Raw genomic sequence first — 54,910 nt, 5'->3', positions numbered from 1 at the left:
GCTGGAACATGTCGGTGCCGTAGAGCGGGCACATCGAGACCTGCCCTGCGGTGTCCTCGCCCCACCGGTGCCAGGCGTCCGGCGAGACGCCGTCGACGTACACGTCGGCCACGATCGCCCGTACGCCGAGGGTCTTGCCGGGGAAGCCGATCCCGAGCGTCTTGCGGACGAAGCTCGATCCGCCGTCGGCACCGATCAAGTACCTGGCCCGCACGGCCTGTTCGCCGTCCGGGGTGGCGATGCGCGCGGTCACACCGTCGCCGTCCTGGTCGAAGCCGACGAGTTCGTGGCCGTAGTGCGGGGCGTGTCCGAGTTCGGCGAGGCGTTCGCGCAGCCGGCGCTCGGTGAGGAACTGCGGGACGAGCAAGGGTATTTGGTACGGCTCCTCGGGCGTCGGCTCCGACATCTCCACGCCGACCTGGTCGATGGGCCCGTCGGCGGTGTAGACGCGCTGGACGGGATACTCACCGCCGGAGGCGACGATCCGGTCGATCACGCCGAGGTCCTCGAAGACCTCCTGGCTGCGGGGCTGGATCCCCTTGCCGCGGGAGCCGACGAACGGGTGCGGCGCCTTGTCGATCAGCAGGAAGGCGATGTTCCTGCGGGCGAGGTCGAGGGCGAGGGTCAGACCGGCCGCGCCGGTGCCGCAGATGATGACATCGGTGTCTGTGGTGGGGGACATGGCTCCAGGCTCCTTGGGTGATTCCGGTACGAACTGCATGACGGTCGGGGCGAGTTCAGGGCACCAGGACGGTGCGTACGCCCGGGACCTCGGGCGCGTTCCAGGCGCTCTCGACGTCGGTGAGGGGTACCGCCTTGGCGGTGACCGCGATGCCGCCGCTCTCGATCTCCTCGACGAGGGACGGGAGTTCCTCCAGGTACGTCCTGGTCGACACCGCGCCCTGGCCGTTGCCCTGGAGCCGGAAGTTCGCCGAACGCAGTGCCACCGACGGGAGTTCGATGGTCGGGCCCGCCATGGCGCCGATCTGGATCCAGTTCAGGGCACGGCTCCGGTCGGCGCGGGCCCGCAGCAGCGCCATGATCGCGTCGCCGGCCGGCTTGCCCCACAAGTAGTCGATGACCAGGTCGACTTCGGCCGCCTCCTTGGCCAGCGCCGTCGCGGTGGCGTCGGCGTCGTCGGTGAGCGCGACGGTCGCGTCCGCGCCGAGCCCGGCCAGCGTCGCCAGCCGGGCCTGGTCACGTCCGGCTCCGACGACCCGCCCGGCGCCGAGCCGCTTGGCGACCTGGACGGCCATCTGTCCGGCGTTGCCGGTGGCGCCGAGGATCAGCACCGACTGCCCGGCCTCGATGGGGACGCGGCGGCGCAGCGCCACCCAGGACGACATGGCGGGGTTCATCGCGGCGGCGATCTTCACGACGTCGGCGCCGTCGGGCAGCGGGATGCTGTGCCGGCTGTCGATGACGGTCCGGGTGGCCATGGGGCCGACGAGCTCGTCGTCGGCGACGAAGTACACCAGGCGGCCGTCCGCCCGCCGGCCGACCCCGTCGACTCCGGGGACCATCGGCAGCTTGCCGGTGCTGGTGTAGTGGTTGCCCGACGCGCCGGTGCGGACGCGGGGGTGCAGGCCGACGGCGAGGACGTCGACGATTTCCTGGTCCTCGTCGGTCGGCGCGGGCAGGTCGAAGGGCTCGTAGCGGGGCGGGGTGCCGTACGACTGGACGACGGCGGCGCGGATGTCCATGAAGGTCTCCTCGGATCGGATTCAGGGCACAGGGCACGAGGGATTTAGTGGGCGCCACGTAGGTTTTAGTACGTGACACCAATCAAATTAGTAGGTGCCACGTACCTTTGCAAGTAGAATCCGGGACATGACCTCAGCGCACGACACCCCGCCCCCGCCGACCGAGGACCTCGGCCTGGTCGACGCCCTCGCCCAGCTGTCGTTCCTCGTGCAGAACGCGCTGGCCGAGCTCGCCGGGGAGCACGACCTGTCGATCACCCAGACGCGGCTGCTCGGGATACTGCGGGACCGCGAACCGACGATGAACGAACTCGGCCGTCACCTCGGCCTCGACAAGTCCTCGATCACCGGTCTCGTCGACCGCGCCCAGCGCCGGGGCCTGGTCACCCGCACGCCCAGCACCGTCGACCGCCGCTCGTTCCAGGTGTCGATCACCGACACCGGCCGACAGCTCGTGGAGCAGGTCGCCGCCCGGTTCGCCGAGCGGATCGAGAGGTGTGTCGAGCCGCTTCCCGCAACCGACCGGAAGCGGCTGTCGCGGATGGCGACGCGGATCGTGACCGCCGACGCCCACGACCGCGGCATCGACCTGCGCACCGATCCCCGCTGACCGGACTCCGTCAGACGGAGCTGCGCGGCACCGTCACCACGTGCTTGCCCACGACGCCGCCGCGCTCGAACGCCTGGTGCGCCGCGGCGATGTCCGCGAGCGGGTACACACTGTCGATCACCGGACGCAGCGCGCCCGAGGTGACCCGGTCGGCCACGTCGCGCAGCACGGGGGTCTCGGGGTTGGCGCTGAAGGTGCGGATGCGGCGGGAGCCGTGCACGCTCGACGCGGCGATCGCGGCGATGGCGGACGGGGACAGTCCGACGGTGACCATCCGGCCGCCCTTGGCCAACCGGCCCCGGTAGCAGTGCAGTTCGGTGCCGACGGTGTCGACGATGACGTCGAACGGCCCGATCTGGTCCGAAGTGGTGGAGCCGTAGTCCAGGACCTCGTCGGCGCCGAGGCCGGTGATGATCTTGGCGTGGCGGTCGCGGGCCAGCGCGGTCACATGGCCGCCCATCGCGTGCGCCAACTGCACGGCTGCCGTGCCGACTCCGCCGGCCGCGCCCCGGACCAGGACCTTCTCGCCGCTCACCAGGCGCACACTGTCGCGCAGCGCGATCAGTGCCGTGGAACCCGCGACGACCAGGGAGGCCGCCTCGACCGACGAGAGGTCCGCCGGGGCGTGTGAGACGCGCTCCGCGGAGACCACGACGTACTCGGCCGCCCCGGCGACGGAGTGCCGCTGCCGGGGGTGCACCATGCCCCAAACCCGGTCCCCGACCCGGTAGCCCTCGACACCGGCGCCGGTCGCGGCGACGACGCCGGCGAAGTCCAGCCCCACACCGATCGGGAACCGGCGCCCCGACACCATCTTCAACTCCCCCGACCTGACGATCACATCGTGCCCGTTCACGCTGGACGCCTCGACCGACACCAGCACCTCACCCGAGCCGGGAGCGGGACGGTCCACCTCGTTGACCCGCAGAACGTCCGCAGTACCGAAACTCGTGATCTGAACGGCCTTCATGTCGCTGTTCCTTCCGTGACCTGCTGTGTGGTTGATCCGATGGTGGCCCCCGCACGCGACATCGCGGTCGTTCTCCTTTTCCTGGGTCCGGCAGACCCACCCTCGCGGGCCGCGCCGACGGCATACTGGCGCGGTGAACGACTCCTCCCACGCCATGAGCGACGATCCCCGACGCGAACTCGCGGAGTTCCTGCGCACCCGCCGAACTCGGCTGCGGCCGGAGGACGTTGGCCTGGAACCCGGCCCGCGACGGCGCGTCGCGGGACTGCGGCGCGAGGAACTGGCCCTGCTGGCGGGGGTGAGTTCGGACTACTACCAGCGCATGGAGCAGGGCCGCGACGTACGCCCCTCCGAACAGGTCCTGGACGCTCTGGCGCGCGCCCTCAACTTCTCCGCCGAGGAGACCCGCCACCTGCACAGCCTCGCCACCGCCGCACGTACGCCGGTCCAACTGCCGCGTTCGTACGAGCCGGAGGAGGTACCCGACACCACGCTGCGACTGCTGAACACCATGACCTCGCCCGCCCTGGTCGTCGGCCGTTTCCTGGACGTGCTGGCCTGGAACCCGCTCGGTGGCGCCCTGCTGGGCGACTTCACCCGCCAACCCCAGAAGGAACGGAACATGCTGGCCCTGTTCCTGCACCCCCAGGCCGACCGGACCTGCCCGAACAGGGCGGCCACCGTCGCGGAGCTGATCGGGATGTTGCGGACACAGGTCGCCGCCGATCCGGGGAACCCCCGCGCCGTCGAGCTGATCGGTGAACTCGCCGTCCGCAGCGACGAGTTCGCGGCTCTGTGGGCCCTCCACGACGTGGAGGAACCGACCCGCGGCCAGATGCGCCTCGACCATCCCCGGGTCGGCGAACTCAACCTGGACTGGGACGCCTACCCGATACCGGGCAACCCCGGCCCCGCGCTCATGGTCTGCACCGCGGCGGAAGGCAGCCTCGACGCCGAGCGACTCCACCTCCTCGCGAGCCTGCTCGACGTCCGCTGAGGACGACCCCCGGTCAGCCGCCCAGCCGGAGCCCCGCGAGCCAGACCTCAGGGGTGCCGGGTTCCGGCTCCTCCGCGGCCAGCCGGGCCAGGACCTGCCGTGCGCGGTGCAGGAGTGCGAGGGCGGTCATCGGAACCTCCGGTGTCATGGGCTGCTTTCACCCCACCGACGAACACCCCCTACGCGGATCGACACTCCGCGAGCCGCTTCTCCAGAAACCTTCGCTCCGCCGCGTTCTCCACCAGCTCCAACGCCCGTTCGTACGCGACCGCCGCCTCCGCCGTACGACCGCTGCGGCGCAGCAGATCGGCGCGGGTCGCGGGCAGCAGGTGATAGTCGGCGAGTTCACCCGACCTCTCCAACTCGTCCACCAACTCCAGTCCCACATCCGGGCGTTGGGCCATGCCCACGGCCACCGCCCGATTCAGGCGCACCACCGCGGAGGGCACGAAGCGCTCCAACTCGCCGTACAAGCCCGCGATATCGGCCCAGTCGGTGTCCTCGGCCGTGGGTGCGGTGGTGTGGCAGGCGGCGATCGCGGCCTGGATCTGGTACGGCCCGGGGCGGCCCCGGCGCAGTGCGGTCTCCAACAGGGCGGCGCCCTCGTCGACTTCGGCGCGGTCCCATGCCGTACGGTCCTGGTCCTCCAACGTCACCAACTCCCCCGACGCGTCCACGCGCGTGCCGCGCCGGGCGTCGTGCAGCAGCAACAGGGCCAGCAGGCCGAGGACTTCGGGCTCGTCCGGCATCAGGCGGGACAGCACGCGGGCCAGGCGGATCGCTTCCGCGCAGAGGTTCGTTCGCACCAACTCGGCGCCGGACGTGGCCGCGTACCCCTCGTTGAAGAGGAGATAGACCACCCCCAGCACGCCCGTCGTCCGCTCGGGCAGCAGATGCGCGGGCGGCACCCGGTAGGGGATACCGGCGTTGCGGATCTTCTTCTTGGCCCGCACGAGCCGTTGCGCCATGGTCGCCTCGGGGACGAGGAAGGCGCGGGCGATCTCGGGGGTGGTCAGGCCCGCGAGCGTGCGCAGGGTCAGGGCGACCCGGGCCTCGATGGGCAGCGCGGGGTGGCAGCAGGTGAAGACCAGCCGCAGCCGGTCGTCCTCGACGCCGCTGTCGTCGCCGTCGTACTCCGGGTCGTACGGTCCCTCGTCCCGCCCCAGCACCGCGACCTCCCGCAGTTTCGCCGCCCCGACCGCCTCCCGGCGCAGGACGTCGAGGGCGCGGTTGCGGGCGGTGGTGGTCAGCCAGGCACCGGGGCGGCGCGGGATTCCGTCGCGCCGCCACCGGTCGAGTGCCTGGGTGAAGGCGTCCTGCGCGCACTCCTCCGCGAGGTCCCAGTCGCCGGTCACCCGGATCAGGGTGGCGACGACCTGGCCCCATTCCTCGCGGAAGGCGGCGGCGACCGCCTCCTCGACGTCCGGCACGTTCACTCCCAGACCGGCCGCACCTCGACCGAGCCGCCGTCGGACGCGGCCGGATGCTTGGCGGCCAGGGCGATCGCCTCGTCGAGATCCGCGACGTCGATGAAGGCGATGCCGGCGAGGTATTCCTTCGTCTCCGCGAACGGCCCGTCGCTGAGCAGCACTTCGTCGCCCCGGACACGCACGGTGGTGGCGTCCGTGGAGGGCCGCAGCCGTGCACCTCCGGTGACCCGGCCCGCCCGCACCTCCTCGAAGTAGGCGGCGAAACGCGGGTCGTCGGCATGCTCCGACGGGCTCCGCTCCTCCTCCCCGGCCGGGGAGGAGAACAACAGGGCGTACCTCATCACGCCTCCCTCAGGGACACGGCATGCTCGTGAGTGATCAGCCGCCGCAGGCCGATGTCGCGGTAGCCGGTGGTCACGCGCAGCGTTTCGTCGAGCGGGGTGCCGTCGGTGCGGGTGCCGGTCAGCCGCACGACGGAGTGGGCGAAGCCGATGCTCTCGTCCACCTGGATGCGCAAGTCCCGCACCTCGCGGGTCACCGGCCCGGTGACCGACGCGAACAGGTCCTGCAGTGCCTTGCGGTGGGCGTCGAGGCCCTGCCGCTCGTGACCCTCGGCGAGGTGGAAGACCTCGGCACGGGGTGCATAGCAGGCCAGCGCGCGATCGACGTCCCGTTCCCGGGCCGCCTCGGTCAGTTCGGCGTCGAGCGCGCGGATCTCCGCCTCGGCGTCCTCGTCGTCCCAGAACCTGCGGACCTCCATGGCGCCGATGGTGGCCACAGGGTGCTTGGCGGCGGCCTCGACGGCCTCCTCCAGGGTGTCGCACTCCAGGATGTCGAATCCGGCGACGTACTCCTTGGTCTCCGCGAACGGCCCGTCGGTGCGCAGCACCTCCCCGCCGCGCACCCGCACGGTGACGGCGTCGGCGGGCTGCACAAGCCGGTGCCCGTGCAGCCGTACGTTCCGGTCGCCCAGGTCCTCCACCCAGGGTTCCACAGGTGCCATCCCGGAGCCGTCGGCGGTGTCGTCGCCGCACACGAGCAGCATGTATTTCATGGGTCCTCCCGGTCCTCGATGAGCTTCCTACACCCCACCGACGAACGCGACCGAGCCGGATCGACACCCCGCCGAGAAAAAATGGAGAGGCCGGGGCACAAGCCCCGGCCTCTCCCCTACGACCCGTACGACTTACCTGTTACGCGGTGGCCGCCTGCACCGACGGCTCCCCCGCCCCCACAGCCGCGCGCTCGGTGTTCTTCCGCACCAGCAGCAGCGTGACCACCGCGCCCAGCAGTGAGGCGCAGCCGCAGATCACCACGCCGATGGCCATGCCGTGGCCGAGCGCGGTCTGCGCGGCGGCCTTGGCCTGGGCGCTGCCCGCGTTGACGACGGCGAGCGGCCCGGCCGCCTTCTCCATGCCGGCGTCGGCCCCGCTGAGCTTGCCGACGAGGGCGGAGGACGCGAGGCTCATCGCGATGGTGGAGATCACGGCCGGGCCGAGGCCCTGGCCGAACTCCCGGACCAGGCTGGTCGCGCCGCTGGCCATGCCGGTCATGTTGATCGGTACGGCGTTCACGGCGGCGGAGGTCAGCGAGGAGACCACGCAGATGAAGCCGATGCCGAGCAGCAGCACCGGGCCGATGAAGGCGGCCAGGGAGGTGGTGGTGATGGGCAGTGCGGCGATCCAGAACTGTCCGGCGGCCATGGGCAGCAGCCCGCCCATCAGGAGCCAGCGGGCGTCGATCCGGGTGAGCATGCGGCTGAGCACCGGCGCGAGCAGCAGCGGGATCAACTGCAGGATCACGAACGGCATTCCGGCCCGCAGCGCGCTGAGGTGCATCACCGCGCCGAGGCGGATCGAGACGCAGTAGGCGGTGCCGATGAAGCCGAACATGCCGGCCAGGGCGACGACGGCCGCCGCCGCGAACGAGGGGATCTTCAGCAGGTCGAGGTTGAACATCGGCGAGGCCGCGCGGGTCTCCGCGACGACGAACCCGGTGAGCGCGACGGCCGCCAGGGCCAGCGAGCCGACGATCGCCGCGCTCCCCCAGCCGCGGTCGCCGCCCTCGATGATGCCCCAGAGCAGGGCGGTGAGGCCGACGGCGATGGTGATCTGCCCGGGCCAGTCCAGCGCGCGGCCCTCGGGCGCCTTCGAGTCGGTGACGAGCTTCCACGAGGTGACCGCGACGACGAGACCGAGGACGACCGGCGGCACGAACGCCCAGCGGAAGTCGGCGACCGTGGCGAGGATCCCGGAGGACAGCGGACCGAGCGCGGAGGCGAGGGAGATCGACAATGCCCAGGTGGAGACGGCTTTCGCCCGGTCCTTGCCGTCGGGTGTGGCCGCCGCGATGACCGCGAGGGAGCTGGGGAACAGCGCGGCGGCGCCGATGCCGGCCAGTGCCTGCCCGGTCCACATCATGGTGATGTTCTGCGAGGTGGAGTTGAGGAGTTCACCGAGTGCCAGGACGAGCCCGCCGAGCACCAACAGCCGCTTGCGTCCGAAGAGATCGCCGACCACACCGAAATTCAGTTCCAGAATCGCGGTGGGAAGAATGAACGCGGAGGTGACCCAGGCGACCTGGGAACCCGATGCGCCGAATGCGGCCTGAATTTCTCCGTTGATGGGCGAGGGAACGGTAATGCACAACTGTGCCGCCGCTACCGCGAGACAGCACGCTATGAGTGTTCCGGGGTCCAGTCTTTTCAAGGAGGTCGAATCCGTCATCGTGCGTGCCCTCACTCTGCGTTTTTCTCTATGAGTTCGATGAGATTTCCCTCGGGGTCACTGACCCAGGCCATGCGCACTCCGGGCTCGGGGGACGGCCCGGGTGCCATGACCTCGCCCGCGCCATGGGCCACCAACGCGCCATGGACGGGGTCGAGTTCGGGGGTGGTGACCGCGAAGTGCCCGTATCCCTCGGTGAGGGCGGCGGTCAGCGGGTCCGGCGCGCGGAGGCCGGGGGCGGAGCCGGGTCTGGCGAGCAACTCGATGCGCCAGCCCCGCGGATGCTCCAGGACCACGCCGCGCAGACCGGGCCCTTCGAGGTGGAACTCGAAGACGGTCCTGAGGCCGAACGCGCCCTGGTACCACGCGACTTGGGCCGCCAGATCCCGTACGTTGACGCCCACGTGGTCGAGTCGGGTGGTCACGGCGGCTCAGCCCGCCATCGCGCTGTCGCCGCCGTCGACCATGAGGTCGGCGCCGTTGACGAAGGCCGCCTCGTCGGAACAGAGGAAGGCGGCGCCGATGGTGTTGGCCCGGATGTGATGCGGGGCGCCGGCCGCGCACAAGTGCAGGCTCATCGCCGACACCCCGCCTTTGGCGGCCCCGTGGGGCACCATCGGCATGAACGGCGCTCCCCGTACGGCGGCCACGGAGGCGACATTCAGCACGGCCCCGCCACCCCGCGCGATCAGGTGCGGCGAGGCGGCCTGGGTGCAGAAGTAGGCGATGTCCAGCTCGTTCTTGATGGTGAAGCACCAGTCCTCGGCGTGCGTCGTCCCGAACGGGCCGTTCCGCAGCGCGGAGGCGTTCCCCGCCGCACTGTCCTCATCAATGTCACAACCGAAGACCTCGGTACCCTCCGCCGCGAATATCAGCGCCGCGGCCCGCCCTATTCCAGCCCCCGTTCCACTGATGAAAGCGATTTTCCCGGCCAGTCGACCCATGATTGCCAAGTCCCTTGTCCCGTGCCGCCGTGGTGCGGTGGTGGCAGCGTAGGTACGGCCTTTGACGAGAACAAGAAATGGGTCGACGAAGGGCCATCGGGGGTTCGTATGGCTGGTATGAGGCGGGAAGCCGGAAACTCCTCACAGGTTCACGGCAGGATGTCCCCATGACCACCGACGACCAGGCCCGCCTGATGCGCGCCAACCAGGCGAACTGGGACGCCCGCACCCCCGTCCACCTCGCCAGCCGGTTCTACGGCCTCGACGGCGACCCGGACCCGGACCGCTGGTTCGCGTCCTTCGAGTGGGACGACCTGGGCGACCTGACGGGCCGGGATGTCCTCCACCTCCAGTGCCACCTCGGCACCGAGACCCTCGCGTTCGCGCACCGCGGGGCGCGTGCCACGGGCCTCGACTTCTCCGAGGCGTCCGTCGCGGCCGCGAACGCCATCGCGGCGAAGGCGGCCCTCGACGTCGACTACGTACAGGCGAACGTGTACGACGCCGTAAAGGCCCTGGGGCAACGGCAGTTCGACGTCCTGTACACCGGCAAGGGCGCCCTGTGCTACCTGCCCGACCTGCCGCACTGGGCTGACGTGGTCGCCCAACTCCTGCGCCCCGGCGGCCTGTTGTACATCGTCGAGTTCCACCCCCTGCTCAACTCGCTCGGCCCGAAGCCGGCTCGGGGCGAAGGACCGGAGCTACTCCTCCGCCACGACTACCTGGGCGGCGGGGGCCCGGTGCACCGGGACGCGACGTTCACGTACACCGACGGCCCTGCCGTAGCCGGGGCGACCGACAGCTACGAGTGGATGCACGGAATAGACGAAGTCATCAACGCGTTGACGACAGTGGGACTGAACATCCGGCGCCTTCGCGAGAGCGACGAACTGCCGTGGCCGCGCTGGCCGCAGATGGTCCGGACCGAGACCGGCTGGTGGCGAGTGCCCGAGCCGCGGATCCCCCTCCTGTACGGCCTCCTGGCGAGTCGCTGAGCCCTACGTCACACCCAGAACCGCACCGGGTGTGCTACGGTGCGGTCAGCACTTGTGTACGCCCCGTTGTGGGCGCCGGTGCCAGCTCCACTTCTCTCCCGCCGAACAGCCCGTCGATCTCCGACCGGTACATCGGCTTCTCCACACCACTTCGTGACCGGCGTTTTTCTGCCGTACCCGAGGTGATGTTCCCCGCCGCCCCGAGGAGCGCTCGTTCGCCCTCCGTCTGCGGCTTCTCCCCCTTCCTTCCGCATGACACATGCATCCCGTCCTTGAAAGGACCACCCATCATGACCACCACACTCGAACCCCCAGTACAGGAACAGCCCCGCATCCAGACCGCCACCGGTGTCCTCGACATCGACGGCAACGGGAAGGGGCACCTGCGGGCGCTGGACTGCCAGCCCTCGCCCACCGACCTCCAGGTCTCCCCCGCGCTGATCCGCCGTCACGGCCTGCGCAAGGGCGACCTCGTGGAAGGCGTCCGCGGCGGGCAACGCGCCCTGACCGAGGTCGCGTTCGTCAACGGGCGCACGCCCGCCGAACTGCGCGGCCGACGCCACTTCCGTGACCTCACCCCGCTGCACCCGCGCGAGCGGCTGCACCTCGAACACCCGGCGGCCGGCCTGACCGGACGTGTCACCGACCTGATCGCCCCCGTCGGCAAGGGCCAGCGCGGGCTGATCGTGGCCCCGCCCAAGACCGGCAAGACGGTCCTGCTCCAGCAGATCGCGGCCGCCGTCGCCGGCAACCACCCCGAGGCCCACCTCATGGTCCTGCTGCTCGACGAGCGGCCCGAGGAGGTCACCGACATGCGACGCTCCGTGCGCGGCGAGGTGTACGCCTCCACCTTCGACAAGGCCCCCAAGCAGCACATCGCGCTGGCCGAGCTCGTGATCGAGCGGGCCAAGCGCCTCGTCGAGGCCGGCGAGGACGTGGTGATCCTCCTCGACTCACTGACCCGGCTGTGCCGGGCGCACAACAACGCGGCCGCGTCCGGTGGCCGTACCCTCAGCGGCGGCGTCGACTCGACCGCGCTGATCGGCCCGAAGAAGTTCTTCGGCGCCGCACGCCTCGCCGAGGAGGGCGGTTCCCTCACGATCCTCGCCACCGCACTGGTGGAGACCGGCTCCCTCGCCGACAACGTCTACTTCGAGGAACTCAAGAGCACCGGCAACATGGAACTCCGCCTCAGCCGCGACCTGGCCTCCCGCCGTATCTTCCCGGCCGTCGAGATCACCCCGTCCGGCACCCGCCGAGAGGAACTCCTCCTCACCCAGGCCGAGTTGACGGCCGTACGAGGCCTGCGCCGAGCCCTCCAGACAAGGGACGGCCAGGGCAGCACGGAAACGCTGCTGGAGCGCATGCGAGCCACCCCGGACAACGCAACGTTCCTACGCCAGATCCAGCCCACGCTGCCTTCTAACTGACGGCGACGGGCATGCCCTTAAGGGGCGCGAGGAACTGCGCGCCCAGCCCCCACCGGCCGGCAGACGAATCACTAGCGCATCTGGGTGTTGACGAACCCCCCTCGGCCCGGCCAACACCCTCCACAGCGTCTCCGTTCCTACGTTTGCGGTATGACAATCGGATTCCCATCCCGGACCGCTGTGTCGGCCTGCGCCCTATGCCTCGCGGGCGCCCTCGCGTTCACCCCAGTCGCGGCGGCAGCAAACACCGGGTCGGACCCCGGCACAGCAACACCCCCACCCGCACTCCTGAACCGCCCCGACACCCAGGTCCGCCCACACCGCGGAGCGCCCGCCGTCCCGGACGTCTCCGCCCTCTCCTGGCTGGTCGCCGACGCCCACACCGGCGAAGTCCTCGCCGCCCACGACGCCCACCGCAAACTCCCACCCGCCAGCACCCTGAAGACCCTCTTCGCCCTGACCGTCCTCCCCGTACTCCCCGGAGGAATCCGCCACCGCGTCAGCGAACAGGACCTGGCCGGCATCGGCGAGGGCAGCAGCCTCGTCGGCGTAGAGGAGGGGCACACGTACCGCGTAGCCGACCTGTGGCGCGGGGTCTTCCTCAACTCCGGCAACGACGCCGTGCACGTCCTCGCCTCCCTCAACGGCGGCTGGGAAACCACGGCCACCCGGATGCAGGCCAAGGCCCGCGCCCTCGGCGCCCTCGACACCCATGTCGTCTCACCGGACGGCTACGACACCGACGGCCAGGTGTCCTCCGCCTTCGACCTCGCGGTGTTCGGCCGTGCCGGACTGCGCAACGCGGACTTCGCCCGCTACTGCTCCACCGCCGAGGCCGAGTTCCCTGGCGAGGGATCGTCGTACGGCATCCAGAACACCAACCGGCTGCTGACCGGCAACGACGGTGTGGAGCGGTATCCGGGGATCATCGGTGTGAAGAACGGCTACACCACGCACGCCGGCAACACCCTTGTCGCGGCGGCGCGTCGGGGCGGGCGGTCGCTCGTCGTGACGGTGATGAATCCTCAGGCCGGCGGTGGTTTCACCGTGTACGAGGAGGCGCGCGAGCTGCTCGACTGGGGTTTCGCGGCGGCCGGGCGGGTCGATCCGGTGGGATCGCTGGACGCCTTGCGGGCCGGGCCGAGACCGGGTCCCTCGACGGTGCCGGTGGCTGCCGCGCTCGTACCGGACGAAGGACCCGGCTGGGCCGAGACCGCGGCGATCGTGGCCGCGGCCGTGCTGGGCGCGGGCGCGGTGGTGGCTGCGATCCGGCTCAGGATCAGGCGGCTCCCGCCGGTCTGACCTGTCGGCAGCCACAGCAGCAGGCCGAGCGTGATCCACGTGTACGTGTTGCTGCCGAGGAAGCCGTCGATGCCCGAGGAGTCGTCGAACCACAGCCACACGACACTCGTGCACATCACCGCGTAGAGGGCGCCCGCGATCCGCGGGTGCCCGGCGCGGACCAGGACGGCGAAGGCCGGCAGCAGCCACACGAGGTGGTGCACCCAGGTGATCGGGCTGATCAGACACGCGGTCAGCCCGGTCAGCGCGAACGCGGCCGTCCAGTCCCCCAGGACGACCGCGCGGCGCGCCCGTACCGCCCACACGGCCAGCACGAGGACGACGACCGTCGCCCACAGCGGACGGCCCGTTTCGCCGAGCCGGGCCAGGACGCCCTGCAGGGACTGGTTGGAGACGTAGTCGAGGCGGCCCACCCGGGTGGTGTCCCACATGGCCTGGGTCCAGTAGAACCGTGAGGCGTCCGGGACCACGAGGAACGCGAGCCCGGTCGCCGCGAGCGCCACAGCCGTCGCCACCGCGGCGGCTTTCCAGCGTCTGGCCAGCAGCAACAGGGCGATGAACAGGGCCGGCGTGAGCTTGATGGCTGCCGCGAGGCCGATGCCGACACCTGCCCAGCGGCCCCGGCCGGTGGACAGGAGCCAGCCGTCGCCGAGGACGAGGGCCAGCAGTATGAGGTTCACCTGCCCGAAGCTGAACGTGTCGCGCAAGGGCTCGAACAGCGCCAGCCCGCACGCCACCAGCGCCCACCCGAACCACCCGTAGCGCCGCCACCCGGGCCCGGCCAGGATGCGCAGCACGACGCCGAGCGCCGTGAGGTTGAGGAGGAGTGCGGCGGTGATCGCGGTGCCGAGGCCGAGGCAGCCCATCGGGGCCATGCTGACGGCGGCGAACGGCGGGTAGGTGAAGCCGTAGGTCGTCCCGGGCACGTGGTAGTCGTAGATCCGGCCGCCGTGGTGGAGCCAGGTGTGGACGGTGCCGTAGTAGACGCGCAGGTCGAACCAGTCGCGCAGCAGCGGGACGGTCGCGGTGAAGACGGTGACGACGGCGGCGAGGGCCAGCACCAGGAGGACGCGGCCGCGGTCGGTGGTGGGCGTTCTCATGCCGTACGTCCCAGGGCCGGGGCCTCCGCCGCCTGGCGGGCCTGCCAGAGGACGACGATCGCGAGGACGCCGCCGGAGACGGCCAGCACGAGTTGTCCGATGTCGGCGGGGCCGCCGCTGGGCAGGACGGCGAGGGCGAGGACGCCGGTCACGGCGGCCACCCGGTGCCGTACGGACGTGCTGGGCGCGGCGGCGGCGATGAGGAAGAGACCCCACAGTGCGTACCAGGGGCGGATCGCCGGGCCGAAGGCGGCCACGACCGCCAGGCTCAGGCCGAGCGCGTAGACCGGGCTGGGCCGCAGGCGGAACCATATGGCGAGGATGGCCGCGCCGGTGACCGCGAGGCCGAGGGCGTGCCAGGCCGGGATCGCGAAGGGCGCGAGATCGCTGCCGAGGTGTTCCAGCAGGGCGCCGGTGGCGCGGCCGAGGAGGCTGGTGAGGGCCCAGTTGTGCGCCGAGACGGGTGTGTCGAGGGCGCCTACCCAGCCGTAGCCCGTGCCGGCGAAGGCCGTGGCGGCGACCGTGGTGGCCGCGGACGCGACGACGGTCGTCGTGACGGCCTTGGCCGGGCGGTGGCCCGCGCGGATCTGGAGGAGCACGACCGCGGCGAGACCGAGCGCGGCCGGTGCCTTGACCAGGGCGGCGAGTGTGACGAGTACGGCGCCCAGGACCGGCCAGCGGCCGAGGGCGGCGATCAGGCCGACGCCGAGGAGTCCGAGCATGATCGCGTCGTTGTGGGCGCCCGCGACCAGGTGCAGCAGGACGAGCGGGTTGAGGGCGCCGAGCCAGAGCGCGGCGGCGGGGTCGGCGCCGCTGTGCCGGGCGAGCCGGGGCAGCGCGGCGGCCATCAGGCCGACCCCGAGGAGGGCGACGAGCCGCATCCCGAAGAGCCCGGCGGGGAGTTCGCCGCGGGTCAGTCCGGACAGCCACGACGCCACGGCGAGGAACACCGGGCCGTACGGCGCGCCGGTGTGCTGCCACAGCGGGGCGACCTCGTCGGCGAGGGGGCCGCCGAGCGTGGCGGGGCCGTGGGCGTAGACGTCCATGTGGGCGTCGACCATGGCGCCCTGCGCGAGATAGCTGTACACGTCCCGGCTGAACAGCGGCGGCGCGAGCAGCAGCGGGGACGCCCACACGGCGAGGACCAGGAACAGGGAGCGCGGGGTGGGCGGTTCAGCGCTGCGGATCAGCTTGCCCAGCAGCAGCCAGGCCGCTATCAGCAGGACGACACCGAAGTAGACCCCGACCAGGCCGAGCGCCGCCTGCGCCGAGGCCGGGGAGAAGAGGTCCGCGGCCGGCAGCGCCCCGGCCGTCTCACCGCCCAGCGCGAGGACGGCGGTACCGGCCAGCCCGAGTACCTGGCAGCGGCGGAGATCGACGGGAAAAGCCATGGCCAACACTCGCCAAGCGTGTCAACGCCGGATGGCGGGAAAGCGACCTGCCGCTCTCCGTGCGGCGGACTGCGCGTGACCTCCGTGTGATCAGCCCTCGGTACCGATGAGTTCTCTGTCCGCGACAGGTCTCCCTGATGACCGACTTTCGCAGAACGGATGTGATGACCGTGCCGACCAGCTCCGCCCACGCCAAGGTGAACGGCCTGGAGATGTACTACGAGATCCACGGCACCGAACATGAGGGCCGACGCCCGCTGGTGCTGCTGCACGGCGGTGTCCTCACCGTCGGCCTGACCTTCGGGACCGTGCTGCCCGCGCTCTCCGCCGAGCGGTATGTCATCGCGCCCGAACTCCAGGGCCACGGTCACACCGCCGACACCGACCGTCCGATGACGGTGCCGGACCTTGCCTCCGACGTGGTGGCGCTGCTCGACGAACTCGGCGTCGAGCAGGCCGACTTCTTCGGGTTCAGCCTCGGCGGACTGGTCGCACTGGAGGTCGCGGTACGGCACCCCGAGCTCGTCGGACGGCTCGTGCTTGCCTCCTCCCCCTACGTTCAGAGCGGTTTCCGCGACGAGATCCGGTTCCCCGACCAGGACTCGCCCCTGCTGCCCAGCCAGGCGGACTTCCAGGAGATGGCCGAGGCCTACGCGGCCGTCGCGCCGCATCCCGAACACTTCCAGGACTTCCTGGCCAAGACCTCGGCGGCGGCGAACGCGCCGCTGCCCTGGACCGCCGACGACCTGCGCGCACTGACCGCGCCCACGCTGCTGATCATCGGCGACACGGACTTCGTGCGCGTCGAGCACGCGGCCGAGATGCAGCGACTGATCCCCGGCGCGCGGCTCGCCGTTCTGCCCGGCACCACGCACATGGCTCTGATGCGCCGGACGTCCCTGCTCCTGCCGCTGCTGGACGAGTTCCTGAACTGAGCCCGGTCAGAACACCGACACTCCGGTCAGTGTCGTGAAGCGGTCGAGGGCCGCGACCCCGGCCACCGAGTTCCCCCGCTCGTCAAGTCCCGGGCTCCACACGGCGAGCGTGCACCGGCCCGGGACGATCGCGATGATGCCGCCGCCCACCCCGCTCTTGCCGGGCAGCCCCACCCGGTAGGCGAACTCGCCCGCCGCGTCGTACGTCCCGCACGTCAGCATCACCGCGTTGACCTGCTTGGCCTGGGTGAGGGTGAGCAGCCGGGAGCCGTCGGCGCGGCTGCCGTGCCTGGCCAGGAAGCCGGCCGCGAGGGCGAGATCGGCGCAGGACGCCTCGATCGAGCACTGCCGGAAGTACTGGTCCAGGAGGACGGGCACCTCGTTGTCGATGTTCCCGTAGGACTTCATGAAGTGGGCGAGGGCCGCGTTGCGGTCACCGTGCGCGGACTCGGAGGCGGCGACCTCCTTGTCGAAGTCGAGAGACGGGTTCCCGCTCTCCGCACGCAGGAAGGCCAACAGCTCCCCGGCCGCGTCGCCTGTACGGGTCTGGAGCCGGTCGGTGACGACGAGCGCGCCCGCGTTGATGAACGGGTTGCGCGGAATGCCGCTCTCGTACTCCAGCTGGACAAGGGAGTTGAAGGGGTTGCCGGAGGGCTCGCGGCCCACGTGCTCCCACAGTTCGTCGCCCTCGCGGGACAGGTCGAGGGCGAGCGTGAAGACCTTGGTGATGGACTGCGTGGAGAACGGCTGCCGCCAGTCCCCCACGCCGTACACCGTGCCGTCCAGCTCCGCGACGGCCATGCCGAAGCGGCGCGGGTCGCAGGCGGCGAGCGCCGGGATGTAGTCGGCGGGCCGGCCGCGGCCGGGGGTCCGCTCGATCTCACCGGCGATGCGCTCCAGGACCGGCTGGAAGGCCATCGATGGGGACATGATCACCATTGTGCCTCCGGGCGGGTCCTGGTGCGCGTCAGTGGATCAGACAGCTACGGAGCCGCTGCCGGCCAGGACCTCGGGCCGCAGCAGGGCGGCAAGCGTCTCGGCGGGCAACAGCCCCTTCTCCAGGACGAGTTCGGCCACGCCCCGGCCGGTGGCGAGGGCCTCCTTGGCGATGTCGGTGGCGGCCGTGTACCCGATGTGCGGGTTCAGCGCGGTGACCAGGCCGATGGAGTTCTCCACGCTCGCGCGCAGCGCCTCGGTGTTGGCGGTGATGCCGTCCACGCAGCGCTCGGCGAGCGTGACGCAAGCGGCACTCAGATGCGTGATCGACTCCGACAGCGAGTGCAGGATGATCGGCTCGAAGGCGTTGAGCTGGAGCTGTCCGGCCTCGGCGGCCATCGTGATGGTGACGTCGTTGCCGATCACCTCGAAGGCGACCTGGTTGACGACCTCGGGGATCACCGGGTTCACCTTCCCGGGCATGATGCTCGAACCTGCCTGCACCGGCGGCAGGTTGATCTCCCCGAGCCCCGCACGCGGCCCCGAGGACAGCAGCCGCAGATCGTTGCAGCTCTTGGAGAGCTTGACCGCCACCCGCTTCAGCACACCCGACATCTGCACGAACGCCCCACAGTCCTGCGTGGCTTCAACGAGATTCGCCGCCGTCACCAACGGCAGCCCGGTGATCTCCGACAGATGCCGCCGAGCCGACTCTGCATACCCGGCAGGAGCATTGAGCCCGGTCCCGATGGCCGTGGCACCCAGGTTGATCTCATGGATCAACTGGACGGCCTCGTCAAGACGTTGACGATCCTCGTCAATCATGACCGCATATGCCGAGAACTCTTGACCGAGCGTCATAGGCACCGCGTCCTGCAACTGTGTACGGCCCATCTTGAGCACGTCACGGAACTCAACAGCCTTACGGGCAAAGGCGTCCTGCAGTACAGACATGGACGCGATCAATCCATGCACGGCAAAGACAGTCGCTATCTTGACGGCGGTCGGATACACGTCATTGGTCGACTGCCCCAGGTTGACGTCCTCGTTCGGGTGCAGGTACTGATACTCACCCTTGCCGCGCCCCAGCAACTCCAACGCCCGGTTCGCCACAACCTCGTTGGCGTTCATGTTGGTCGAGGTACCGGCCCCGCCCTGCACCACGTCCACCACGAACTGGTCATGCAGCTTCCCGGCCCGGATCTCCCGGCACGCGGCGACAATGGCACCCGTCTTCTCCGGCGAGAGCAGCCCCAACTCCTCATTGGCGAGAGCGGCGGCTTCCTTGACGGCGGCAAGAGCGTTGATCAAGTGCGGGTACACGGAGATCGGCGTCCCGGTGATGGGGAAGTTCTCCGTGGCCCGCAGGGTGTGAACACCCCAATAGGCATCACCGGGTACATCCCGATCCCCGAGCAGATCATGTTCGCGACGGCTGACGGCAGACATGGGGTCCTCTTTCCAACACGGTTCAGGTGATTCAGGGGCGCGGGGAACTGCGCGACCAGCCACAACGGACCCGCAGCGCCCCAACAACCGATCTAGGCACACGCAGAAAACGGCAACACCGGGTCCAAAGCCCGCACAGGCCGAACACAACCCACCGGCTCCCCACCCCCAAGCAACGCCTCCCCCGCAAACTCACCAAGCACCGAAGGAGAAACCCCGGCCCGAGCAAGCCCGGCGGCAGCCACAGGCACCCGCGCCCGATTCGCCCCATCCGCGATCTTCACGGCTACGGCCCGCCCATCCGGCAACGCTGCGACCTGAACACCCTCGAACCCGTCCTTGGCCAGCAGCCCCGGCACGGCCCGCATCAACGCGGCCACGTCCCGCCCGGCACCGGACGCCATCTCGGTATGTTCACGCATCGCATCGGCGACCCGCGCCTCGGGCGTACCGGGCGCCGCCGCGACGATCCGCGAAACAGCCCGAGCAAGTCCATGCAGGGAGATGGAGAACAGAGGCGCCCCACACCCATCGACCGTCACCCGAGCGATCCGCTGCCCGGTGAGATCCTCGACGATCTCGGCGATCGCCTGCTGCAACGGATGAGCGGGATCGAGATAGTCATCAAGCGACCAACCATTGAGCTTCGACACATACAACATCGCCGCATGCTTCCCGGAACAGTTCTGCGCAAGCCGGGACGGCGGCCGCCCCTCGCGCATCCAGACATCCCGCACGACCGGGTCGTAGGGCAGATCCGGGACGTTGCGCAGATCGTCCTCGGTCAGCCCGGCGAGTTCGAGGATCCGCCGCGCCCCGCCGAGGTGCCGTTCCTCGCCGGAGTGGCTGGCGGCGGCGAGCGAGAGCAGCTCACCGTCGAGCGGCAACCCAGCCCGCACCATGGCGACGGCCTGCACGGGCTTGATCGCCGAGCGCGGATAGAACGCCGCCTCGATGTCGCCGATCTGGAGCTGCACCTGGCCGTCGGCATCGAGGACGACGACGGAGCCGTAGTGGATGCCCTCGATCATTCCGCCGCGCATGAGGTGGGCGACGGGTGCGTGGAGGGGTTCACGGATGAGGGGTGGGTCCGCGAGGGAACTGCTGTACATCACTGCCTGTCGGGGTCAGGACGGCGTGGGTCTCACGCGTCGGGTGCGGTGGAGGACGTGCTGGCCACGCGGCGGCGGACGGCGAACCATCCGGCGACCAGTGCGGCGGCGATCAGCGGCAGGCACAGCACGGTGGTGCGGCCGGCGCCGCCGTCGGCGTACATGAGGACCAGGACGGAGGCGAGGAAGGCCAGCGTCACGAGTTCGGTCCAGGGAGAACCCGGCAACCGGTAGCTGGGGCGCGTCAGTTCGCCCTTCTCGGTCTTCCGCCAGAAGAGGAAGTGACAGAGCATGATCATGCCCCAGGTGGAGAGGATGCCGATCGCCGCGAAGTTGAGGACGATCTCGAACGCGTCGGCGGGCACCACGAAGTTGAGGCCGACGCCGAGGACGCAGATGCCGCTGGTGAGCAGAATGCCGCCGTAGGGGACCCGGCTGCGGCTCATCACCGAGGTGAACTTGGGGGCGGAGCCGGACATCGCCATGGAGCGGAGGATGCGGCCGGTGGAGTACAGGCCGGAGTTGAGCGAGGACATGGCCGCGGTGAGGACGACGAGGTTCATGACGCCGCCGGCGGCCGGGATGCCGATGTTCGACAGCACGGTCACGAAGGGGCTCTGGCCCGCGCTGTACTTGTTCCACGGCAGCAGCATCGACAGCAGGACGACCGAGCCGACGTAGAAGAGGCCGACGCGCCACATGATCGAGTTGATCGCCTTCGGCATGATCTTCTCGGGGTTCTCGGTCTCGCCGGCGGCGACGCCGACCAGTTCGACGGAGGCGTAGGCGAAGACGACGCCCTGGATGATCAGGAGCATGGGCAGCAGGCCGTTGGGGAAGATGCCGCCGTTGTCGGTGATCAGGGACGGGCCGGGGGTGGTGCCGTCGACCTGGTGCTGGGTGACCAGCAGGAAGATGCCGATGAGCATGAAGACGACGAGTGCGCTGACCTTGATGATCGCGAACCAGAACTCCAGCTCGCCGAACATCCTCACCGAGATCAGGTTCACCGTGAGGACCACGGCGAGGGCGATCAGGGCGATCACCCACTGGGGAATGTCGGAGAACATGCTCCAGTAGTGGGTGTAGACCGCCACGGCGGTGATGTCGGCGATGCCGGTGGTGGCCCAGTTCAGGAAGTACATCCAGCCCGCTACGTAGGCGCCCTTCTCGCCGAGGAACTCGCGGGCGTACGACACGAAGGCGCCGGACGAGGGCCGGTACAGGACGAGTTCGCCGAGGGCGCGGACGACGAGGAAGGCGAAGAGGCCGCAGACCGCGTACGCGATGAACAGCGAGGGGCCGGCGTCGGCGAGGCGGCCGCCGGCGCCGAGGAAGAGACCGGTGCCGATCGCGCCGCCGATGGCGATCATGTTGACGTGCCGGGACTTCAGGGACTTGCTGTAGCCGGCGTCTCCGGCGTCGACATGGCCGGATCGTTTCTGCACGCCCTTGTGCAGGGACTGCTCGCTGCCGTGCAGGGACTGCTCGCTCACGCCTCGGGTCCGCCTTCCGTGGGGGTGTGCGTGCGCGCGGGGCGCACGATGTCGGTGAGGGTCGTCTCGACCCGGTCGAGGTGGTGGGACATGGCCTCGACGGCGTCCGGCTCGCTGCCGTCGATCAGCGCCTCGACGATCGCCCGGTGCTCGCGGTTGGACTGCTCGCGCCGGCCGCCGAGTTCGTTGAGGAACGCGGACTGGCGGGCCAGCGCGTCGCGGATCTCCTCGATGACCCGGCGGAACACCGGGTTCTGCGCGGCCTCCGCCACAGCGAGGTGGAAGAGCGTGTCCATCGCGACCCACGCGGTGGTGTCGGTCTCCTGTTCCATGCGGTCCAGGAGGTGGGCGAGGTGGTCCAGGTTCTCCGGGGTGCGGCGCAGGGCCGCGTACCCGGCGACCGGGATCTCGACGTGACGGCGCACTTCCAGCAGGTCGCTGGCCGCGTAGTCGCCGAAGGTGGGGTCCTCCACGGCGTTGGCCACCACGAAGGTGCCCTTGCCGGTCTTGGAGACGGTCAGGCCCATGGTCTGCAGGGCACGAAGGGCCTCCCGCAGTACGGGGCGGCTGATCTCCAGGGTGCGGCACAGCTCCGCCTCGGAGGGGAGCTTGTCGCCGATGGCGTAGTCGCCGCGCTCGATGGCGCCGCGGAGGTGGACAAGCACCGCTTCCATGGCGCTGACGCGCCGCGGCCCGACTCCACCTGTCTGGCTGTCTGACAGGTTCACGGAGGTGATCCTGCGGGTGACGGGACAGCGCTGTCAAGCGATCGGAAAAGAAAAATTCAGCGGGCGTGAAGCCTGAAAATCCGGCTTCACGCCCGCTGTGATGATCGTCCGCCCGCTGTCGGCCGCCGTCAGCTGTTGAGCACACCTGTGCCGAGCAGCCCGAACAGCAGCAGACCGATGATGATCCGGTAGATCACGAACGCGTTGAAGGAGTGCTTGGCGACGAACTTCAGCAGCCAGGCGATGGAGGCGTAGGCGACCACGAACGACACGATGGTGCCGACGGCGAGCGGGGCGGCGCCCACGCCCGCCCCCAGGGCGTCCTTCAGCTCGTAGATGCCGGCGCCGGTCAGCGCGGGGATGCCGAGGAAGAACGAGAGCCGGGTAGCGGCGACGCGGTCCAGGTCGAGGATGAGACCGGTGGACATGGTGGCGCCGGAGCGCGAGAAACCGGGGAAGAGCAGCGCCAGGATCTGCGAACTGCCCACCAGCATGGCGTCCTTGAACGTGGTGTCGTCCTCACCGCGCTTGTGCCGGCCCATCTGGTCCGCGACCCACATGACACCACTGCCGACGATCAGCGAGGCGGCGACCACCCACAGCGAGCCGAGCGGCCCGTCGATGAGCGGCTTCGCGGCGAGACCCACCAGCACGATCGGGATCGTCGCGTAGATCACCCACCAGGCGAATTTGTAGTCGTGGTGGTAGCGCTCCTCGCGATTGCGCAGGCCACGGCCCCACGCGGTCACGATCCGCACGATGTCCTTGAAGAAGTACACGAGCACGGCGGCGATGGCGCCGACCTGGATGACGGCCGAGAACCCGACGACGGAATCGTCGTCGACGGGGATCTTCATCAGCCCCTCGACGATCTTCAGATGTCCGGTCGAGGAGACCGGCAGGAACTCGGTCACCCCCTCGACGACTCCGAGGACGGCGGCCTGACCGACGCTGATGACGCTCATGAGATCCAGTTCTTGGGAGTTGGTCGACAGTGCTGTAGACAATAGCGCCGGGAACGGTCCTGCACGGGCACGGGAGCCGCCCGAGCCCTTACGTCCACAGGGCCTCCGCGATCGACACCCCGGCAAATGCCGCACCGAGGCCCGCCGTCACGCTGCCGACGACGTTGGCGGCAGCGTAGAGCCCCGCCCCTGTCTCGGTCAGCCGCAGTGTCTCGTACGAGAAGGTCGAGTATGTCGTCAGGGCCCCGCACAGGCCTGTCCCGACGAGGAGTTGGAGATGCGAACCCGCGGCCCCGGCGGACACCGCACCGGTCAGCACACCGAGAATCAGACAGCCGGTGACGTTCACCGCGAAGGTGCCCCAGGGGAAGACGGAGTCGTGTCTGGTCTGCACCGCGCGGTCGGTGAGATAGCGGAGCGGGGCGCCGACCATGGCTCCCGCGACGACCAGCGCCCAGTTCACAACGACCTCTTACCCTTCCGGTCCGATTCGCGGGAGTCGTCAGCGCGGCCGACATACCGGATGACCTCGCAGTCGTCGAGGATCACGAGTCCCTCGCCGACGAGTTCGTCGAGCTCCGGCAGAAACGCCCGTACGCGCTCCTCGGTGTCCACGATCACGATCGCCACCGGCAGGTCCTCGCTCAGCGACAGCAGCCGTGAGGTGTGAATCAGGGAGGAGGCGCCGAATCCCTCGATGCCCCGGAAGACGCTGGCACCGGCAAGACCGGCCGCGTGCGCGCGGTGGACGATCTCCGTGTAGAGGGGCTTGTGGTGCCAGGTGTCGTTCTCGCCGATGAAGATCGTCACGCGCAGGGCGCTGCCGGTCAGCCTGGTCATCGCTGCCTCCACTTCAGGACCCGCCGGGCCGCCGTCACCCCGAGCCACACCGCCGCGAGCGCCGCGAGCAGGGTCGCGGCGAGATAGGCGAGCGCGGTGCGGGGATGGCCCGCATCGACCAGCTTCTGGATGTCGACGGCGTATGTCGAGAAGGTGGTGAAGCCGCCGAGCACACCGGTGCCGAAGAACGGCCGCACCAGCCGGTGCGCGGACCACACATCGGTGACGACCACCATGAACACGCCTATCACGGCGCACCCGACGACGTTGATCCCGAAAGTCGTCCAGGGAAACCCGCCGCTCTGCGCGGGCCACCACAGCGAGGCCGCGTACCGGGCCACGGCCCCGATCGCACCGCCGAGCGCGACCACCGCGACGACGGGCCCCTGACCGCGCCAGACGGACGGGCGCGGGGCCCCGGTCCGGGCACGCAGGCTCTCGGCCTCGGGAGCTGTCATGGCCGTACGTCTCCTACTCGTCGGGGGCCCTGAGGGCACACGCCTCTACAAGTAGGGACCGTTGGCGGCACCTCTGCCGCGGTTCGGGTACGGCGGGCCCCACCGCCGCGCCGCGAGGGCTGATCGCGGCCGGGCATCAGGGTAACGCCGGGGGCGTGCCGGGGTCACTTCGGGGCAGGTGGCTCGCACAGCGCGATCCCGCGCTCCCACACGCTGCCCAGCACCAGGTGCCCGGCGGCCTCGCACACGCTGGTGGCCATCCGGTACGACGAGCCGCGCGCGGCGAGGTGATGGACGACGGCTCCGTCGTCGTCGAATGCCATGGCTCCGATCGTGCCGGTGGGGCGGAAGGGCATGTGCACGGCGACACGGCCCGCGGCCTGCCGTACGGCGGGTGAGGCCCGGTGGAGGAGTTCGAGCGGCGCGACGCGCGGGCCGGCGAGCGCCACCCAGATCGTCCCGTCCGGGCCGGAGCGCCAGAGGTTGTCGGGCATTCCGGGGAGGTCGTCGGCGAAGGACTCGCTGCGGCCCGCCTTCGGTCCGGTGAGCCAGTAGCGGGTCAGCCGGCGGGCACCGGTTTCCGCGACGACCAGGAAGGACTCGTCGGCGCTCGGGGCGAGCCCGTTGGCGAACTGGAGTCCGTCCAGGAGGACCTCGGGAGAGTCGGCGCCGGGTGCGAGGCGCAACAGCCGTCCGGTGCCGGTGTGTTCGACGATGTCGCCGATCCACCGCTCGATCGGGTAGCGGAGGCTGAAGACGGTGAAGTACACGCTGCCGTCCGACAGCGCGACCACGTTGCTGGCGCCCCGCAGCGGCTCCCCCGCCGCCGAGTCGGCGAGGACGTGTACGGTTCCGTCCGTCACGTCGACGCGCAGCAGCCCGCGTTCCGCGTCGCACACCAACAGGCCGTTGTCCGGGAGGAGTTCGAGGCCGAGCGGCCGGCCGCCGGTGTCGGCGAGGGTCTCCACCCGGACCGTCTCGGGGTCGGTCAGTCCGTCGAGGCGGAGGATGCGGCCGTCCTCGACGCCGGTCAGCACCCGGCCGCGGGCGTCGGCGACCACGTCCTCGGGGCCGCGGCCGCCGATCGCGACGTAGCGGCGGGCGAGCAGGGCGTCCGGGCGGTCATCGGGTCGGTCCATGAAAGCCTCCACGGTTCGGGCGGGCGCGCGTACGCTTGCTGTTCTTCCCGGTCGTCACGTCGCCCGGCCACGTTTGCCGAGCGTATTGCTGGTGACCCGGATCCCGCTGCCGGTCGGCGAGAAGGGGGCCCTGATGTCACGGTCGGCCACCCAGCGTGCGGGGCGTCCGCGGTGAGACGGGTGCGCGCGGTGTGGCAGGGGCTGGGACTGGCCGAACTCAACCGACGCGGCCGGGAGTTGGAGCTGCTGCACCGGGCGATGGGGTTCGCGACGCTCGCCCTGGTCACCCTGGCGCCCCTGCTGATCGTGGTGGCCGCGGCCGATCCGCTCGGGCACGGCGGGTTCGCGCTGTGGCTGGTGGACGGCATGGACCTGTCCGGCCGGTCCGCCCGCGCGCTCACGGATGTCTTCACTCCGCCCCGCAAGGTCATCGGCACCACGAGTGCGTGGAGCGTGGCGCTGCTCGCGCTGTTCGGGCTGTCCTTCGCGTCGAGTGTGCAGAGCGGCTACGAACACGTGTGGCTCCCGACCAAGGCGCCCTGGCACCGCATCTGGCGCCAACTGATCTGGCTGGTCATGCTGATGGGCTATCTGTACGCGCAGGTGCAGACCCGCAACGTCCTGGAGGGCACGCCCCGCATCCTGCTCAGCATGGCGGCCGGCCTGCTGTTCTTCTGGTGGGGCCCGCACTTCCTGCTCAACCGCGGGGTCCCCTGGCGATATCTGCTCCCGGGCGCCCTCGCCACCATGGCGGGCCTGGTCGGCCTGCGCTGGTTCTCGTACCTGGTGTTCACCCCGCTCCTGGTCACCAACGCGGTCAGCTACGGCCCGGTCGGCACGGTCCTGGTCGTGGAGTCCTGGCTGGTCGGCGTGGGCTTCGTGCTCTACGGCGGCGCGCTGGTGGGCCGCCTGCTGTGCGAGCGGTTCGGGGATCCCGACGCGGCGTTCCGCACGGAACCGGAAGCACCGGACGACCCGGTGTCCGCCGAGCCGGAGGAACCGCCGACGCGCTCCGAGCAGGACAAGGTCTGAGGCCCCGCTCGCCGGTGCCCACCGGAAAGGGAGGTCTACCAGCCCTTCTCGAACATCCGGGCCACCTCGGCGATACGGACCTCGTCGCGCCGGTAGTAGGTGCGCAGCCGGATCCGCCGCACACGCAACAGGCCCATACCGGCGAGGAGTTCGAGGTGGGTGTCGGCGACCTGGCGGGACACGCCCAGCTTGGCCGCCACGGCCTCCGAGGTGACACCGGCCTCGGGGACATACCGATGGTCCGGGAAGTGGGTGGCCGGATCTCTCAGCCACTCCAGGATGTCCAACCGTCGCTGGCCTCTCGGAGTCCTCAGCATGTCGTGACCCTCCGTTCTGCGCGCCGCTTGCCGCGTCCTCCCCACTCTCCCGCAGCACGGTCCGCCACGTCCCGGACTCGGTGACCCTTGTCCGGGACCGAACGGTCCTGTTGGAGAGGGCCGATCGGCCCTGGGCCGTGGTGCGACGCGCGAGGTGCGGCCGTACCGATGGGACGGGACCTCACCTCCCGAGGCCGGTGATGGCCGAACCACACCGCCGTAGCCGAACAGAACCGCACGTCTGACAGAGGGGAGGTCCCCTCCACCCGCGGCTCACGGCTCGCGCGGGCGGAGGGGAGTCGGGTCAGCCGTCGAGCCGTACGACCCGGACGGCTCCGGCGGGGACCGCGAGGCCGCCCGTGGCTGGTTCGCCGGTCAGCAACTCCGCGCCGTCGGTGCCCAGCGGCACCTTGACGTCCGAGGCGCTGTGGTTGATCGCGAAGAGGAAACTGCCGGACTCCCCTTCCCTGCGCACGACTTCGACGTCGTACGGCAGGTCGGCGCGCGGCGAGATGCGGGCGTCCTCGGTCGCCCAGCCGAGCAGGGCGTCCAGGCCGTGGGCGTCGAGGCGGGTCGACACGTACCAGGCGGTGCCCTCGCCGAGGCGGTGGCGGGTGACGGCGGGGTGGTCGGCGGTGAGGCCCTCGGCGTACGTCCACACGGTCTCGGCGCCGTCCGGGACGACGAACTCGGTCCAGACGTCGCCGGTGAGTTCGGAGCCGTCGGGTCCGGTGATGCGCACCCGCTGGTCGGCCAGGAGCGGCGAGAACTCCTCGACGGTCAGGCCGAGTACGTCCCGCAGCGCGCCGGGGTAGGCGCCCTCGTGGACGGCGTCGTGCTCGTCGACGATGCCGGAGAAGTAGGAGACGACGAGGGTGCCGCCGTTCTCGACGTACCGCTGGAGGTTGCGTCCGGCCGCCTCCGTCATCAGGTACAGCGCCGGTACGACGACAAGGGGATAGGCCGACAAGTCGGCTTCCGGGTGGGCGAAGTCGACCGTGAGGTGGCGGTCGTAGAGGGCCTCGTAGAAGGCGTCGGCGCGCTCGCGGGCGTCGTGGTCCTCGCTGGGGCGCCACGCCAGTTTCTGCGCCCACCACGAGTGCCAGTCCCATACGACGGCCACGTCGGCCTGCGTGCGCGTGCCGCGTATCTGGCCCAACTCCTCGACGGACGCGCCGAGTTCGACGACCTCGCGCCAGACACGGTTCTCGGTGCCGCCGTGCGGGACCATCGCGGAGTGGAACTTTTCGGCGCCGCGCCGGGATTGGCGCCACTGGAAGAACATCGCGCCGTCTGAGCCGCGCGCCACGTGCGAGAGGGCGTTGCGGGCCATCTGGCCGGGGGCCTTGGCGGGGTTGCGGGGCTGCCAGTTGACGCCCGAGGTGGAGTGTTCGAGGAGCAGCCATGGGGCGCCGCCCGCGACGGAGCGGGTGAGGTCGGCGGCCATCGCGAGGTTGACGTGGGTGCGGCGGCCGTCGGTGATCAGGTAGTGGTCGTTGGTGACGAGGTCGACCTCGCGGCCCCAGGCCCAGTAGTCGACGGACTCGCACTGGCTGAGGGCGGCCATGAAGTTGGTGGTGACCGGGATGCCGGGGGCGAGACGGTGCAGGATGTCCCGTTCCGCGACGAAGTTCTCGCGCATCGTGGCGTCGGCGAACCGCGTGTAGTCCAGCGCCTGGGCCGGGTTGACGGCGGTCGGGGTCAGGCGCGGCGGGTTGATCTGGCCGAGGTCCCCGTAGCGCTGCCCCCAAAAGGCCGTGCCCCAGGCCTCGTTGACCCCGTCGACGTTCTCGTACGTCGTGGTCAGCCAGCGGCGGAAGTGGGCGGCGCAGGAGTCGCAGTAGCAGGCGGAGACGGGGACGCCGTACTCGTTGAAGACGTGCCACAGCGCGAGGGCGGGGTGCGTGCCGTAGCGCTCGGCGAGCTGGGTGGTGATGTTCGCGGCGGCGGCACGGTAGTCGGCGTTGCTGTGGCAGATGGCGCCGCGTGAGCCGAACTCGTAGCGGGTGCCGTCGGCGGTGACGGGCAGGGCCTCGGGGTGGGCGCGGTAGAACCAGGCGGGCGGCGAGACCGTGGGCGTGCCGAGGTCGACGCGGATGCCGTTCTCGTGCAGCAGGCCGATGATCCGGTCGAGCCAGCCGAAGTCGTACACACCCTGCTCGGGTTCCAGCAGCGCCCAGGAGAAGATCCCGACGCTCACCATGGTGACGCCGGCCTCGCGCATCAGCCGGACGTCCTCCTGCCAGACGGTCTCCGGCCACTGCTCGGGGTTGTAGTCCCCACCGAAGGCGAGCCTGGTGAGGCCCTTAGGGGTGGTCTCCGGCATGGATCTCTCCCGTAGTCGACATTTGGGAACGTGCACACAGCACGTCCCAGGGCGCCGCCCCAACATAACCGCACGCCTGCGACCGCTGACAAGTGTCCTTGATGTTTCTCTGCTGTGAACGCTCCCAGCATGGCGCTTCTGGCTCCGGGTCCGAGACCCGTAGAGTCTGGACCATGACCAATACGGGGGGTCGGCGCAGACCACCGACGATCCATGACGTGGCGCGCGAGGCCGGCGTCTCGCGGGGCACGGTGTCGCGTGTCCTCAACGGCGGGCACTATGTGAGCCCGGCCGCGCAGGAGGCCGTCAACGCGGCCATCCGCAGGACGGGTTACGTCGTGAACCGGCACGCCCGTTCCCTGATCACGGGGCGCTCGGACTCGGTCGGTTTCCTGCTGACGGAACCGCAGGAGAAGTTCTTCGAGGACCCCAACTTCAACATCCTGCTGCGGGGCTGCACGCAGGCGCTGGCCGCGCACGACATCCCGCTGCTGCTGATGCTGGCCGGTACCGAGGACGAGCGGCGACGGATCACGCGGTACATCACCTCCGGGCACGTCGACGGGGTGCTGCTGGTCTCCAGCCACTCCGGGAATCCGGTGGCGGAGGAGCTGAGCGAGGCGGGCGTACCGCTGGTCGCGTGCGGCAAGCCGATCGGGCTCGGCTCCAAGATCAGCTATGTCGCGGCCGACGACCGGGACGGTGCCCGTGACATGACCCGGCACCTGCTCTCCCTCGGCCGCCGCCGCATCGGCACGGTCACGGGTCCGCTGGACACGCCGGGCGGTGTCGAGCGCCTCGCCGGCTACAAGGAGGTGCTCGCGGAGTCGGGCATCGAGGTGGACGACGACCTCATCGTCTCCGGCGACTACAGCCGGCTCAGCGGCGAGCGCGGCGCCGAGCGACTGCTCGCCCAAGTCCCGGAGCTGGACGCCGTGTTCGTCGCCTCCGACCTGATGGCGCGGGGTGTGCTGACCACGCTGGAGCGGGCCGGGCGTCGCGTGCCGGAGGACGTGGCGGTCGGCGGTTTCGACGACTCCCCCGCCGCGCTGGCGTCCAGCCCCGAACTCACCACGATGCGGCAGCCGTTCGACCGGATCAGCGCGGAGATGGTGCGGGTGCTGCTGGCGCAGATCGGGGGCGAGGACACGGCGGCGGTGATACTGCCTACGGAGTTGGTGAAGCGGGAGTCGACGTGAACGGGCGGGTTCTCGCGGTGAGTTGAGCAACAGCGCGGTGCGCGCCGGGAGTTGAAGGGGCGAGCCGCGGGCTCGCCCCCCAACGTCACCGTCAGGCGGACGGGTTGACGATCACCTCGGCCGTGTTGTTGTCGGTGTTCGAGTCGAAGGCGAGAGGTGTTCCGCTGTAGGACAGGGTCGTGACGTGGCCCGTCGCGTCGGGGACGACCCGGTCGATGCGCAGCTGGAACGGGAAGCTGACGTCCAGGCCGGGCTTGGCCCAGGTCGGCAGGGTGCACGCGTAGTGGGCGACGGTCGGGTCGTCGCCGGACGTATGGGCCCCATGGCAGGTCTTGGGCATGGATGTGGCGACAGTGCCCTCCGGTGCGTAGAAGTCGAGCGTGGTGATCGGGTCGCCTGCGCTGACGTCGCCTGCCCAGGCGGGACCGTGGTTGACGAAGCGGAAGCCGGAGGTGACGGTGTCACCCGCAGCGCCGCTCGCCGAGGTGCCGTAGACGGCGAAGTCGGCGGTGTTGTCCGCGTTGACGTGCCAGGAGCGACTGTTGTCCGAGCTGTCGAGGTCGGTGGCGTCGGCGGTCGGCTCGACGTCGTAGTCGAACCGGTCGTACAGCGCGCGTTCGGTGACGGCGAGTTGCAGCGGCTCCGGCAGCTCGACGGTGGCGCCGGGCGCGACCTCGGTGTCGAAGGAGCAGGTCACGGCCGTATCGCCACTGCCGTCGACGTCCGGTCCCGTGTAGGTGCACTGCGGGTAGCGGGTGGTGACGTCGAGGCCGTACGTCGCCCACATGTCCAGGGTGAAGCCGTGGGCGGTCTCGTTGCCGGTGTTGGTGATCGCGTACGGCACGGTGAGGCGGGTGCCGGGCGCGACGCCGTTGACGTCCTGCGGAGCGGTGATCCCGAGGTCGACGCCGGAGCCGACGGTGACGGTGGTGTCGTCGCTGCGCGTGGCGGCGATCGTGCCGTCGGGGCCGCCGGTGGCCTCGGCGGAGTACGTGACCGTGCCCTGCGCTCCGATGGCGGCGCCGGCGACGGCCCGCACCTTCAACCGCACCTGCGCGCTGTAGCGGATCGGCACGTCGCCGGTGTCGCACACGGCGACGGTGCCGGCGTCGTCCGGCGTGCAGTTGTCGGGCCAGGCCACCTCGGCGACCCCGGCGAGTCCGGAGGCGTCGACGGTCAGCCGACCGTCGGTCAGGGTGAAGGCGGCATTGCTGTGCGTCAGCCCCAGTGCCAGCGGTCGGTACTGCGCGACCTCACCGTCAGGAGCGACGGTCGCCGTCACGTCGTACGGCGACTGGATCGCCAGCGCATCGGTCTGCGGTACGTCGTCGGCGACCGCCGCCCCACTGCCGAGACCGGCGACCGCCAACGCCCCCACGGCTCCGGCACATGCCCCGCGACGCAGCACACGTCCGACGGAGACAGAACTCATAAAATCCCCCAGCTGGGCAGAAGAAAGCCCGGCAAGTGACCTGCACCGGGCGGGAGTTGGACGGGGCGCCGGGGTGGAAGGTTGTAGGCGGGGGGCGTGGGGCGGGCGGTTCTTACCGTTTTCTTGATCAGTCAGGGCGAGGCCGAACCGCCATCGGCCGAGGCGCGCTGACGGTTGTAGTGACGAGCGGCTCGGGCGCGGTTTCCGCATGACGGCTTGCACCACTCCTGCCGTCCATGGCTCTTGACGAAGTAGCGCACACAGCGGGGTGCGGTGCAGGAGCGCAGCAGTGGCCGGTGCGGACCACTGAGGAAGTCGACGGCCGCTCGGGCCAGGGCCGCGACGAGCCGAACGTGCGGATCGTTCTCCTCCGACAGCAGCCGGGCGACGGGGGCTCCCTCGGCGGGCCAGTCGAGCTGAGGGGCGACCGGCTCCCGCGCGGCGGCCGTGTTGAGGTGGGTCATCGCCTGGTCGGCGGCCATCAGGCGATCAGCATCCGGCGGGCTGGGGGGAGCGGGGCTGACCGCCCGGGCGAACAGGGCTCGGACCGCCTGACGAAGGTCGACGATCGCGAGCCGGAGGTCTTCGTCCACCGCGATGCCCACTGCGAGTTCCTCGGCCGGAACGGAGCCGGCCAGCAGGTCGCGCTGCTCCTGGAGCCAGCGCGTCGCTCCCTGGACGGTGGCAAGGTCATCGGCGACACCGCCGTCCCCGTCACCGGGGACATCGCCGATCACGGCGCGGAGGCCGAGTACGAGGAAGCGGCCGAGATCCTGACCGCCCCCTTCCCTGTGCTCACCTGCCCCGGAAACCACGACGCGCGCCCGGCCCACCGCAAAGCCCTGCTCGGGGACGCGCCTGGCGACGGCCCCGTCAATCAGGTTCACCACATCACCGGCACCACCATCCTGATGTGCGACTCGACCATCCCCGGCCGCGACGAGGGACGTCTCGACGCCCGCACCCTCGACTGGATCGACACCACCCTCACCGCGTTGACGCGGGACACTCCGGCACTGATCGCCTTCCGCCAGCCGCCGGTCGAACTCCATCATCCGCTGCCCGACTCCGGCATGCTCGAAGACCCCGGACAGCTGGCCGAGTTGCTCGAAGCGCACCCGCAGGTCGCCGCCGTCCTCACCGGTCACGCCCACACCGCGGCCGCCTCGACGTTCGCCGCGCGTCCGCTGATCGTCGGACCGGCCGTCACCTGGACCCTTCGCATGCCCTGGGAGGGCGATCGGCCCGCGGACCGCGACCAGCCACCCGGCCTCGCGTTCCACGTCCTGGACGACGACCGGCGCCTGACCACCCACTACCGCGTCGTGCTCTGAACCCCCGCTCGCGTGATCCGGAGGCATCGTGGTCCATCCGTACGCCGTCGCCGGGTTACTGGTGGCGGTCCTCCCCTTGATCGCCGCCCCCGGGGCCAGTCTGACCCTGCTGATCCGACACGTCACGGACAGCGGCCGCCGTCAGGCTCTGCCCGTCATCCTCGGCACGGTCACCGGCCTGTACATCCACGCCACTCTCGCCACAGCCGGTCTGTCGGCCCTGGTCATGCAGTCCAGCGTGGCCTTCACCGTCGTCAAGTTCATCGGTGCCGCCTACCTCATCGGCCTGGGCATATGGACATGGCGTTCCGCCGCACCGAGCACGGTCCCCGCCGCGCACCTCCGACGCCCGCCGAGGCGTTCGGACTCCGTCTACGCACAGGCGTTGCTCGCCAACGTCCTCAACCCGAAGGCGGCGGCCATCCACTTGACCCTGGTCCCCCAGTTCATCGCGCCCCGCGAGGCCTTCGGCGGCCAGATCCTCACGCCGGCGACCGCTCAGGCGCTGCTGATCGCGCTCTGGCTCGCCGACTGGACCTTCCTCATCCGGCGCCTCGCACGTCCCGCGGAACTCCCGCTTCAAGCAGAGGGCCACCAGGGCCACCTCGGTGGTCCTCCTCGCCCTCGGCATCCGCAGCGCCACGACGTAGGCCCGTCGGCGCCACCCGATCAGGATTGGAGAAGCCCTCACGCCTCCCCCGCCCTAGCCTGAATTCACCGGCGAAATCCGTCGGACCACTCTTCACGGAGGAGCTCGTCATGACCGACGGACTGAACACGATCATCTACCCCGTCAAGGACCTGGACGCCGCGAAGGCCCTGTTCGGCGCCCTGCTGGGGGTCGAGCCGTATGCGGACGAGCCGTACTACGTCGGGTACAAGGCCGCCGGACAGGACGTCGGCCTCGACCCGAACGGGCACGCCCGGGGCATGACCGGACCGGTGCCGTACTGGACCGTGGACGACATCCGGACACGGCTCGCGGCCATGGTGGAGGCGGGGGCGGAACTGGTGCAGGACGTCCAGGACGTCGGCGGCGGCAAGCTCATCGCGTTCGTGAAGGACGCGGACGGGAACTTCGTCGGACTCACCCAGAATCCGGCCGCCTGACACACACCGACGGCCGGCCGTCCGGAACCCGTGCCACGACAGCCAGCTACTTGCGCGTGCACTAGTTGCGTACTCAATGACTGGCCGGATCGGTGTACCGTGCGGGTATGGCAGTGAAGTCGGCCGGTGCCCGACAGCTAGAGGAACAGTGGCGGGACATCCTGTCCGTGCACGCGCGCACGATGTGCGAGATCGATCGCGTACTGCACCCGCACGGCCTGGGCGCGAGCGACTTCGAGGTGCTCGACATGCTCGCGTCCGAGGCCCCCGAGGAGGGCGACCAGTGCCGGGTGCAGAACCTGGTCGGACGGGTCCATCTCAGCCAGAGCGCTCTCTCGCGTCTCATCGGACGGCTGGAGAAGGACGGCCTCGTGGAACGCTCCATGTGCATCGAGGACCGGCGCGGGGTGTGGGTCGAGCTCACCCGAAAGGGGCGTGACCTGCACGCGGAGGTGCTGCCTCTCCAACGCGGCGTCCTGGCGCGGATGTTGGACGACCCCGAGGGCTGACACAGCCCGTCCGCCGCACTTGCCTCACACCGTGAACTCCGCCCCGTCCATGAGCACTTCGACCCCCACCTCGTTCACCTGCGCACGCGCGGCCGAGCCCGCGTCGAGCAACGGGTTCGTGTTGTTCAGGTGGGTGTAGATCCGGCGGACTCCGGGGTGACGGGCGAGGGCGGTCAAGCTGCCGCGCGGGCCGGCGACGGGCACGTGCCCCATGCCCGGCCGACCGGTACCGGTACCGGCGCGTGCCGCCGTACCCGCCTCGTCCGCAGTGAAGAACGTGCCGTCCAGCACCGCGCAGTCGGCGGTAGTCAGCAGCTCGTCGAGAGTGTCCGACCAGGCTGCGACACAGGGTGCGTAGACGAGCGCCCCGCCGGTCGCCAGGTCCTCGATGCGGTACGCCGTCACCCAGCGGTCGTCCGCCGGGCGGGGCGGCAGGTACGTCGGGGGCCTGGTGCCCATCGGGTGGGCTGTCACCACCAGGCCGCCGGCCAGGACGAACCCGTCCTCCGCGAGGCTGTCGGACCACTCCCAGGGCGCATAGCGGTCGAGGACGGCCCGGGCCGGGCTCAGCGCGGCCAGGACAGGCCGCGGGGCGTACACCTTGAGGCCCGGCGCCCCGCGGAGTGCGGCCAGGCCCGTCACATGGTCGGGCTCGGCGTCGGTGAGGAGGACGCCGCGCACCGGGGTGTCGCGCGCGCCGGGACCCGGCCAGAGCGCGGGGGTCGCGGTGAGCTGGGTGCGGATGTCGGGTGAGGCGTTGAGCAGCCACCAGTCCCGCGCGTTGCCGGTGACGGCCACGCACTCCTGCGTACGCGAGGGCAGTTTCCCGTCGCGGGCGGCGGCGCACAGCGCGCAGGCGCAGTTCCACTGCGGGAAACCGCCCCCGGCCGCGGTACCGAGCAGGACGACCCTCACGACGATCGCGCCCCCTTGCCGACTCACCCAACGCGCGGACTCACCGAATCTCCCCGAGGGATCTTTCCTCCAAAACGGACCCGACTACCCCTCCGCAGGGGACAGTTCCGGCCGATCTCCACCTGCCCGCTCCCCTCTCCCCCGGTCAGCGCAACAGATCCCGTACGGCCGCGAACGCCGCCTCCACCGTCGCCGGATCCGCGCCCGGCCGGGCCAGCGCGCTCATGGGAATCGGAGTGACGGAGGGCAGCCCGTCGTACGGAGTCAGCCCGTCCGGAGCCGAACCGACCGACGCGAGCAACGCGACGCCCTGCCCCGTGCGGGCGATGTCGAGCACCCCGGCGAGATAACCGGCGTCACCGACCACCGCGGCCGGCACCCCGTGCGCGGCGAGGGTCGAGATGGCCCGGCGGCGGATCGCGCACGGGTCCTCGATGGCGACCAGCGGGACGGGCGCGGGCGCGGCCGGGCGCTGCCAGCCGGGCGTCGCGTGCCAGGTGAGCGGGAGGCCGCCGACCGGTGTGCCCTCGGTTGCGGCGGCCTCGGTGACGTACACCGCGACGTCCACGCTGCCGCGTTCCACGGCTTCGACGAGTCGGGCCGAGCGGTCTATGCGGAAGCGGACCCGGCAGCCGGGCCGCACTTCCTGGACGGCCGCGGTCAGCCGTGGCAGGAACTGGTCGGCCGCGTGTTCGGTGGAGCCGATCGTGACGGTGTCACCGTCCACGTCGAGCAGGGTGCGTACGGCCTCGTCGTGCACGGCGAGGATGCGGCGGGCCTGCTCCAGGAGCAGCCGCCCCTCGGGCGTGAACCGGGTGCCCCGGCCCTCGCGCTCGACGATCGGCCGGCCCAGCGTCTTCTCCAGCCTGCGGACATGCTGGCTGACCGCGGACTGGCTCAGGGCGAGGGCCCGGGCCGCGCGGTGGAAGCCGCCGCAGTCGGCGATCGCGGTCAGGCTGCGCAGGGCCACGATGTCGAGGACAGGTTGCGGCATGCCGGTGACGGTAGTCGTTCCGTGCATCGATCGCGATAACTGATCGATTTCGATGCGGAATCATCGTTGGACGCGATCGGTCGCGTCCGGTCATGATGGGCGCATGCTGCACACGACCGCTTTCGCTGCCCTTCTGACGCAGCGCCGAGTCATCGACTTCGGCGTGGCGTGCAGCGCGCGCTGTCGTTGACCCACCGCCTCTCCGCGGCACCCTTCCCGAGTTCTCGCTGATCACGTCCGCCCTGCGCACTGACACGTGACGGCGGCTCCGCCCTGCTCACTTCTCGCCCCACCCTCAATTCCCCTCCCCTTTCCCCTCGTTGGGAGCTGTCACCCCATGCCCTCTTCCTCCGTCTCGTCCTGGGACGAACCCGAAGGCCTCGCCGCGCGCGGCACGTTGATCGTGCTGGCCGGGCGGGGCGAACACGGCGGTGTCTACGAGCGGTTCGGCCGCCGGCTCGGCTACGACGCCTACCGCGTCCGCGCCCTCGGCGACCCGACCGCCGACCCCGCCGTCCTGGAGCAGGCCGCCAAGCTGCTCGCCGACGAGTCGCTGCCCGGCCCGAAGGTGCTGGTCGGTTCCGACACGGGCGCGCTCCACGCCCTTCAGCTCGCCGCCGAGCAGACCGCGGGCGTCGACGCGCTGATCCTGGCCGGGCTGCCCACCGGTGCCTGGACAGCGGGCAGTTGGGAGGAGGAGGCCGCCGCCCGCACCGCCTGCCCGACCCATCAGGGGCGCCTCACCAACGACCCCGACTTCCGGCGCGGCGCCATCGACGACTCCGCCGACCTGCCCGAACCGCGCCTGGACCTGGTCCAAGTCCCGGTCCTGGCCCTGCACGGCAAGGACGACGCGATCAGCCCGCTCGACCGGGCACTGAGCGTCTACGACGGCCACCCGGGCGTCCACACGGTCGTCTTCCACGGCGGCCGGCACGACGTCCTCAACGACGCGCTCCACCGGACCGCCGCCGCCACGGTCGTCCTGTTCCTCGAACGGCTCCGGCTGGCCCCCGAGGACCGCGAGACCGGCGAGGCCCGTGAACTTCCCCTGATCGCCGAGGAGTTGACATGACCGGCCGCGTGACGACCACGGTCGCCGAGCTGACCGACCTCCTCGCCTCCGAGCGGCCGCCCGTGCTGCTCGACGTCCGCTGGGCCCTCGGCGGCCCGTACGGCCACGACCACTACGCGGACGGCCACATTCCCGGCGCGGTCTACGTCGACCTGGACACGGAGTTGGCCGCACCGCCGAACCCCGAGGGCGGAAGGCACCCGCTCCCCGATCTCACCGAACTGCAGGAATCCGCCCGCCGTTGGGGCATCGGCGACGACCGGCCCGTCGTCGTCTACGACGACCTGGGCAACACGGCCGCCGCCCGCGCCTGGTGGCTGCTGCGGTACGCGGGCGTCACCGAAGTGACCCTGCTGGACGGGGCGTTGGGCGCCTGGCGGACAGCGGGGCTGCCGCTGGAGTCCGGGATTCCCGTCGATCCGACGCCGGGTGATGTCGTGCTCCGCGCGGGTGCGCTGCCGGTCACCGATGCCGACGGCGCCGCCGATCTCGCCGTGTCCGGGCTGCTGTTGGACGCCCGCGCCGGTGAGCGCTACCGGGGTGAGGTCGAGCCGGTGGACCCGCGTGCGGGACACATCCCGGGAGCCGTGTCCGCGCCGACCGGGGAGAACCTGGCGGCGGACGGGACCTTCCTGGCGCCGGAGTTGCTGCGCAAGCGGTTCGAGGAGCGGGGGGCCGGGGACGCGGCACGCATCGGCGTGTACTGCGGGTCCGGTGTCACCGCCGCTCATCAGATCGCGGCGCTGGAGATCGCCGGGTTCGAGGCGACGCTCTTCCCCGGTTCCTGGTCCGCCTGGTCCGCCGACCCCGCGCGCCCGGCGTCGACGGGAGACCGGCCATGACGACGAAACCGCTGGACGCGGCGGTGTTGCCGCGGAAGAAGGAAGTCACGCCCGCGCCGTCCACCCGGGTCACCATCCGCGGCACCGCGAAGGTCGACCGCCGTTTCACCGTGCCCCGTTCGGTACGGCGCGCCGCCGGACCCGTCGGCCTCGTGCTGCTCTGGTTCCTGACCTCCGCCACCGGCGTGCTCCCCGAGTCCGTGCTGGCCTCCCCCGTCGACGTCCTGCGTCAGGCGGTGGACCTGACGAAGAACGGCGAACTCCCCCACGCCATCGCCGCGTCGGGCCGCCGGGCCGCCATCGGTTTCCTCATCGGCGCGACCGTCGCGCTGACGCTCTCGCTGGTGGCCGGGCTGTTCCGGCTCGGTGAAGACGTCATCGACTCCTCGATGGGCATGTTCCGGGCGATCCCCTGGGTGGGTCTGATCCCGCTGTTCATCGTCTGGTTCGGCATCGAGGAGACCCCGAAGATCGCGCTCGTGGCGCTCGGGGTGACGTATCCGCTGTACTTCAACATCTACGGCGGTATCCGCTCGACCGACGCCCAACTCGTCGAGGCCGCACGGATGATGGGGCTCGGCCGGTTCGGCCTGATCAAGTACGTGATCCTGCCGAGCGCGCTGCCCGGGGCACTCGTGGGCCTGCGGTACGCGCTGTCCACGGCGTGGCTGGCGCTGGTCTTCGCCGAGCAGGTCAACGCGGACGCGGGGCTCGGCTATCTGATGAGCAACGCCCAGCAGTACTTCCGCACGGACGTCATCGTGCTGTGCCTCGTCGTGTACGCGCTGCTCGGTCTCGCCTGCGACTTCGCCGTACGGATCCTGTCGCGCCGGCTGCTGACCTGGCGGGCCAACTTCGAGGGTGAGGCGTAGAGATGGCCAACTCCGTTGAGATACGCGGGCTTTCACGGGCCTTCGACGGCAACACCGTGCTGCACGACCTCGATCTGGACATCCGTGAGGGCGAGTTCGTGGCCCTGCTCGGGCACAGCGGCTGCGGCAAGTCGACGCTGCTGCGGATTCTCGCCGGGCTGGACCACGAGATCGGCGGCGAGGTGACCGTGCCCGCTCGGCGCAGCGCGGCCTTCCAATCGCCGCGGCTGCTCCCGTGGTTGAAGGTGTGGCGCAATGTCGTGCTCGGGCTGCCGGGGCGTCCGGACCGGGCGCTCGCGCTCAAGGCGCTCGACGAGGTCGGCATCGCGGAGCGGGCGACCGTCTGGCCCAAGACGCTGTCCGGCGGTCAGGCCCAGCGGGTCTCGCTCGCCCGTGCCCTGGTCCGTGAGCCCGAACTCCTGTTGCTGGACGAGCCGTTCGGCGCGCTGGACGCGCTGACCCGGGGCAAGGTTCAGGCGCTCGTCGCCGAGCTGTGGCAACTGCACGGCTGCGCGATCCTCCTGGTCACCCATGACGTGGAGGAGGCGCTGCTGCTCGCCGACCGGGTCCTGGTGATGGACGAGGGCCGTATCGCCCACGAGGTGACCGTCGACCTGCCCCGCCCCCGTGATCTGACCGCCCCCGAGTTCGTGACCCTGCGCGCCCGCCTCCTGAACTGGCTCGGCGTGACCCGCACTTTGGAAGGAACCCCCTCGTGATCCGCAGAATCGCCGCCGCGACCCTGAGCATGACCGCCCTGCTGGCGCTGAGCGCCTGCGGTGCCGACTCCTCGGCGGACACCTCCGCCGGCGGGCAGGTCACCCTCACCATCGGCGACCAGGCCAAGACGCTCCAGACGATCATCGCCGCGTCGGACGCGCTCAAGGGCGCCAAGTACAAGGTGAAGTGGGCCGAGTTCCAGGGTGCGGCCCCGCTCTACCAGGCCGTGCAGGCGGACGCCGCCGACACCGGGTACTCGGCCGACCTGCCCGCGCTCCAGGCGCTCAGCGGTGGCGTCAAGATCAAGAACGTCGCCGCCCTCAAGAACGACGGTACGCACGTCGGGATCGTCGTCCGCAAGGACTCCGGCATCGACAGCGTGAAGGACCTCAAGGGTCAGAAGGTCGTGGTGTCCTCGGCGAAGGGCAGCATCTCGGAGTATCTGCTCGCCAACGTGCTGAAGCAGAACGGGCTCAGCTACAAGGACGTCAAGGTGCAGTATCTGCTGCCGACCGACGCGCAGGCCGCCTTCGCCTCCGGGAAGGTCAAGATCTGGGCGACGTTCGGCGTCTACCAGGCCGTCGGCCTGGAGCAGGGCGGCAAGCTCCTCGTCGACGGCGCGGACGGCCGGGTCAGCGGCTACGGCTTCATCAACGCCTCCGAGAAGGCCCTCGCCAACTCGGCCAAGAAGACCGCCCTTTCGGACTTCCTCCAGCGCCTGAGCACGGCGCTGAAGTGGACCAGCACCCACCAGGACGCGTACGCGAAGGCCATCGAGGAGCGCAACGGCGCCGACGCCACGGTCGCCAAGACCCTCGCCTCGGCCGCCTACAGCCAGGTGCTGCCGATCACCTCGGACGTCGACACGACCGTCCAGCAGGTCGCCGACCTCATGAACAGCATCGGGGTCCTCGACCCGAACGTGGACGTGGCCAAGTCCGCGGACACCTCACTGCTCAAATGACCTTTCCTGCTTAGGAGTTCGCTCATGCCTGTCGAGTTCATCAGCGCCGTCCACACCGACTCCGGGGCCTCGGGTCCCGCCGCCGCGAGCCGTACCGGCTTCGACGTCGACCATCTGCGCAAGTACGCCCGCGCGTTGGACGACGGCGGCTTCGACCACACCCTGGTCGCCTACCACTCGGCGTCGCCCGACGCCTTCCAGGTCGCCCAGTTCGTCGCCACCCACACCGAGCGCGTCCGCCCGATCCTCGCGCACCGGCCGGGCGTCATCTTCCCCACGCACGCGGCCCGCGCCCTGGCCACGCTGGACCGGATCAGCAATGGCCGGCTGACGCTGCACATCATCTCCGGCGGCAGCGACGAGGAGCAGCGCCGGGAGGGCGACTACCTCAACAAGGCGGAGCGGTACGAGCGTTCGGACGAGTACATCCAGATCCTGCGGAAGGTGTGGGAGGCCGAGGGGCCCGTCTCGCACCAGGGCAAGTACTTCACGTTCGAGGGCTACTACTCCGACGTGAAGCCGGTGAACGGCCTCGTCCCGATCTCGGTCGGCGGCTCCTCCCAGGACGCGTACCGGGTGGGCGGTCAGCAGGGCGACATCTTCGGGCTGTGGGGCGAGCCGCTCAAGGAGACGGCCGAGCAGATCGCCGCCGTCAACGCGGTCGCGGATGCCGCCGGGCGTCCGCATCCCCGTATCTGGGTGTCGTTCCGCCCGATCATCGCGCCCACCGAGGAACTCGCCTGGGAGACGGCCCACCGCACCCTCGGCGTCCTCAAGGACCAGGCGAAGAACACCGAGTTGCTCCGCCACTACCGCACCACCGGCCGCCCGGCGAACGTCGGTTCGCAGCGCCTGCTCGACATCGCCGAGCGCGGCGAGGTCCAGGACCGCTGCCTGTGGACCGCCCCCGCCGTCGCCACCAACGCCGCCGGCGCGTCAACTGCCCTGGTCGGCACGCCCGAGACGGTCGCCCAGGCGCTGCTCGACTACGTCGACATCGGCTGCGACCTGCTGTCGATCCGCGGCTACGACCCGCTCAACGACGCGATCGACTACGCCCGCCACGTCCTGCCGCTGGTCCGCCAGGAACTCGCCCACCGCGCGACGACCTCACAAGCCGCCTGATCCGTCCCCTTCCCTGATTGCGAACTCCCCTATGGAGACCCCGTGTTGTTCCGCCATTCCCTGCGCGCGTCCGCCGCCGCCCTCGCCCTGCTCCTGCCGTTCGCCGCGGCCTGCGGAGGCAGCGCCACGGCCGATTCCTCGTCCGACGTCTCCTCCGTCACCCTGCGGGTCGGCGACACCGGCTGGAAGGTCGGCGAGGCCGTCCTCAAGTACGCCCACCTCGACGACACCCCGTACAAGGTGAAGTGGAATCTCTTCCAGGGCGGCGACCTGCAACTCCAGGCCATGCGCGCCGGAGCACTTGACCTGGCCTCCTCCAGCGAGATCCCGCCCATCTTCTCGGCGGCCGACGGCAAGCCCAACTTCAAGGTCGTGGCCGTCCAGCGCGGCTCCACCCTCAACCAGGAGGTCGTCGTCCCCAAGGGCTCCAAGGTGACCGACATCGCCGGCCTGAAGGGCAAGAAGGTCGGCTACGTCCAGAACACCACCGCCCACTACTTCCTCTACGAGCTGCTGAAGCAGGCCGGGTTGGCCTGGTCGGACATCGACGCCAAGCCGCTGCTCCCCAACGACGGCCTCGCGGCCCTGAACGGCGGCTCCATCGACGCCTTCGCCTCCTACGGCACGTCGATCATCACCGCCCACCAGCAGGGCGCGACGACGGTCGGCTCCGGTGCCGACATCCTCTCCGGCAACTTCCTCTGGTCCGCCCGCGACAGCGTCCTCAAGAGCCCCGCCCAACGGGCTGCCGCGGCCGACCTGATCGCCCGGATCACCAAGGCGTACGCCTACGTCCGCGACGGCCACGAGGACGGCTTCGCGAAGGTCACCGCCGACGCCACCCACCAGCCGCTCGCCCAGGCCAAGTCGGACCTGGTCGCCGCGCAGAAGCAACGCCCGACACAGGCCAGGACGGTCGGCGCCGACACGATCGCCTCCCAGCAGAAGGTGGCCGACGCCTTCACCGAACTCGGCGCGCTCAAGAAGCACTTGGACGTGAGGTCCTTCTGGACCACCGAACTCAACTCCGACCTGAAGAAGGCCCTGTGACCGCCCGCATCGCCGAACTGGCCGCCGGCTACGACCAGTCGGGCGCCTTCCCCGCCGACTCCCTCCGCATCGCCCACGAGGCCGGACTCCTCACCGCGACCATCGGCGAGTCCTACGGAGGCCGGGGCGCCCGGGTCGAGGAGAGCGCGCGGATCCTCCACCGGATCGGGCAGGGCGACCCGTCGGTGGCTCTGATCGCGGCGATGACCCTGAACACGCACGCCCGGCAGGCCGCGCAACCGCACTGGCCCGAGGAGTTGTACGCGCGGATCGTCAAGGAGTCCTTCGAACGGCCGGTGCTCGTCAACCACGCGCGCGTGGAGCCGGAGTTGGGCTCCCCCGCGCGCGGCGGGCTCCCGTCGACGCTCGCCCGGCGCACCCCGGACGGCTGGTCACTGAGCGGCACCAAACGCTTCGTGACCGGCGCGGAGGGCCTGGACTGGTTCCTGGTGTGGGCCACCACCGACGAACCGGAGCCGCGCGTCGGCACGTTCCTGGTGCCGGGCGGCTCCCCCGGTATCGACGTCACCGGCCGCTGGGACCAGTTGGGGCTGCGGGCCAGCGGCAGCCACGATGTGACGTTCCGGGACGTGGAGATCCCGTACGAGCACGTCATCGGCATCGGCCCGTACGGCGCGTCGGCCGAACAGGACAACCGGGCGGGCGCCTCCCTCCATCTCCCCCTCGCCGCCCTCTACTTGGGGGTGGCACGGGCCGCGCAGTCCTTCTTCCACACGTTCGCCCACGCGCGCGTGCCCGCCAACCTCGGTCATCCGGTGGCCCGTACGGAACGCTTCCGCAGGACCGCCGGGGAGATCGAGGTGCTGCTGGCCGCCGCCGAGCAACTGGTGTTCGGCGGGGCCGCCCGGGTGGACTCCGGCGACACCTCGTACACCCCCGAACAGGCCCTCGGGGCACGGGTGTTGGCGGACCGGCACGGCGTGCGGGCCGTAGAACTAGCCGTACGGCTGCTCGGCAATCCGGGGCTCGCGCGCGGGAATCCGCTGGAGCGGCACTTCCGGGACATCCAGTGCGCGCCCGTGCACGCGCCCCAGGAGGACATCTCCCTGCTCGCGATCGGAACGAAGGCGTTGAACCCGTAACCCGCCCTATGACGGACCCCATGTCGGCACGCACAGTGAAGGTACGGAACCGGTGACCACAGCTCCCCCGACCACCCCCACCGCCGCCGCCCGGCTGCTCGGTCTGCTCGCCCGGGATCTGCCGCCCGACCAACTGGCCACGGACCCACGCACGTTGGGCGGATACACCACGGACCGTTCGGGCACCCGGCCTGACGGTGTCCCGCTCGCCGTGGTGCACGCGCGGCGCACCGAGGACGTGACCGTCACGCTCCGGCACGCGAACGCGCTGCGTGTGCCGGTGGTGCCGCGCGGGGCGGGCACCGGTCTGTCGGGCGGGGCGTCGGCCGGTGAGGGCGTGCTCGTGCTGGACCTGTCCGGGATGAACCGCGTCCTCGAACTGTCGGCCGACGACCAGCTCGCGGTGGTCGAACCGGGTGTGATCACCGCCGAGTTGGACCGGGCGGCGGGTGAGCACGGTCTGCGGTACGCGCCCGATCCGGCGAGTGCGGCGATCTCCACGATCGGCGGGAACATCGCGACCAACGCGGGCGGGCTGCGGTGCGCGAAGTACGGCGTGACGCGGGACAGCGTGCTCGGTCTGGAGGCCGTCCTCGCCGACGGGACGGTGGTCACGACCGGCCGCCGTACCGTCAAAGGGGTCACCGGTTACGACCTGACCGCGCTGCTGACCGGCTCCGAGGGCACCCTCGCCGTCATCACGTCGGCGACGCTGCGGCTGCGTCCGGTGCCGGTGGCGACCGCGACGCTGGCCGCGTACTTCGACTCGTTCGAGGCGGCGGCCGAGGCGTCGTACGCGATCGGGCGGGCCGGGGTCGTACCGGCGCTCGCGGAGCTGCTGGACGGGCCGGTGCTGCGTGCCGTCGATCCGGCGCTCGGCGGGCGCGGGTCGGCGCTGCTGCTGGTGCAGTGCGACGGGGCGGGGGCGGCCATCGAGGCGGAGCAGGTCGCACGGGTGCTGGCGCCGACGGCCACGAGCGTGGAGACCACCGCGGACCCGGTCGAGGCGGAGGCCCTGCTGGCGGCCCGGCGGCTCGCCCTGCCCGCGCTGGAGCGGCTGGGCCGGCCGCTGATCGAGGACATCGCCGTGCCCCGCTCGCGGCTCGCGGAGGCGGTCCGCGAGATCCGCGCCATCTCCGCCCGCCACGACGTGCCGGTCTACACGCTCGCGCACGCCGCCGACGGCAACCTCCATCCGATCATCGTGGTCGATCCGGCCCTGGACCGACTGCCGGACGCGGCCTGGGAGGCGGCCGGCGAGATCTTCGCGCTGGCGTTGCGGCTCGGCGGGACGCTGACCGGTGAGCACGGTGTCGGCGTGCTGAAGCGGCAGTGGGTGGCGGACGAACTCGGGCCCACCGCCCACGCGTTGCAGCGCCGGCTGAAGGAGGCGTTCGACCCCAGGGGCATCCTCAACCCCGGCAAGACCCTGTGAGGCGCCCCGGACGGGATACCGCCGAACGGGTGAGGGTGAGTGATCCGGGGGTGGTGCGGGAGCACGTGCGGTTGGCATGTGCCTCGACCGCCGTCCGAATTCATCACTCGTCGTGACCGACAACGGGTAGCTCTACGCACGGAATGTGACGGACGGCAGCCGTCCCGTCACCCGTGCGACAGGAGAGAAGGCACCATGTCGGTCGACACCGGTACCGCGCCCGAGGCGGGCGCCGAGGAGCGGGAACAGCAGAGCCTCGGTACCGCCGCGGCACGCACTCTGGCGACCACGACCAAGTCCGAACCCCAGATGCAGGGCATCAGTTCACGCTGGCTGACCCGCATGCTGCCCTGGGTGAACGTGCCCGGCGGCACCTACCGCGTCAACCGCCGGCTGTCCTACACACGGGGCGACGGACGGGTGACGTTCGTCCAGACCGGCGCGCAAGTGCGGGTCGTCCCGGCCGAGTTGAGCGAACTCCCGCCGCTGCGCGGCTTCACGGACGCCGACGCGCTCGGAGCGTTGGCCGAGCGGTTCGAGCAACGGGAGTTCGCGCCGGGCCAGTTGATCGTGGAGGCGGGCCGCCCCGCCGACCAGGTGTTCCTCATCGCGCACGGCAAGGTCGAGCAGCTCGGGGAGGGCCCCTACGGCGACGAGGCGGTCGCCGGCCTGCTGGCCGACGGCGACACCTTCGGCGGCCAGGTGCTCGCCGACCCCGACCGCAGCTGGGAGTTCACGGCCCGCGCGGCGACGGCCACCACGGTGCTGGCGCTGCCGCACTCGGCGTACCAGGCCGTCGCGGAGCGGCACCCGGAGCTGAGCGCGCACGTCGAGTCGGTCGGCGCGGACGAGCACGGCCCGGTCAACCCGTTCGGCGAGGCGGCGATCGCCCTCAGCGCCGGGCATGTCGGCGAGCCGGATCTGCCGGGCACGTTCGTGGACTACGACCTCGCCCCGCGCGAGTACGAACTCAGCGTCGCCCAGACCGTGTTGAAGGTGCACAGCCGCGTCACCGACCTCTACAACCAGCCGATGAACCAGACCCAGCAGCAACTCCGGCTCACCGTCGAGGCCTTGCGCGAGCGGCAGGAGAACGAGCTGGTCAACAACCGGGACTTCGGCCTGCTGCACAACGCCGACTACGACCAGCGGATCTCCACCCACTCCGGGCCACCGACCCCCGACGACCTCGACGAACTCCTCAGCATGCGGCGCGACACCCGCTACCTGTTCGCCCATCCGCGGGCGATCGCCGCGTTCGGGCGCGAGTGCAACAAGCGGGGCGTCTACTTCAGCGGCATCGACGTCGGCGGCCACCACCTGCCCGCCTGGCGCGGGGTCCCGCTGCTGCCCTGCGGCAAGATCCCGGTGAGCGCGTCCCGTACGTCGTCGATCATCGCGATGCGCACCGGCGAGGACGACCAGGGCGTGATCGGCCTCTACCAGACGGGCATCCCCGACGAGCTCGAACCGGGCCTCAACGTACGGTTCATGGGCATCAACGAGCAGGCGATCATCTCCTACCTGGTGAGCACCTACTTCTCGGCGGCGGTCCTGGTACCGGACGCGATCGGCATCCTGGAGAACGTCGAGGTCTCCCGCCGGGACGGCAACTGACCGCCAGACACGGCTAGTTCAGGAACGCGTCCAGCCGTGCCGCGTCCGGCGCCGTCGCCGGGCCCGACGCGGTGACGGCCAGGGCGGCGCCGGCGTTGGCCCGGTGAGCGGCGGCCACCGGGTCGACACCCCGAGCCAGGGCGGCCATGAACACCCCGGTGTGCGCGTCGCCGGCGCCGTTGAGATCGACGGCGTCGACGGCGAACCCCGGCACGGCGACGAGGTCTCCGCCGTGGTGCACGAGACACCCGTCGGGGCCGTTACGGACGAGCACCGCGCCGCGTCCCAGCCGGGATTGGAGGGCGCGGGCTGCTTCGGCCGGGTCGTCGAGGCCCGTGAGCAGCGCGGCTTCGCGGGCGTTGCAGCTCCACCAGTCCGAGCGGGCGAGCAGCGACTCCACAGCCTCAGCGGGGATTTCGTGGACCAGCGGCCCCGGGTCGGTGACCAGCGTGACCGCCGGGTCCAGCCGGGGCAGGAGATCGAGCAGGGCGGTGCGGTTGCTGTCGTGGAGCAGGCTGTATCCGGTGACGTAGACCAAGTCGCCTGCGCCCGGCCGGAGTTCGGCCACATCGGCGCTGGTAAGGGTGGCCTCGGCGCCGGGGCTGGTGACGAAGGTGCGCTCGCCGCCCGCCTCGACCAGGCAGACCACGAAGCCGGTGTCCGGTGCCGGACGCGGTGCGAGCAGAACGTCGATGCCCTCGGCATGCAGCGCGGCGCGGGCCCGGTCACCGAAGGAACCGGTGCCGTGCGCTCCGGCGTAGGTCACCGGGAGTCCCTGGCGGGCGGCTGCGGCCATGACGTTGAAGCCGCCGCCCGGGGTGCGCTGGGTACGGGTGGCGAGGACGTCGCCGCCGCGCTCGGGGAGGGCGGGGACATCGAGGACCAGGTCGACGACGACGTTGCCGAGGTGCCACAGCCTGGCGCTCACGGCCGCGCCCGGAGTTCGAGCAACGCGGCGGCTGTCGCGTCCAGTTGGAGCTTCGGGTTGACGCGTACGAGCGTCTCCCGCGCGTCGGCCGGGAAGGCGTCCACCCCGTGGCAGGCGCCGCCGACGGCGCCCGCGATCGCGGCGATGGTGTCGCAGTCACCGCCGACGGACGCGGCCAGCAACACGGCCCGCCAGGGGTCGTCAGGGCAGGCGGCCAGGACGGCGAAGGCCGCGGGCACGGACTCCTGCGTGGCGAGACTCGTCCCGACCAACGCGTAGACGCGCTCGCAGAGTTGGGCCTCGGTGAGGCCGCGCACCAGCCCGGTCGCCCATACGATCCGTTCGGCGACGTCTGCGGCGGCCACCCAGTGTCCACGCCCCGCCGCCAACCGGGCCGCCGACACGGCCACTTCGACCGCCTCCGGAACCGACGCCCCGTCAACTCCCGCGCTCACAGCGGCGGCTACGGCCGCGGCACCGGCGAGTGCGACCCCTGTGTTGTGGGTCAGGCTGCTGGCCTCCACCACCCGGTCCACCAACTCGGCCGGGTCGGCGACCGACACCGCGACGCCCACGGGGGCGATCCGCATCGCCGCGCCATTGGTGGTGCCGTAGCGCCCCACCTCGTCGACGGGGGTGCCCGCGAGGACGAGTTCCACCGCGCGCTTGGTGGACGGCCCGAGGAGGTCGAGCGAGCCGCGGGCGCGCATTGCGTCCTCCCAGGCGACCAGGCGCCGGGCGAGTTCCGCCGGGTCGACGCGGCCCTTGCCGTCGAGGAGCAACTCGGCGAGGAGCAGGGCCTGTTCGGTGTCGTCGGTGACGGCTCCGGCAGGCATCCCGGCGGCGAGGGGATGGTCGGGGGCGGCCGGTTGGAAGCCGGTCAGGAACGGGCCGTAGCGGGATGTGATGTCCGGGCGGGACAGCATCTGCGTGGGCATGCCGAGGGCGTCCCCGAGGGCGAGCCCGTAGAGGGCTCCGGTGGCGCGGCTCTGGAGGGTCATGGGTACTTTCCGGGGCAGGGAGCGGCTACTGCTGGGGTGCGGGTCAGCCGAATTCGAGGGTCAGTTGGAAGTGGTCGGGGTCGAGGAGGCTCACGACATGTTCGACGAAGGAGCCGTCGGCCGCCCGGCTGGTGCGCCGCGTGTCGAGGAACCAGTCACCCGGTTCGCGGCGCAGCAGCTCAGCCTCCCGCCCGTCGATCCGCCGGCCGCTCACCCGCTGCTCACCGTGGTCGGGCCGCAGTCCGGCCCGCAGCATCACCTCGGTCAGCGACTCCTGCCCGAGCCCGCGGGAGGGCAGGTCCCGCACCCCGGGCACGGGCGGAAGAAAGCTGCGTTCGTACGACACGACGACCGCGTCTGCGGCGAGTTCCCGTATCCGCTCCACGCACACGAACTCGATGGTGTTCAGGGTGAGTTGACGAGCGAGTCGCTCGTCCCGCCGGGCATCCACCGTGAGGGTCCGTACCCGGGTGTCGATGCCCTGGGTGGCCAGTGCGTGGGCCCAGCCGAGGCGGTCGTCGAGGGGACGGCCGTCGAAGAGGACGTAGGAGCCCTTGCCGGTGCGGGTGGCGATCAGGCCGGCCTCGCTGAGTTCGGCGAGGGCCGCGCGGACGGTCGTACGGCTGACGCCGAAGCGTTGGGCCAGGGCGTGTTCGCCGGGGAGTTGATCGCCGGCGGGGTGGTGGCCGCTGCGGATCTCCTTGGCGAGGACCTCGGTGATGCGCTGGTGTTTGAGGCGGACGGCGGTCATGACGGCTCCCCGACCACCTCGGCGACGGTGACCACCCGGATCAGGGGCCGGTAGAGGTCCATGACGTGCAGCGCCTTGGCGTGGGAGTCGTCGTCCACGCCCGCGCAGGCGTCGGAGACGACCAGTACCTCGACTCCCGCGTCGGCGGCGGCCAGTGCCGTGGACAGGACACAGCAGTCGGTGCTGACTCCGGCGAGGGCGAGGCGACCGGTGGGGGCGACGCGTTCGGCGAGTTCCGGGGTCCACTTGCCGAAGGTTGGCGCGTCCACCAAGTGCCGTGCCTGCACGGCGAATTCATCGTCCAGTTGCCAGAGGGGGGCGTCCGGTGGCTGGAGCGCGAAGGGCCACTGGTCGTAGTAGGCGCGCCAGGCGCCCTCGGGTTTCTCGGGGGCCAGGAAGCGGGTGAAGGTGACGTGTTCCCCGAAGGCCGGCAGCAGTCGTCGTACGCCTGCTGCCGCTCGGTCGAAGCGGGGGGTGGCCCAGGGGCTGTCGGGTTCGGCGAAGACGCGCTGCATGTCGATGACGGCGAGGTGGCCGGTCGCGGTGGTCATACTGCGGGCACCGCCTCCGGGCTCGCGGCCTGTTCCTCCTGACGCCGGACGCGGGCGCGGCCCAGCGTGAGCGTGCCGAGGAAGCCGACGGCGAGGGCGATCAGGACGCCGAGGTTGGCGTAGGCCCAGGAGCCGGACTTGCCGCCGAGACCGAACGGGTCGAGCAGATAGCCCTGCCAAGTCAGCCAGCTCGCGGCCGTGTTGGTGACCAGGCCCCAGCCGATCGCGGTGGCGGCGAGGGTGAGGAGGAGGGGCGTGAGTTGTACGTCGCCGTAGCGGCCGTTCGGGCGGAAGAGGTCGCCCTCGTCGTAGTCGCGGCGGCGCAGGAGGAGGTCGGCGAGCATGATGCCGCACCAGGCGGCGATGGGGACGCCGAGAGTGGTGAGGAAGCCCATGAACTGGCCGAGGAAGTCGTCGGCGAAGAACACGATGTAGACGGAGCCCGCGATCATCAGGACGCCGTCGACGAGCGCGGCGAGATAGCGCGGCACCCGGAGTCCGGCCGACAGCAGCGCCAGGCCGGAGGAGTAGATGTCGAGGACCGCGCCGCCGACCAGGCCGAGGACGGCGACCACGGCGAACGGGACCAGGAACCAGGTGGGCAGGATCGTCGTCAGCGCGCCGATCGGGTCGGCGGCGACTGCCTTGTTGAGCGTGCTGGAGGAACCGGCGAGCAGCAGGCCGAAGACCAGGAGGAGCAGCGGGGCGACGGAGGCGCCGAAGGCGGTCCAGCCGATCACACCTCTGCCGGACGAACTCCGGGGCAGATAACGGGAGTAGTCGGCGGCGGCGTTGACCCAGCCGAGCCCGAAGCCGGTCATCATGAAGACCAGCGCGCCGATGAACTCCTGTGCGGAGCCCGCCGGTACGGCACTCACCGTGCTCCAGTGGATGTGGTCGGCGACGAGCGCGATGTACACGACCGTGAGCACGCCGGTGACGACTGTGATCACGGTCTGCAGTCGCATGATCAGGTCGAAGCCCATGACTCCGCCTACGACGGTCAGCGCGCCGACCAGGATCAGCGCGACCACCTTGGTCTCGGTGCCGCCGCCCCAGCCGAGCCGGCTGAAGACGGTCGCGGTGGCCATCGTCGCGAGGGCGGTGAGGACGGTCTCCCAGCCGACGGTGAGGACCCAGGAGATCACCGACGGCAGCCGGTTGCCGCGCACGCCGTAGGTGGCGCGGCTGAGGACCATCGTCGGCGCGGAGCCGCGCTTGCCGGCGACCGCGATGAATCCGCAGAGCAGGAAGGAGAAGACGATCCCGATGACACCGGCGACGAGCGCCTGCCAGAAGGAGATCCCGAAGCCGAGCGCGAAGGCGCCGTAGCTCAAGCCGAGGATGGAGACATTCGCTCCGAACCAGGGCCAGAACAAGGTACTTGGGGTCCCTTTGCGTTCGGCGTCGCCGATCACGTCGAGGCCGTGCGTCTCGACCTGGAGCTGCCGGGACTGGGAAGTCTGGGAGGAGTCCGCCATCGTCGACCTACCTGTCTAGACGTGTTCAGTCGAGGCTAGGCCGGGTGGTCAGGGGCGTCAAGGGCAGGCCCAGGGCGGACCGCTCCCCGTCAGTGGCAGTCGCCGTGCCGGCCCAGGGTCTCCACGGGGGTCGCGCCCGGGCGGATCCACTGCGGCACGGGACGGCTGGTCCCGCCCCAGGTGGCGTTCCCGTCGGCGTCCGAGCGCCAGTACCAGCAGGCGTCGCGGCCGGGCGGGTAGCCCTCGGGGTTGTCCTGCCACGCCTCGCCGCGGCCGTAGGGCGTCATGTCGAGCAGGGCGAGCGAGCCGTTGACGGGCTCGTTGCCGCGGCCCGTCGTGGAGTAGGTGAGGAACACACGGTCGCCGTCGCGCAGGAAACAGTCGATGTGCCCCATGCCTCCGCCGATCCGCGGCTCCACGCCCCGCACCGAGTACCAGGGCTCGGTGTAGCCCATGAACTCGACGTAGGGAGCGACCTCGTCCCACGCCCCCGCGGTCAGGACGGCGTACGAGACGCCCCGGGCGTTGAGGTAGACCGCGTCCTTCATGTGCCAGGCCGTGGTGGTGCAGCCCTCGCACTGTCCCTGGTGCGGTGCGTGGTCGTGCCACATGTGCTGGTACACCACGAGTTCGTCGCGCCCCTGGAACAGGTCGAGGAACGGGACCGGTCCGTCGGCGCCGACGACCTCGACCTTCCCGTCGAGCTCGACCATCGGCAGCCGCCGCCGGGCCGCGGCGATCACGTCCCCCTCACGGGTGTGCGCCTTCTCCCGGATCAGCAGCTCGTCGCGCGCCGCGTTCCAGGTGGCGATGTCTACGACGGGCGGCTTGCCGGGGAGGCCGCTGCTCGCGGTGCCGGATGTGGTCGTCATGGGTCCTCCGTGATGCGTCGTTTCGGAGTCGTTCCGGGCAGCGTCGTACGACGTACTACGGCGCTCACCGGATCAGACTCCGGGCGCGGACGAAACTCATCGCGGCGGGCAGGGCGTCCGCCGCGGGTGCCCACGTGTGGCGGCACCACATGTGTCGGCACCGCACATGGGCACACCCCGCTGTTCCGCTCGCCGGCACAGCACGCGACACGTCACCGGCCCGTCAGCAGGCTTTTCCCATCGGTCGGGGCGTCACGCGTACCGCACCACGGGTGCCGCGCTTCCGCGATCTCGAAGGAGGCCACCAGGGAGTCGTCCGGGACGCGTCAAGGGCACGGCGAGGCCGCCCGCGCTCCCCGCAAAGACCGCGCCCGCGACACGTTGGCCCTGCTGAGCGGCGAGTTCGACGAGACGCACGACGTGTGGCGCTCGGCATGGGCACGGTGTGTGGCCTACCCGGGTCCGCCCGGGCGGTGCTCGGCGACCGGGATGCCGTGATCATCGAGGCATCCGACTTCTACCGGACCCGGCACGGTGACTTCGGACCCCGTAACGCACAGATCCGGATCGGGCGCGCGGCCCGGCCGCTGATACACCGTCATCTGGAGGCGCGGCGGGCGGAGTTGCCCGGCCGCGTCGCCGAACTCCTCTCCCCCAGCGCCGTCTGGCCCGACGCCGGGAACCTGCTCGTCCTGCGCCATCTGCGAGACGTCCTGCTGCACCGGAACGGCACCGCCCCAACTGCACGCCGCCGTCAGGCAGATCGTCCATCGGGCGCTCCTGGCGGGCGCCCGGCACCGTCACTCACCGCCGCCCGCTTGACGAGGCGCCATGGAGATCGGCCCGCTTCGGACCGCCCGCTCGCCGGTACGGATCGAGGGCTGCCTGTTCAGATACAGATCGGCCTGTTCAGATGCAGATCACTATCTTTCCTCGGGTGCGTCCGCGCTCGGCGTGCGCGTGGGCGTCGGCGATCCGCTCCAGGGGATAGGCCTGTTCGACACGGGGTGTGTAGCGCCCTTGCCCGCCCAGTTCCGCCGCCGCGGACAGGAGACCGGAGTCGTTCACCGCGTCGGCCACATACGTGCCCAGGCGCTGCCCGCCCGCGTGGTCGGCGACCGTCGCAACGCGCTTCGGATCGCCCGCGATCGCGACGAGGTCGTCCAGCGATCCGGAGGCCGCGGTGTCGAGCACGATGTCGACGCCGCGCGGAGCGAGGGTGGTGAGGCGCTGTGCGAGGCCGGGGCCGTAGGTGGTGGGAACGGCGCCGAGAGAGGTGAGGAACCCTTGGTTGCGTTCACTGACTGTCCCGATCACGGTGCCGGCACCTTGTGCCACGGCGATCTCGACCGCCGCGCTGCCCACGCCTCCGGCGGCGCCCTCGACGAGGAGGGTGCGCCCCATCGTCGAACGCGACCGCATCGCCGCACGCATCCAGGACCTGACCCGGGCCAAGACCAAACTCGGCCGCGTGATCGAGAATGTGACCGCGGCGAACGTGACGCAGGATTGATCAACCCGTCGCGAGGGGGGTGCTCTTATCTGTTCGGTCAAGGTCTGCGGGCTTGGTCAGGCGGCTTGTTCGTGTGTCGGCTGGTAGGCGGCGCGGTGTTTGAGCATGGCGTGCAGGACATCGATCCTGCGGCGGGTGAGGCAGATCAGGGCGGCGTTGTGGCGTTTGCCTTCGCCGCGTTTCCTG

55 protein-coding genes and 3 pseudogenes (1 of these 58 cut by a window edge) are annotated in these 54,910 nt (G+C 70.8%); 22 read left to right on the top strand and 36 right to left on the bottom strand.

What is annotated here, in order from left to right; all coding sequences use genetic code 11:
* Positions 1 to 682 carry the 5' portion of an FAD-dependent oxidoreductase gene (locus ACGFY9_RS16200; protein ID WP_393754591.1) on the bottom strand. The gene continues 1,118 nt to the left of window position 1, outside the view, so only the first 682 of its 1,800 coding nucleotides appear in the window; it begins with the start codon at positions 680 to 682; the stop codon falls past the left edge of the window.
* A 55-nt stretch (positions 683 to 737) separates the two neighbouring features.
* On the bottom strand, positions 738 to 1,703 hold the full coding sequence (locus ACGFY9_RS16195) for a zinc-binding dehydrogenase (protein WP_393754589.1): 966 nt from the start codon (positions 1,701 to 1,703) through the stop codon (positions 738 to 740).
* A gap of 127 nt (positions 1,704 to 1,830) precedes the next feature.
* Here ACGFY9_RS16195 and ACGFY9_RS16190 point away from each other — a divergent pair, with 127 nt between their 5' ends.
* On the top strand, positions 1,831 to 2,313 hold the full coding sequence (locus tag ACGFY9_RS16190) for a MarR family winged helix-turn-helix transcriptional regulator (RefSeq protein ID WP_393754587.1): 483 nt from the start codon (positions 1,831 to 1,833) through the stop codon (positions 2,311 to 2,313).
* A 10-nt stretch (positions 2,314 to 2,323) separates the two neighbouring features.
* Here the strand turns inward: ACGFY9_RS16190 and ACGFY9_RS16185 are convergent, their stop codons facing one another.
* Positions 2,324 to 3,283, bottom strand: coding sequence for an NADP-dependent oxidoreductase (locus ACGFY9_RS16185; RefSeq protein WP_393754585.1), 960 nt, complete (start codon positions 3,281 to 3,283; stop codon positions 2,324 to 2,326).
* Between the two features lie 154 nt (positions 3,284 to 3,437).
* Between ACGFY9_RS16185 and ACGFY9_RS16180 the strand changes: the two genes are divergently transcribed.
* Complete coding sequence (locus tag ACGFY9_RS16180; protein ID WP_393755252.1) at positions 3,438 to 4,280, top strand: helix-turn-helix transcriptional regulator; 843 nt, start codon at positions 3,438 to 3,440, stop codon at positions 4,278 to 4,280.
* A gap of 179 nt (positions 4,281 to 4,459) precedes the next feature.
* Here the strand turns inward: ACGFY9_RS16180 and ACGFY9_RS16175 are convergent, their stop codons facing one another.
* The 6 genes from ACGFY9_RS16175 to ACGFY9_RS16150 all read right to left on the bottom strand — a co-directional run bounded on the left by ACGFY9_RS16175 (position 4,460) and on the right by ACGFY9_RS16150 (position 9,380).
* A complete protein-coding gene (locus tag ACGFY9_RS16175) occupies positions 4,460 to 5,716 on the bottom strand; it encodes an RNA polymerase sigma factor (protein ID WP_393754583.1) in 1,257 nt (418 codons plus the stop codon).
* Positions 5,713 to 6,051: a YciI family protein gene (locus tag ACGFY9_RS16170; RefSeq protein ID WP_393754581.1), complete on the bottom strand. Its 339-nt coding sequence runs from the start codon at positions 6,049 to 6,051 to the stop codon at positions 5,713 to 5,715. The genes ACGFY9_RS16175 and ACGFY9_RS16170 overlap by 4 nt, the downstream gene beginning before the upstream one ends.
* Complete coding sequence (locus ACGFY9_RS16165) at positions 6,051 to 6,764, bottom strand: YciI family protein (protein WP_393754579.1); 714 nt, start codon at positions 6,762 to 6,764, stop codon at positions 6,051 to 6,053. The genes ACGFY9_RS16170 and ACGFY9_RS16165 overlap by 1 nt, the downstream gene beginning before the upstream one ends.
* 139 nt (positions 6,765 to 6,903) lie before the next feature.
* Complete coding sequence (locus ACGFY9_RS16160; protein ID WP_393754577.1) at positions 6,904 to 8,436, bottom strand: MFS transporter; 1,533 nt, start codon at positions 8,434 to 8,436, stop codon at positions 6,904 to 6,906.
* 11 nt (positions 8,437 to 8,447) lie between these two features.
* Entirely contained in the window at positions 8,448 to 8,861 is a 414-nt protein-coding gene (locus ACGFY9_RS16155; protein WP_366430328.1) for a VOC family protein, read from the bottom strand.
* A gap of 6 nt (positions 8,862 to 8,867) precedes the next feature.
* On the bottom strand, positions 8,868 to 9,380 hold the full coding sequence (locus tag ACGFY9_RS16150; RefSeq protein ID WP_393754575.1) for an SDR family NAD(P)-dependent oxidoreductase: 513 nt from the start codon (positions 9,378 to 9,380) through the stop codon (positions 8,868 to 8,870).
* A gap of 167 nt (positions 9,381 to 9,547) precedes the next feature.
* Between ACGFY9_RS16150 and ACGFY9_RS16145 the strand changes: the two genes are divergently transcribed.
* The 3 genes and pseudogenes from ACGFY9_RS16145 to ACGFY9_RS16135 form a co-directional block, all read left to right on the top strand.
* Positions 9,548 to 10,375: a class I SAM-dependent methyltransferase gene (locus tag ACGFY9_RS16145; RefSeq protein WP_393754573.1), complete on the top strand. Its 828-nt coding sequence runs from the start codon at positions 9,548 to 9,550 to the stop codon at positions 10,373 to 10,375.
* Between the two features lie 290 nt (positions 10,376 to 10,665).
* The gene (rho, locus tag ACGFY9_RS16140) at positions 10,666 to 11,805 is read left to right on the top strand and encodes a transcription termination factor Rho (RefSeq protein ID WP_393754571.1); all 1,140 of its coding nucleotides are present in this window, start codon (positions 10,666 to 10,668) and stop codon (positions 11,803 to 11,805) included.
* A 150-nt stretch (positions 11,806 to 11,955) separates the two neighbouring features.
* Positions 11,956 to 12,771: pseudogene (locus ACGFY9_RS16135) on the top strand (D-alanyl-D-alanine carboxypeptidase family protein); the annotation flags it as partial.
* A 59-nt stretch (positions 12,772 to 12,830) separates the two neighbouring features.
* Here ACGFY9_RS16135 and ACGFY9_RS16130 read toward each other — a convergent pair.
* Together ACGFY9_RS16130 and mptB are read right to left on the bottom strand one after the other, a co-directional pair.
* Positions 12,831 to 14,207, bottom strand: coding sequence for a glycosyltransferase 87 family protein (locus tag ACGFY9_RS16130; protein ID WP_393754570.1), 1,377 nt, complete (start codon positions 14,205 to 14,207; stop codon positions 12,831 to 12,833).
* Positions 14,204 to 15,598, bottom strand: coding sequence for a polyprenol phosphomannose-dependent alpha 1,6 mannosyltransferase MptB (gene mptB, locus ACGFY9_RS16125; protein ID WP_393754568.1), 1,395 nt, complete (start codon positions 15,596 to 15,598; stop codon positions 14,204 to 14,206). The genes ACGFY9_RS16130 and mptB overlap by 4 nt, the downstream gene beginning before the upstream one ends.
* Before the next feature lie 137 nt (positions 15,599 to 15,735).
* Here mptB and ACGFY9_RS16120 point away from each other — a divergent pair, with 137 nt between their 5' ends.
* On the top strand, positions 15,736 to 16,533 hold the full coding sequence (locus tag ACGFY9_RS16120) for an alpha/beta fold hydrolase (RefSeq protein WP_393754567.1): 798 nt from the start codon (positions 15,736 to 15,738) through the stop codon (positions 16,531 to 16,533).
* 6 nt (positions 16,534 to 16,539) lie between these two features.
* Here the strand turns inward: ACGFY9_RS16120 and ACGFY9_RS16115 are convergent, their stop codons facing one another.
* The 10 genes from ACGFY9_RS16115 to ACGFY9_RS16070 form a co-directional block, all read right to left on the bottom strand.
* Positions 16,540 to 17,472 carry a glutaminase gene (locus tag ACGFY9_RS16115; RefSeq protein ID WP_393754566.1) on the bottom strand — a complete coding sequence of 311 codons (933 nt, stop codon included), beginning with the start codon at positions 17,470 to 17,472 and terminating at the stop codon, positions 16,540 to 16,542.
* Between the two features lie 36 nt (positions 17,473 to 17,508).
* A complete protein-coding gene (gene aspA / locus ACGFY9_RS16110) occupies positions 17,509 to 18,918 on the bottom strand; it encodes an aspartate ammonia-lyase (RefSeq protein ID WP_393755250.1) in 1,410 nt (469 codons plus the stop codon).
* Between the two features lie 92 nt (positions 18,919 to 19,010).
* The gene (locus ACGFY9_RS16105; protein ID WP_393754564.1) at positions 19,011 to 20,030 is read right to left on the bottom strand and encodes an asparaginase; all 1,020 of its coding nucleotides are present in this window, start codon (positions 20,028 to 20,030) and stop codon (positions 19,011 to 19,013) included.
* 32 nt (positions 20,031 to 20,062) lie between these two features.
* Positions 20,063 to 21,526, bottom strand: coding sequence for an amino acid permease (locus tag ACGFY9_RS16100; protein ID WP_393754563.1), 1,464 nt, complete (start codon positions 21,524 to 21,526; stop codon positions 20,063 to 20,065).
* Positions 21,523 to 22,200: a FadR/GntR family transcriptional regulator gene (locus ACGFY9_RS16095; protein ID WP_393754561.1), complete on the bottom strand. Its 678-nt coding sequence runs from the start codon at positions 22,198 to 22,200 to the stop codon at positions 21,523 to 21,525. The genes ACGFY9_RS16100 and ACGFY9_RS16095 overlap by 4 nt, the downstream gene beginning before the upstream one ends.
* A gap of 182 nt (positions 22,201 to 22,382) precedes the next feature.
* Positions 22,383 to 23,219 carry an undecaprenyl-diphosphate phosphatase gene (locus ACGFY9_RS16090; protein WP_393754560.1) on the bottom strand — a complete coding sequence of 279 codons (837 nt, stop codon included), beginning with the start codon at positions 23,217 to 23,219 and terminating at the stop codon, positions 22,383 to 22,385.
* A gap of 88 nt (positions 23,220 to 23,307) precedes the next feature.
* Positions 23,308 to 23,682, bottom strand: coding sequence for a fluoride efflux transporter CrcB (gene crcB / locus ACGFY9_RS16085; protein ID WP_393754559.1), 375 nt, complete (start codon positions 23,680 to 23,682; stop codon positions 23,308 to 23,310).
* Positions 23,679 to 24,059 (bottom strand): DUF190 domain-containing protein, encoded by a 381-nt coding sequence (locus ACGFY9_RS16080; protein WP_393754557.1) that lies wholly within the window; start codon positions 24,057 to 24,059, stop codon positions 23,679 to 23,681. The genes crcB (ACGFY9_RS16085) and ACGFY9_RS16080 overlap by 4 nt, the downstream gene beginning before the upstream one ends.
* On the bottom strand, positions 24,056 to 24,517 hold the full coding sequence (gene crcB / locus ACGFY9_RS16075) for a fluoride efflux transporter CrcB (protein WP_393754556.1): 462 nt from the start codon (positions 24,515 to 24,517) through the stop codon (positions 24,056 to 24,058). Before crcB (ACGFY9_RS16075) ends, ACGFY9_RS16080 begins: the two co-directional genes overlap by 4 nt.
* Positions 24,518 to 24,681: 164 nt before the next feature.
* Complete coding sequence (locus tag ACGFY9_RS16070; protein WP_393754555.1) at positions 24,682 to 25,656, bottom strand: SMP-30/gluconolactonase/LRE family protein; 975 nt, start codon at positions 25,654 to 25,656, stop codon at positions 24,682 to 24,684.
* A gap of 171 nt (positions 25,657 to 25,827) precedes the next feature.
* Between ACGFY9_RS16070 and ACGFY9_RS16065 the strand changes: the two genes are divergently transcribed.
* Positions 25,828 to 26,688 carry a ribonuclease BN gene (locus ACGFY9_RS16065; RefSeq protein WP_393754553.1) on the top strand — a complete coding sequence of 287 codons (861 nt, stop codon included), beginning with the start codon at positions 25,828 to 25,830 and terminating at the stop codon, positions 26,686 to 26,688.
* Between the two features lie 35 nt (positions 26,689 to 26,723).
* On the opposite strand, the gene ACGFY9_RS16060 is transcribed toward ACGFY9_RS16065, so the two are convergent.
* Together ACGFY9_RS16060 and ACGFY9_RS16055 are read right to left on the bottom strand one after the other, a co-directional pair.
* Positions 26,724 to 27,005 (bottom strand): ArsR family transcriptional regulator, encoded by a 282-nt coding sequence (locus ACGFY9_RS16060; RefSeq protein ID WP_393754552.1) that lies wholly within the window; start codon positions 27,003 to 27,005, stop codon positions 26,724 to 26,726.
* 304 nt (positions 27,006 to 27,309) lie between these two features.
* On the bottom strand, positions 27,310 to 29,331 hold the full coding sequence (locus tag ACGFY9_RS16055; protein WP_393754550.1) for a beta-galactosidase: 2,022 nt from the start codon (positions 29,329 to 29,331) through the stop codon (positions 27,310 to 27,312).
* A gap of 173 nt (positions 29,332 to 29,504) precedes the next feature.
* Between ACGFY9_RS16055 and ACGFY9_RS16050 the strand changes: the two genes are divergently transcribed.
* Entirely contained in the window at positions 29,505 to 30,530 is a 1,026-nt protein-coding gene (locus ACGFY9_RS16050; RefSeq protein ID WP_393754548.1) for a LacI family DNA-binding transcriptional regulator, read from the top strand.
* 91 nt (positions 30,531 to 30,621) lie between these two features.
* On the opposite strand, the gene ACGFY9_RS16045 is transcribed toward ACGFY9_RS16050, so the two are convergent.
* On the bottom strand, positions 30,622 to 31,962 hold the full coding sequence (locus tag ACGFY9_RS16045) for a hypothetical protein (RefSeq protein WP_393754546.1): 1,341 nt from the start codon (positions 31,960 to 31,962) through the stop codon (positions 30,622 to 30,624).
* A gap of 131 nt (positions 31,963 to 32,093) precedes the next feature.
* A complete protein-coding gene (locus ACGFY9_RS16040) occupies positions 32,094 to 32,699 on the bottom strand; it encodes a CGNR zinc finger domain-containing protein (protein ID WP_393755249.1) in 606 nt (201 codons plus the stop codon).
* On the opposite strand from ACGFY9_RS16040, the gene ACGFY9_RS16035 reads away from it, so the two are divergent.
* The 4 genes from ACGFY9_RS16035 to ACGFY9_RS16020 all read left to right on the top strand — a co-directional run bounded on the left by ACGFY9_RS16035 (position 32,610) and on the right by ACGFY9_RS16020 (position 34,915).
* On the top strand, positions 32,610 to 33,296 hold the full coding sequence (locus ACGFY9_RS16035; protein WP_393755247.1) for a metallophosphoesterase: 687 nt from the start codon (positions 32,610 to 32,612) through the stop codon (positions 33,294 to 33,296). The genes ACGFY9_RS16040 and ACGFY9_RS16035 overlap by 90 nt on opposite strands.
* Positions 33,297 to 33,324: 28 nt before the next feature.
* Positions 33,325 to 34,008 carry a LysE family translocator gene (locus tag ACGFY9_RS16030; protein WP_393754544.1) on the top strand — a complete coding sequence of 228 codons (684 nt, stop codon included), beginning with the start codon at positions 33,325 to 33,327 and terminating at the stop codon, positions 34,006 to 34,008.
* A 47-nt stretch (positions 34,009 to 34,055) separates the two neighbouring features.
* Positions 34,056 to 34,406, top strand: coding sequence for a VOC family protein (locus tag ACGFY9_RS16025; RefSeq protein WP_366495048.1), 351 nt, complete (start codon positions 34,056 to 34,058; stop codon positions 34,404 to 34,406).
* 107 nt (positions 34,407 to 34,513) lie between these two features.
* Positions 34,514 to 34,915: a MarR family winged helix-turn-helix transcriptional regulator gene (locus tag ACGFY9_RS16020; protein ID WP_393754542.1), complete on the top strand. Its 402-nt coding sequence runs from the start codon at positions 34,514 to 34,516 to the stop codon at positions 34,913 to 34,915.
* Between the two features lie 24 nt (positions 34,916 to 34,939).
* Here the strand turns inward: ACGFY9_RS16020 and pqqB are convergent, their stop codons facing one another.
* The gene (gene pqqB, locus ACGFY9_RS16015) at positions 34,940 to 35,830 is read right to left on the bottom strand and encodes a pyrroloquinoline quinone biosynthesis protein PqqB (protein ID WP_393754540.1); all 891 of its coding nucleotides are present in this window, start codon (positions 35,828 to 35,830) and stop codon (positions 34,940 to 34,942) included.
* A gap of 145 nt (positions 35,831 to 35,975) precedes the next feature.
* Positions 35,976 to 36,824 carry a LysR family transcriptional regulator gene (locus ACGFY9_RS16010; RefSeq protein WP_393754538.1) on the bottom strand — a complete coding sequence of 283 codons (849 nt, stop codon included), beginning with the start codon at positions 36,822 to 36,824 and terminating at the stop codon, positions 35,976 to 35,978.
* Positions 36,825 to 37,161: 337 nt separating this feature from the next.
* On the opposite strand from ACGFY9_RS16010, the gene ACGFY9_RS16005 reads away from it, so the two are divergent.
* The 10 genes from ACGFY9_RS16005 (at position 37,162) to ACGFY9_RS15960 (ending at position 47,627) form a co-directional block, all read left to right on the top strand.
* On the top strand, positions 37,162 to 37,899 hold the full coding sequence (locus ACGFY9_RS16005; protein WP_393754536.1) for an alpha/beta hydrolase: 738 nt from the start codon (positions 37,162 to 37,164) through the stop codon (positions 37,897 to 37,899).
* Positions 37,896 to 38,741, top strand: coding sequence for a sulfurtransferase (locus ACGFY9_RS16000; protein WP_393754534.1), 846 nt, complete (start codon positions 37,896 to 37,898; stop codon positions 38,739 to 38,741). The genes ACGFY9_RS16005 and ACGFY9_RS16000 overlap by 4 nt, the downstream gene beginning before the upstream one ends.
* Complete coding sequence (locus ACGFY9_RS15995) at positions 38,738 to 39,613, top strand: ABC transporter permease (RefSeq protein WP_393754532.1); 876 nt, start codon at positions 38,738 to 38,740, stop codon at positions 39,611 to 39,613. The genes ACGFY9_RS16000 and ACGFY9_RS15995 overlap by 4 nt, the downstream gene beginning before the upstream one ends.
* Positions 39,614 to 39,615: 2 nt before the next feature.
* Positions 39,616 to 40,332 (top strand): ABC transporter ATP-binding protein, encoded by a 717-nt coding sequence (locus ACGFY9_RS15990; RefSeq protein WP_393754530.1) that lies wholly within the window; start codon positions 39,616 to 39,618, stop codon positions 40,330 to 40,332.
* A complete protein-coding gene (locus tag ACGFY9_RS15985; RefSeq protein ID WP_393754528.1) occupies positions 40,329 to 41,297 on the top strand; it encodes an ABC transporter substrate-binding protein in 969 nt (322 codons plus the stop codon). The genes ACGFY9_RS15990 and ACGFY9_RS15985 overlap by 4 nt, the downstream gene beginning before the upstream one ends.
* 24 nt (positions 41,298 to 41,321) lie before the next feature.
* Positions 41,322 to 42,422, top strand: a complete 1,101-nt coding sequence (locus tag ACGFY9_RS15980) for an LLM class flavin-dependent oxidoreductase (protein WP_393754526.1) — start codon at positions 41,322 to 41,324, stop codon at positions 42,420 to 42,422.
* A 42-nt stretch (positions 42,423 to 42,464) separates the two neighbouring features.
* Complete coding sequence (locus tag ACGFY9_RS15975; RefSeq protein ID WP_393754524.1) at positions 42,465 to 43,472, top strand: ABC transporter substrate-binding protein; 1,008 nt, start codon at positions 42,465 to 42,467, stop codon at positions 43,470 to 43,472.
* A complete protein-coding gene (locus ACGFY9_RS15970) occupies positions 43,469 to 44,575 on the top strand; it encodes an acyl-CoA dehydrogenase family protein (protein ID WP_393754522.1) in 1,107 nt (368 codons plus the stop codon). Before ACGFY9_RS15975 ends, ACGFY9_RS15970 begins: the two co-directional genes overlap by 4 nt.
* 52 nt (positions 44,576 to 44,627) lie before the next feature.
* Positions 44,628 to 46,010, top strand: a complete 1,383-nt coding sequence (locus ACGFY9_RS15965) for an FAD-binding oxidoreductase (RefSeq protein ID WP_393754520.1) — start codon at positions 44,628 to 44,630, stop codon at positions 46,008 to 46,010.
* Positions 46,011 to 46,205: 195 nt separating this feature from the next.
* Positions 46,206 to 47,627, top strand: a complete 1,422-nt coding sequence (locus tag ACGFY9_RS15960; RefSeq protein WP_393754518.1) for a family 2B encapsulin nanocompartment shell protein — start codon at positions 46,206 to 46,208, stop codon at positions 47,625 to 47,627.
* Between the two features lie 13 nt (positions 47,628 to 47,640).
* Here the strand turns inward: ACGFY9_RS15960 and ACGFY9_RS15955 are convergent, their stop codons facing one another.
* The 9 genes and pseudogenes from ACGFY9_RS15955 to ACGFY9_RS15915 form a co-directional block, all read right to left on the bottom strand.
* The gene (locus tag ACGFY9_RS15955; RefSeq protein ID WP_393754516.1) at positions 47,641 to 48,555 is read right to left on the bottom strand and encodes a PfkB family carbohydrate kinase; all 915 of its coding nucleotides are present in this window, start codon (positions 48,553 to 48,555) and stop codon (positions 47,641 to 47,643) included.
* A complete protein-coding gene (locus ACGFY9_RS15950; protein WP_393754514.1) occupies positions 48,552 to 49,556 on the bottom strand; it encodes an ADP-ribosylglycohydrolase family protein in 1,005 nt (334 codons plus the stop codon). The genes ACGFY9_RS15955 and ACGFY9_RS15950 overlap by 4 nt, the downstream gene beginning before the upstream one ends.
* Before the next feature lie 43 nt (positions 49,557 to 49,599).
* Positions 49,600 to 50,307 carry a GntR family transcriptional regulator gene (locus ACGFY9_RS15945; RefSeq protein ID WP_393754512.1) on the bottom strand — a complete coding sequence of 236 codons (708 nt, stop codon included), beginning with the start codon at positions 50,305 to 50,307 and terminating at the stop codon, positions 49,600 to 49,602.
* Positions 50,304 to 50,858, bottom strand: a complete 555-nt coding sequence (locus ACGFY9_RS15940) for a cysteine hydrolase family protein (protein ID WP_393754510.1) — start codon at positions 50,856 to 50,858, stop codon at positions 50,304 to 50,306. Before ACGFY9_RS15940 ends, ACGFY9_RS15945 begins: the two co-directional genes overlap by 4 nt.
* Complete coding sequence (locus ACGFY9_RS15935; RefSeq protein WP_393754508.1) at positions 50,855 to 52,339, bottom strand: purine-cytosine permease family protein; 1,485 nt, start codon at positions 52,337 to 52,339, stop codon at positions 50,855 to 50,857. Before ACGFY9_RS15935 ends, ACGFY9_RS15940 begins: the two co-directional genes overlap by 4 nt.
* An 89-nt stretch (positions 52,340 to 52,428) precedes the next feature.
* A complete protein-coding gene (locus ACGFY9_RS15930) occupies positions 52,429 to 53,211 on the bottom strand; it encodes a DUF899 family protein (protein ID WP_393754506.1) in 783 nt (260 codons plus the stop codon).
* Positions 53,212 to 53,663: 452 nt separating this feature from the next.
* Positions 53,664 to 53,933 carry a hypothetical protein gene (locus tag ACGFY9_RS15925; protein WP_393754504.1) on the bottom strand — a complete coding sequence of 90 codons (270 nt, stop codon included), beginning with the start codon at positions 53,931 to 53,933 and terminating at the stop codon, positions 53,664 to 53,666.
* A gap of 187 nt (positions 53,934 to 54,120) precedes the next feature.
* Positions 54,121 to 54,612: pseudogene (locus ACGFY9_RS15920) on the bottom strand (zinc-binding dehydrogenase); the annotation flags it as partial.
* Between the two features lie 168 nt (positions 54,613 to 54,780).
* Positions 54,781 to 54,910, bottom strand: a pseudogene (locus tag ACGFY9_RS15915) (IS110 family transposase); the annotation flags it as partial.

The organism is Streptomyces sp. NPDC048504 (assembly GCF_043200035.1).
Lineage (GTDB): Bacteria > Actinomycetota > Actinomycetes > Streptomycetales > Streptomycetaceae > Streptomyces.
Note: the sequence above shows the minus strand (reverse complement) of the source record. Positions and strands in the feature narration are given on the sequence as shown.

What these genes read in the sequence shown, in the direction of transcription:
- ACGFY9_RS16005 (WP_393754536.1), top strand. Translation starts at nt 37,162, where the DNA reads ATGCCCTCTTCCTCCGTCTCGTCCTGGGACGAACCCGAAGGCCTCGCC.
- ACGFY9_RS16010 (WP_393754538.1), bottom strand. Translation starts at nt 36,824, where the DNA reads ATGCCGCAACCTGTCCTCGACATCGTGGCCCTGCGCAGCCTGACCGCG.
- ACGFY9_RS16070 (WP_393754555.1), bottom strand. Translation starts at nt 25,656, where the DNA reads ATGGACCGACCCGATGACCGCCCGGACGCCCTGCTCGCCCGCCGCTAC.
- ACGFY9_RS16025 (WP_366495048.1), top strand. Translation starts at nt 34,056, where the DNA reads ATGACCGACGGACTGAACACGATCATCTACCCCGTCAAGGACCTGGAC.
- ACGFY9_RS16120 (WP_393754567.1), top strand. Translation starts at nt 15,736, where the DNA reads ATGACCGACTTTCGCAGAACGGATGTGATGACCGTGCCGACCAGCTCC.
- ACGFY9_RS15990 (WP_393754530.1), top strand. Translation starts at nt 39,616, where the DNA reads ATGGCCAACTCCGTTGAGATACGCGGGCTTTCACGGGCCTTCGACGGC.
- ACGFY9_RS15940 (WP_393754510.1), bottom strand. Translation starts at nt 50,858, where the DNA reads ATGACCACCGCGACCGGCCACCTCGCCGTCATCGACATGCAGCGCGTC.
- mptB (WP_393754568.1), bottom strand. Translation starts at nt 15,598, where the DNA reads ATGGCTTTTCCCGTCGATCTCCGCCGCTGCCAGGTACTCGGGCTGGCC.
- ACGFY9_RS16130 (WP_393754570.1), bottom strand. Translation starts at nt 14,207, where the DNA reads ATGAGAACGCCCACCACCGACCGCGGCCGCGTCCTCCTGGTGCTGGCC.
- ACGFY9_RS16095 (WP_393754561.1), bottom strand. Translation starts at nt 22,200, where the DNA reads ATGGAAGCGGTGCTTGTCCACCTCCGCGGCGCCATCGAGCGCGGCGAC.
- rho (WP_393754571.1), top strand. Translation starts at nt 10,666, where the DNA reads ATGACCACCACACTCGAACCCCCAGTACAGGAACAGCCCCGCATCCAG.
- ACGFY9_RS16145 (WP_393754573.1), top strand. Translation starts at nt 9,548, where the DNA reads ATGACCACCGACGACCAGGCCCGCCTGATGCGCGCCAACCAGGCGAAC.
- ACGFY9_RS16090 (WP_393754560.1), bottom strand. Translation starts at nt 23,219, where the DNA reads ATGAGCGTCATCAGCGTCGGTCAGGCCGCCGTCCTCGGAGTCGTCGAG.
- ACGFY9_RS16180 (WP_393755252.1), top strand. Translation starts at nt 3,438, where the DNA reads ATGAGCGACGATCCCCGACGCGAACTCGCGGAGTTCCTGCGCACCCGC.
- ACGFY9_RS16000 (WP_393754534.1), top strand. Translation starts at nt 37,896, where the DNA reads ATGACCGGCCGCGTGACGACCACGGTCGCCGAGCTGACCGACCTCCTC.
- ACGFY9_RS16170 (WP_393754581.1), bottom strand. Translation starts at nt 6,051, where the DNA reads ATGAGGTACGCCCTGTTGTTCTCCTCCCCGGCCGGGGAGGAGGAGCGG.
- ACGFY9_RS16195 (WP_393754589.1), bottom strand. Translation starts at nt 1,703, where the DNA reads ATGGACATCCGCGCCGCCGTCGTCCAGTCGTACGGCACCCCGCCCCGC.
- aspA (WP_393755250.1), bottom strand. Translation starts at nt 18,918, where the DNA reads ATGTCTGCCGTCAGCCGTCGCGAACATGATCTGCTCGGGGATCGGGAT.
- ACGFY9_RS16105 (WP_393754564.1), bottom strand. Translation starts at nt 20,030, where the DNA reads ATGTACAGCAGTTCCCTCGCGGACCCACCCCTCATCCGTGAACCCCTC.
- ACGFY9_RS16165 (WP_393754579.1), bottom strand. Translation starts at nt 6,764, where the DNA reads ATGAAATACATGCTGCTCGTGTGCGGCGACGACACCGCCGACGGCTCC.
- ACGFY9_RS16020 (WP_393754542.1), top strand. Translation starts at nt 34,514, where the DNA reads ATGGCAGTGAAGTCGGCCGGTGCCCGACAGCTAGAGGAACAGTGGCGG.
- ACGFY9_RS15950 (WP_393754514.1), bottom strand. Translation starts at nt 49,556, where the DNA reads ATGACCCTCCAGAGCCGCGCCACCGGAGCCCTCTACGGGCTCGCCCTC.
- ACGFY9_RS15945 (WP_393754512.1), bottom strand. Translation starts at nt 50,307, where the DNA reads ATGACCGCCGTCCGCCTCAAACACCAGCGCATCACCGAGGTCCTCGCC.
- ACGFY9_RS16080 (WP_393754557.1), bottom strand. Translation starts at nt 24,059, where the DNA reads ATGACCAGGCTGACCGGCAGCGCCCTGCGCGTGACGATCTTCATCGGC.
- ACGFY9_RS15980 (WP_393754526.1), top strand. Translation starts at nt 41,322, where the DNA reads ATGCCTGTCGAGTTCATCAGCGCCGTCCACACCGACTCCGGGGCCTCG.
- ACGFY9_RS15935 (WP_393754508.1), bottom strand. Translation starts at nt 52,339, where the DNA reads ATGGCGGACTCCTCCCAGACTTCCCAGTCCCGGCAGCTCCAGGTCGAG.
- ACGFY9_RS16115 (WP_393754566.1), bottom strand. Translation starts at nt 17,472, where the DNA reads ATGGTGATCATGTCCCCATCGATGGCCTTCCAGCCGGTCCTGGAGCGC.
- ACGFY9_RS16190 (WP_393754587.1), top strand. Translation starts at nt 1,831, where the DNA reads ATGACCTCAGCGCACGACACCCCGCCCCCGCCGACCGAGGACCTCGGC.
- ACGFY9_RS15995 (WP_393754532.1), top strand. Translation starts at nt 38,738, where the DNA reads ATGACGACGAAACCGCTGGACGCGGCGGTGTTGCCGCGGAAGAAGGAA.
- ACGFY9_RS16045 (WP_393754546.1), bottom strand. Translation starts at nt 31,962, where the DNA reads ATGAGTTCTGTCTCCGTCGGACGTGTGCTGCGTCGCGGGGCATGTGCC.
- crcB (WP_393754556.1), bottom strand. Translation starts at nt 24,517, where the DNA reads ATGACAGCTCCCGAGGCCGAGAGCCTGCGTGCCCGGACCGGGGCCCCG.
- ACGFY9_RS16185 (WP_393754585.1), bottom strand. Translation starts at nt 3,283, where the DNA reads ATGAAGGCCGTTCAGATCACGAGTTTCGGTACTGCGGACGTTCTGCGG.
- ACGFY9_RS16060 (WP_393754552.1), bottom strand. Translation starts at nt 27,005, where the DNA reads ATGCTGAGGACTCCGAGAGGCCAGCGACGGTTGGACATCCTGGAGTGG.
- ACGFY9_RS15930 (WP_393754506.1), bottom strand. Translation starts at nt 53,211, where the DNA reads ATGACGACCACATCCGGCACCGCGAGCAGCGGCCTCCCCGGCAAGCCG.
- ACGFY9_RS16055 (WP_393754550.1), bottom strand. Translation starts at nt 29,331, where the DNA reads ATGCCGGAGACCACCCCTAAGGGCCTCACCAGGCTCGCCTTCGGTGGG.
- ACGFY9_RS16150 (WP_393754575.1), bottom strand. Translation starts at nt 9,380, where the DNA reads ATGGGTCGACTGGCCGGGAAAATCGCTTTCATCAGTGGAACGGGGGCT.
- ACGFY9_RS15960 (WP_393754518.1), top strand. Translation starts at nt 46,206, where the DNA reads ATGTCGGTCGACACCGGTACCGCGCCCGAGGCGGGCGCCGAGGAGCGG.
- ACGFY9_RS16160 (WP_393754577.1), bottom strand. Translation starts at nt 8,436, where the DNA reads ATGACGGATTCGACCTCCTTGAAAAGACTGGACCCCGGAACACTCATA.
- ACGFY9_RS16050 (WP_393754548.1), top strand. Translation starts at nt 29,505, where the DNA reads ATGACCAATACGGGGGGTCGGCGCAGACCACCGACGATCCATGACGTG.